General features: G+C 58.4%; 53 protein-coding genes, 1 tRNA gene, 3 pseudogenes and 2 riboswitches (2 of these 59 running past the window's edge). Of the genes and pseudogenes, 29 read left to right on the top strand and 28 right to left on the bottom strand.

The window, feature by feature from the left end:
* From hisD to ACZ1HN_RS06115, 4 genes are all read right to left on the bottom strand, one after another.
* A protein-coding gene (gene hisD, locus ACZ1HN_RS06130; RefSeq protein ID WP_472726851.1) for a histidinol dehydrogenase crosses the window boundary here: on the bottom strand, positions 1-868 show its 5' portion. The gene continues 434 nt to the left of window position 1, outside the view; 868 of the gene's 1302 nt are visible here — the first part of the coding sequence; its start codon is at positions 866-868; the stop codon falls past the left edge of the window.
* Positions 869-1073: 205 nt separating this feature from the next.
* A complete protein-coding gene (locus tag ACZ1HN_RS06125; RefSeq protein WP_472726850.1) occupies positions 1074-1514 on the bottom strand; it encodes a YybH family protein in 441 nt (146 codons plus the stop codon).
* 80 nt (positions 1515-1594) lie between these two features.
* A complete protein-coding gene (locus tag ACZ1HN_RS06120) occupies positions 1595-1996 on the bottom strand; it encodes a hypothetical protein (RefSeq protein ID WP_472726849.1) in 402 nt (133 codons plus the stop codon).
* Positions 1997-2026: 30 nt separating this feature from the next.
* Positions 2027-2560 carry a peroxiredoxin-like family protein gene (locus ACZ1HN_RS06115; RefSeq protein ID WP_472726848.1) on the bottom strand — a complete coding sequence of 178 codons (534 nt, stop codon included), beginning with the start codon at positions 2558-2560 and terminating at the stop codon, positions 2027-2029.
* Between the two features lie 88 nt (positions 2561-2648).
* On the opposite strand from ACZ1HN_RS06115, the gene ACZ1HN_RS06110 reads away from it, so the two are divergent.
* Positions 2649-3236, top strand: a complete 588-nt coding sequence (locus ACZ1HN_RS06110; RefSeq protein ID WP_472726847.1) for a TetR/AcrR family transcriptional regulator — start codon at positions 2649-2651, stop codon at positions 3234-3236.
* A 205-nt stretch (positions 3237-3441) separates the two neighbouring features.
* Here ACZ1HN_RS06110 and ACZ1HN_RS06105 read toward each other — a convergent pair whose 3' ends face one another.
* The 4 genes from ACZ1HN_RS06105 to ACZ1HN_RS06090 are packed head-to-tail and all read right to left on the bottom strand — an operon-like array spanning position 3442 to position 5815.
* The gene (locus tag ACZ1HN_RS06105) at positions 3442-3942 is read right to left on the bottom strand and encodes a GNAT family N-acetyltransferase (RefSeq protein WP_472726846.1); all 501 of its coding nucleotides are present in this window, start codon (positions 3940-3942) and stop codon (positions 3442-3444) included.
* Positions 3935-4402, bottom strand: a complete 468-nt coding sequence (locus ACZ1HN_RS06100; protein WP_299205788.1) for a DUF2948 family protein — start codon at positions 4400-4402, stop codon at positions 3935-3937. The genes ACZ1HN_RS06105 and ACZ1HN_RS06100 overlap by 8 nt, the downstream gene beginning before the upstream one ends.
* Positions 4402-5673: a UDP-N-acetylglucosamine 1-carboxyvinyltransferase gene (gene murA, locus ACZ1HN_RS06095; protein WP_472726845.1), complete on the bottom strand. Its 1272-nt coding sequence runs from the start codon at positions 5671-5673 to the stop codon at positions 4402-4404. Before murA ends, ACZ1HN_RS06100 begins: the two co-directional genes overlap by 1 nt.
* On the bottom strand, positions 5666-5815 hold the full coding sequence (locus ACZ1HN_RS06090; protein WP_299602141.1) for a hypothetical protein: 150 nt from the start codon (positions 5813-5815) through the stop codon (positions 5666-5668). Before ACZ1HN_RS06090 ends, murA begins: the two co-directional genes overlap by 8 nt.
* An 84-nt stretch (positions 5816-5899) precedes the next feature.
* On the opposite strand from ACZ1HN_RS06090, the gene ACZ1HN_RS06085 reads away from it, so the two are divergent.
* Positions 5900-5974, top strand: a tRNA-Thr gene (locus ACZ1HN_RS06085).
* 460 nt (positions 5975-6434) lie between these two features.
* Here ACZ1HN_RS06085 and ACZ1HN_RS06080 read toward each other — a convergent pair.
* The 4 genes and pseudogenes from ACZ1HN_RS06080 to ettA form a co-directional block, all read right to left on the bottom strand.
* Entirely contained in the window at positions 6435-6743 is a 309-nt protein-coding gene (locus ACZ1HN_RS06080; protein WP_299205796.1) for a hypothetical protein, read from the bottom strand.
* Between the two features lie 356 nt (positions 6744-7099).
* Positions 7100-7417: a divalent-cation tolerance protein CutA gene (gene cutA / locus ACZ1HN_RS06075; protein ID WP_299704261.1), complete on the bottom strand. Its 318-nt coding sequence runs from the start codon at positions 7415-7417 to the stop codon at positions 7100-7102.
* Between the two features lie 512 nt (positions 7418-7929).
* Complete coding sequence (locus tag ACZ1HN_RS06070) at positions 7930-8469, bottom strand: type II toxin-antitoxin system antitoxin SocA domain-containing protein (protein ID WP_472726844.1); 540 nt, start codon at positions 8467-8469, stop codon at positions 7930-7932.
* Positions 8470-8792: 323 nt separating this feature from the next.
* Positions 8793-10449 (bottom strand): annotated as a pseudogene (ettA, locus tag ACZ1HN_RS06065) (energy-dependent translational throttle protein EttA).
* 358 nt (positions 10450-10807) lie between these two features.
* On the opposite strand from ettA, the gene ACZ1HN_RS06060 reads away from it, so the two are divergent.
* From ACZ1HN_RS06060 to dacB, 4 genes are all read left to right on the top strand, one after another.
* Complete coding sequence (locus tag ACZ1HN_RS06060) at positions 10808-11890, top strand: alpha/beta hydrolase (protein WP_472726843.1); 1083 nt, start codon at positions 10808-10810, stop codon at positions 11888-11890.
* Positions 11887-12357, top strand: a complete 471-nt coding sequence (locus ACZ1HN_RS06055; protein ID WP_472726842.1) for an MOSC domain-containing protein — start codon at positions 11887-11889, stop codon at positions 12355-12357. Before ACZ1HN_RS06060 ends, ACZ1HN_RS06055 begins: the two co-directional genes overlap by 4 nt.
* 75 nt (positions 12358-12432) lie before the next feature.
* On the top strand, positions 12433-13029 hold the full coding sequence (locus ACZ1HN_RS06050) for a nicotinate-nucleotide adenylyltransferase (RefSeq protein WP_472729284.1): 597 nt from the start codon (positions 12433-12435) through the stop codon (positions 13027-13029).
* A 46-nt stretch (positions 13030-13075) separates the two neighbouring features.
* A complete protein-coding gene (dacB, locus tag ACZ1HN_RS06045) occupies positions 13076-14566 on the top strand; it encodes a D-alanyl-D-alanine carboxypeptidase/D-alanyl-D-alanine endopeptidase (protein ID WP_472726841.1) in 1491 nt (496 codons plus the stop codon).
* Between the two features lie 116 nt (positions 14567-14682).
* Here the strand turns inward: dacB and ACZ1HN_RS06040 are convergent, their stop codons facing one another.
* The gene (locus ACZ1HN_RS06040; protein WP_472726840.1) at positions 14683-15915 is read right to left on the bottom strand and encodes a D-amino acid dehydrogenase; all 1233 of its coding nucleotides are present in this window, start codon (positions 15913-15915) and stop codon (positions 14683-14685) included.
* Between the two features lie 54 nt (positions 15916-15969).
* A riboswitch (glycine riboswitch) is annotated at positions 15970-16076 on the bottom strand.
* Between the two features lie 18 nt (positions 16077-16094).
* A riboswitch (glycine riboswitch) is annotated at positions 16095-16182 on the bottom strand.
* A 299-nt stretch (positions 16183-16481) separates the two neighbouring features.
* On the opposite strand from ACZ1HN_RS06040, the gene ACZ1HN_RS06035 reads away from it, so the two are divergent.
* Positions 16482-16832 carry a DUF6404 family protein gene (locus tag ACZ1HN_RS06035; RefSeq protein ID WP_472726839.1) on the top strand — a complete coding sequence of 117 codons (351 nt, stop codon included), beginning with the start codon at positions 16482-16484 and terminating at the stop codon, positions 16830-16832.
* A 161-nt stretch (positions 16833-16993) separates the two neighbouring features.
* Here ACZ1HN_RS06035 and ACZ1HN_RS06030 read toward each other — a convergent pair whose 3' ends face one another.
* A complete protein-coding gene (locus tag ACZ1HN_RS06030) occupies positions 16994-17902 on the bottom strand; it encodes a LysR substrate-binding domain-containing protein (RefSeq protein WP_472726838.1) in 909 nt (302 codons plus the stop codon).
* A 276-nt stretch (positions 17903-18178) separates the two neighbouring features.
* Positions 18179-18601 (bottom strand): tellurite resistance TerB family protein, encoded by a 423-nt coding sequence (locus ACZ1HN_RS06025; RefSeq protein ID WP_299205837.1) that lies wholly within the window; start codon positions 18599-18601, stop codon positions 18179-18181.
* Positions 18602-18745: 144 nt separating this feature from the next.
* On the opposite strand from ACZ1HN_RS06025, the pseudogene ACZ1HN_RS06020 reads away from it, so the two are divergent.
* The 8 genes and pseudogenes from ACZ1HN_RS06020 (at position 18746) to ACZ1HN_RS05985 (ending at position 30665) form a co-directional block, all read left to right on the top strand.
* Positions 18746-20322: pseudogene (locus tag ACZ1HN_RS06020) on the top strand (lysine--tRNA ligase).
* A gap of 413 nt (positions 20323-20735) precedes the next feature.
* Positions 20736-21611, top strand: a complete 876-nt coding sequence (locus ACZ1HN_RS06015) for a MurR/RpiR family transcriptional regulator (protein WP_472726837.1) — start codon at positions 20736-20738, stop codon at positions 21609-21611.
* A 23-nt stretch (positions 21612-21634) separates the two neighbouring features.
* Positions 21635-22756, top strand: a complete 1122-nt coding sequence (locus tag ACZ1HN_RS06010; RefSeq protein ID WP_472726836.1) for an ABC transporter substrate-binding protein — start codon at positions 21635-21637, stop codon at positions 22754-22756.
* Between the two features lie 81 nt (positions 22757-22837).
* Positions 22838-24583, top strand: coding sequence for an ABC transporter permease (locus ACZ1HN_RS06005; protein ID WP_472726835.1), 1746 nt, complete (start codon positions 22838-22840; stop codon positions 24581-24583).
* Between the two features lie 9 nt (positions 24584-24592).
* On the top strand, positions 24593-25651 hold the full coding sequence (locus ACZ1HN_RS06000; RefSeq protein ID WP_472726834.1) for an ABC transporter ATP-binding protein: 1059 nt from the start codon (positions 24593-24595) through the stop codon (positions 25649-25651).
* Positions 25651-26250 carry a histidine phosphatase family protein gene (locus ACZ1HN_RS05995; protein WP_299704291.1) on the top strand — a complete coding sequence of 200 codons (600 nt, stop codon included), beginning with the start codon at positions 25651-25653 and terminating at the stop codon, positions 26248-26250. The genes ACZ1HN_RS06000 and ACZ1HN_RS05995 overlap by 1 nt, the downstream gene beginning before the upstream one ends.
* Complete coding sequence (locus ACZ1HN_RS05990) at positions 26250-27161, top strand: calcium/sodium antiporter (protein WP_472726833.1); 912 nt, start codon at positions 26250-26252, stop codon at positions 27159-27161. Before ACZ1HN_RS05995 ends, ACZ1HN_RS05990 begins: the two co-directional genes overlap by 1 nt.
* A gap of 324 nt (positions 27162-27485) precedes the next feature.
* Complete coding sequence (locus ACZ1HN_RS05985; RefSeq protein WP_472726832.1) at positions 27486-30665, top strand: S8 family serine peptidase; 3180 nt, start codon at positions 27486-27488, stop codon at positions 30663-30665.
* Between the two features lie 408 nt (positions 30666-31073).
* Here the strand turns inward: ACZ1HN_RS05985 and xylB are convergent, their stop codons facing one another.
* The 5 genes from xylB to ACZ1HN_RS05960 all read right to left on the bottom strand — a co-directional run bounded on the left by xylB (position 31074) and on the right by ACZ1HN_RS05960 (position 36617).
* The gene (gene xylB / locus ACZ1HN_RS05980) at positions 31074-32531 is read right to left on the bottom strand and encodes a xylulokinase (protein ID WP_472726831.1); all 1458 of its coding nucleotides are present in this window, start codon (positions 32529-32531) and stop codon (positions 31074-31076) included.
* Positions 32528-33496: a sugar-binding transcriptional regulator gene (locus tag ACZ1HN_RS05975; protein ID WP_472726830.1), complete on the bottom strand. Its 969-nt coding sequence runs from the start codon at positions 33494-33496 to the stop codon at positions 32528-32530. Before ACZ1HN_RS05975 ends, xylB begins: the two co-directional genes overlap by 4 nt.
* A 12-nt stretch (positions 33497-33508) precedes the next feature.
* On the bottom strand, positions 33509-34333 hold the full coding sequence (locus ACZ1HN_RS05970; protein ID WP_299205870.1) for a carbohydrate ABC transporter permease: 825 nt from the start codon (positions 34331-34333) through the stop codon (positions 33509-33511).
* 1 nt (position 34334) lies between these two features.
* Positions 34335-35201, bottom strand: coding sequence for a carbohydrate ABC transporter permease (locus ACZ1HN_RS05965; RefSeq protein WP_472726829.1), 867 nt, complete (start codon positions 35199-35201; stop codon positions 34335-34337).
* A 75-nt stretch (positions 35202-35276) separates the two neighbouring features.
* The gene (locus tag ACZ1HN_RS05960) at positions 35277-36617 is read right to left on the bottom strand and encodes an ABC transporter substrate-binding protein (RefSeq protein WP_472726828.1); all 1341 of its coding nucleotides are present in this window, start codon (positions 36615-36617) and stop codon (positions 35277-35279) included.
* 138 nt (positions 36618-36755) lie between these two features.
* Between ACZ1HN_RS05960 and ACZ1HN_RS05955 the strand changes: the two genes are divergently transcribed.
* Genes ACZ1HN_RS05955 through ACZ1HN_RS05930 form a run of 6 tightly spaced genes read left to right on the top strand, consistent with a single transcriptional unit; the run spans position 36756 to position 42205 of the window.
* Entirely contained in the window at positions 36756-37769 is a 1014-nt protein-coding gene (locus ACZ1HN_RS05955) for an ABC transporter ATP-binding protein (protein WP_472726827.1), read from the top strand.
* Between the two features lie 10 nt (positions 37770-37779).
* Positions 37780-39153 (top strand): sn-glycerol-1-phosphate dehydrogenase, encoded by a 1374-nt coding sequence (locus ACZ1HN_RS05950; protein WP_472726826.1) that lies wholly within the window; start codon positions 37780-37782, stop codon positions 39151-39153.
* Entirely contained in the window at positions 39150-39707 is a 558-nt protein-coding gene (locus tag ACZ1HN_RS05945; RefSeq protein ID WP_472726825.1) for a phosphoheptose isomerase family protein, read from the top strand. The genes ACZ1HN_RS05950 and ACZ1HN_RS05945 overlap by 4 nt, the downstream gene beginning before the upstream one ends.
* Positions 39708-39710: 3 nt before the next feature.
* Positions 39711-40463, top strand: a complete 753-nt coding sequence (locus tag ACZ1HN_RS05940) for an SDR family NAD(P)-dependent oxidoreductase (protein ID WP_472726824.1) — start codon at positions 39711-39713, stop codon at positions 40461-40463.
* 32 nt (positions 40464-40495) lie between these two features.
* Positions 40496-41308 carry a sugar phosphate isomerase/epimerase family protein gene (locus ACZ1HN_RS05935; RefSeq protein WP_299205899.1) on the top strand — a complete coding sequence of 271 codons (813 nt, stop codon included), beginning with the start codon at positions 40496-40498 and terminating at the stop codon, positions 41306-41308.
* Positions 41309-42205, top strand: a complete 897-nt coding sequence (locus tag ACZ1HN_RS05930) for an HAD-IIA family hydrolase (protein ID WP_472726823.1) — start codon at positions 41309-41311, stop codon at positions 42203-42205.
* Positions 42206-42412: 207 nt separating this feature from the next.
* Here the strand turns inward: ACZ1HN_RS05930 and ACZ1HN_RS05925 are convergent, their stop codons facing one another.
* Positions 42413-43303: an SRPBCC family protein gene (locus ACZ1HN_RS05925; protein ID WP_472726822.1), complete on the bottom strand. Its 891-nt coding sequence runs from the start codon at positions 43301-43303 to the stop codon at positions 42413-42415.
* Positions 43304-43356: 53 nt separating this feature from the next.
* Between ACZ1HN_RS05925 and ACZ1HN_RS05920 the strand changes: the two genes are divergently transcribed.
* The gene (locus ACZ1HN_RS05920; protein ID WP_472726821.1) at positions 43357-44211 is read left to right on the top strand and encodes a helix-turn-helix domain-containing protein; all 855 of its coding nucleotides are present in this window, start codon (positions 43357-43359) and stop codon (positions 44209-44211) included.
* Positions 44212-44321: 110 nt separating this feature from the next.
* Here ACZ1HN_RS05920 and ACZ1HN_RS05915 read toward each other — a convergent pair whose 3' ends face one another.
* Together ACZ1HN_RS05915 and ACZ1HN_RS05910 are read right to left on the bottom strand one after the other, a co-directional pair.
* Positions 44322-44561 (bottom strand): hypothetical protein, encoded by a 240-nt coding sequence (locus ACZ1HN_RS05915; RefSeq protein WP_472726820.1) that lies wholly within the window; start codon positions 44559-44561, stop codon positions 44322-44324.
* Positions 44540-45070 (bottom strand): zinc metalloprotease, encoded by a 531-nt coding sequence (locus ACZ1HN_RS05910; RefSeq protein WP_472726819.1) that lies wholly within the window; start codon positions 45068-45070, stop codon positions 44540-44542. The genes ACZ1HN_RS05915 and ACZ1HN_RS05910 overlap by 22 nt, the downstream gene beginning before the upstream one ends.
* A gap of 459 nt (positions 45071-45529) precedes the next feature.
* Here ACZ1HN_RS05910 and ACZ1HN_RS05905 point away from each other — a divergent pair, with 459 nt between their 5' ends.
* The 5 genes from ACZ1HN_RS05905 (at position 45530) to ACZ1HN_RS05885 (ending at position 48553) form a co-directional block, all read left to right on the top strand.
* On the top strand, positions 45530-46276 hold the full coding sequence (locus ACZ1HN_RS05905) for a calcium-binding protein (protein ID WP_472726818.1): 747 nt from the start codon (positions 45530-45532) through the stop codon (positions 46274-46276).
* Entirely contained in the window at positions 46182-46784 is a 603-nt protein-coding gene (locus ACZ1HN_RS05900) for a Hint domain-containing protein (RefSeq protein WP_472729283.1), read from the top strand. The genes ACZ1HN_RS05905 and ACZ1HN_RS05900 overlap by 95 nt, the downstream gene beginning before the upstream one ends.
* Positions 46785-46886: 102 nt before the next feature.
* Positions 46887-47288 (top strand): DUF4864 domain-containing protein, encoded by a 402-nt coding sequence (locus tag ACZ1HN_RS05895; RefSeq protein ID WP_299208506.1) that lies wholly within the window; start codon positions 46887-46889, stop codon positions 47286-47288.
* 114 nt (positions 47289-47402) lie between these two features.
* Positions 47403-47846 (top strand): antitoxin Xre-like helix-turn-helix domain-containing protein, encoded by a 444-nt coding sequence (locus tag ACZ1HN_RS05890; protein WP_472726817.1) that lies wholly within the window; start codon positions 47403-47405, stop codon positions 47844-47846.
* Positions 47843-48553, top strand: coding sequence for an RES family NAD+ phosphorylase (locus ACZ1HN_RS05885; protein WP_472726816.1), 711 nt, complete (start codon positions 47843-47845; stop codon positions 48551-48553). Before ACZ1HN_RS05890 ends, ACZ1HN_RS05885 begins: the two co-directional genes overlap by 4 nt.
* A 19-nt stretch (positions 48554-48572) precedes the next feature.
* Here ACZ1HN_RS05885 and ACZ1HN_RS05880 read toward each other — a convergent pair whose 3' ends face one another.
* Both ACZ1HN_RS05880 and ACZ1HN_RS05875 read right to left on the bottom strand, forming a co-directional pair.
* Positions 48573-49136, bottom strand: a complete 564-nt coding sequence (locus tag ACZ1HN_RS05880; protein ID WP_472726815.1) for a tetratricopeptide repeat protein — start codon at positions 49134-49136, stop codon at positions 48573-48575.
* Positions 49137-49209: 73 nt separating this feature from the next.
* Positions 49210-50517, bottom strand: a complete 1308-nt coding sequence (locus tag ACZ1HN_RS05875; protein ID WP_472726814.1) for an NAD(P)/FAD-dependent oxidoreductase — start codon at positions 50515-50517, stop codon at positions 49210-49212.
* 279 nt (positions 50518-50796) lie between these two features.
* Here ACZ1HN_RS05875 and ACZ1HN_RS05870 point away from each other — a divergent pair.
* Positions 50797-53083: pseudogene (locus ACZ1HN_RS05870) on the top strand (glycosyl hydrolase family 28-related protein).
* A 12-nt stretch (positions 53084-53095) separates the two neighbouring features.
* Here ACZ1HN_RS05870 and ACZ1HN_RS05865 read toward each other — a convergent pair.
* Positions 53096-53749, bottom strand: a complete 654-nt coding sequence (locus tag ACZ1HN_RS05865) for a hypothetical protein (RefSeq protein WP_472726813.1) — start codon at positions 53747-53749, stop codon at positions 53096-53098.
* A gap of 157 nt (positions 53750-53906) precedes the next feature.
* Here ACZ1HN_RS05865 and ACZ1HN_RS05860 point away from each other — a divergent pair, with 157 nt between their 5' ends.
* Entirely contained in the window at positions 53907-54203 is a 297-nt protein-coding gene (locus ACZ1HN_RS05860; protein WP_299208492.1) for a TFIIB-type zinc ribbon-containing protein, read from the top strand.
* Here ACZ1HN_RS05860 and ACZ1HN_RS05855 read toward each other — a convergent pair.
* A complete protein-coding gene (locus ACZ1HN_RS05855) occupies positions 54200-54538 on the bottom strand; it encodes an EamA family transporter (RefSeq protein WP_299208490.1) in 339 nt (112 codons plus the stop codon). The genes ACZ1HN_RS05860 and ACZ1HN_RS05855 overlap by 4 nt on opposite strands.
* Before the next feature lie 107 nt (positions 54539-54645).
* Positions 54646-54693, bottom strand: the end of a protein-coding gene (locus ACZ1HN_RS05850) for a hypothetical protein (protein WP_472726812.1). 372 nt of this gene lie beyond the right edge of the window; 48 of the gene's 420 nt are visible here — the last part of the coding sequence; the start codon falls outside the window, past its right edge; it ends in the stop codon at positions 54646-54648.

The raw sequence follows: 54693 nt of genomic DNA, 5'->3' as shown, positions 1-54693 counted from the left end.
CAAGGCGTGCACTCACCGCATCGGCCACTGCCAAGCCAAAGGCGGGATCAGTGGTGATCAGCAGCGATTGCGCGCTTTCGTCGTGCTCGGCCTGGCTGAGCAGGTCGAGGGCAATCCAGTCAGGGTCATTGTCGCCGTCGGCGATCACTAGAATCTCGGACGGGCCCGCGATCATGTCGATACCGACCTTGCCGAAGACGCGCCGCTTGGCGGCGGCGACAAAGGCATTGCCCGGCCCTGTGATCTTGTCGACAGGCGCAATCGTATCCGTGCCATAGGCCAGCGCCGCAATCGCCTGTGCGCCCCCGATGCGATAAATCTCGTCCACGCCAGAAAGCTGCGCCGCCATCAGGACCAGGGGGTTGATGACACCATCGGGGGTCGGCACGGTAATGGCCAGACGTCCCACACCCGCCACCTTGGCCGGAATAGCGTTCATCAGGACCGAGGACGGGTAACTGGCCAGCCCGCCGGGCACGTAGAGACCTGCCGCCGACACTGGCGTCCAGCGCCAACCAAGGGTGGCACCCGCCTCGTCCGTCCACTGGGCGTCCTCGGGCATCTGGCGTTCGTGATAGGCGCGGATGCGGGCAGCTGCGAGGGCAAGTGCGTCGCGATCTTCCTGCCCAACCTCTGCAACAGCCCCGGCGATCTCGTCCGCGCTGATCCGCAGAGTGTCGGACGTCAGGGCAATGCGGTCGAAACGTTCCGTCAGCTCAATGACGGCAGCATCCCCTCGCGCCCGCACGTCGGCGATGATATCGGCCACAACCGCATCCACATCCGGGCTATCCTCGCGCTTGGCGGACAGAAGGGCGGCAAATTGCGCTTCGAAATCAGCGTCGCTGTGGTCAAGAAACTGGGGCATGGATGTCCTTTCCGGCTGAGGCCGGACATAGCGGGCGGACCGCACAGGCTCAAGGGGCGGGGCGGACGACACGTTCGCCTGACCATGGAACGGTCAGGCGGTATCTCCCCAAAGGCTGCAAGGCGGGCGTTCATTCAATGCGTCGCAACGCCTGATGTCGGGACGGCGAAAAGAGCCGGACAAACCACAGCGTTTTAGGGAATGTTCATTCGCTGTGCTGATGCCACATGTCTGTGACGATCTCCCAACCGTCATCTTCGGGTTCCAGAACAAACAAATACGTACCCGTCGCATCCATACCCTGGCTTTCGATCTTGGCATCGACGGAACCAATCATCACGGCCAGCGTTTCGTCGTCGGAGACAAAGAGATGGTCAATCGTGTGCGTGACCTCGCCTTTGTTCTGCGTAACAAATTCAAAAAGTTGACGTGGTCCTTGCAGGCCTTGCGTCACCCGAGCGCCTTGGGCGATCCAAAGCGTATCGTTTGCGTACAGGTTCACCAGGCGCTCTGGGTCATGAGCGGCGGCAGCTGCGTTAAACTCATCATTCACTGCGTTGAGGGTGGCCGGAATGCCCGTTTCTGCATGAGCCGTCGTTGCGAAGGTGAATGTCATGATCAGAGGGGCAAATAGGATGCGGTTCATCTTGGGTGTCTCCGTTGAGCTGGGTCGGGGATGATCGTGAAAGAGCGCTCCGAGGAGCGCTTAGACGACTTGTGGTGGACCTAGTTCACCTCGTTGCGCGTCATGATGACCTCTCGCGTGATTTGCCAGCGGTCCTCTTCGAACGTGAAGTCGATGCTGAGCGTCACCAGTTGTTTGTGGTTGGTCACGTTGTTCTTGCGGCTGATGAGGATATGGCCATGGATGTCGTCAGCTTCGACCAGGTGATACTCGGCCCATGGGTTCGGGTCGCCCATCTGGGACATCGCGGCCTTCACATGCTCCATGAAGCCCGGTTTGTCATTCTGCATCAGCACCCCGTCATCGGTCAGAAGATAGGTGCGCATGTCCTTGTGGTAGGTGCGGTCCAGCACGTCGAAGGCATGGCCGGATACGCCGGTGATAAGATTGTCCAACGTGGCTTTGACGGCAGCGGTATTCGGGTGATCTGTTGTCATTGTCATGACGTTTCTCTTTCTTGGGAAAGCGGTGTTTCAGGCATAGATGCCGTTGGCCGGAAAGGGTTCCGTCATGCCGCGCATGAACCGAAGGCCACGGACCAAAGAGGGCATTTGCGGGCGCAGGAAGGGAACGTTCGAGATGTCGACCATGCGCAATTCGCGATCTTCGTTCACAACGAACAGACCCGGCTCTGCAAACGGGCCTTCAACGTCGATGCCGTGGCGGGGGCTTGAGATGTACAGGCCCAGCGCCTTCATATCTTCTATCGACAGGTCATAGCCGACGGAGAAGTCAGGGCTCACCTCGCCAATCTGGTCCTTGGCCCGCGCTGCACTGTCAGAAGACACCGCAACAACTTCGATGGACAGCTCTTTCAAGGCGGCTGCGACCTCGTTGATCTCGCCCAGGTAACGCGTGCAGATGGGACAGTGCTTGCCCCGGTAAACCACGATCATCTGCCAGTCATATCCTTTGGACGGGACACCCAGCCGAAGGGAACCTCCCCCAAGCTTGGGAACTTCAATCGCAGGAAATATTTCTCCGGGTGCCGGCCTTGCAGGCTGCATGAGCGCTCTCCTTGACTTTTCTAACGAACGATACATAAATAAAGCTCAGCAGCCGTCAAGGACTTTTATTGTGAACGATACAAAAAAAATGGGAAGACCCCGGAGCTTTGATGAGAACGAAGCGCTGATGGCCGCGATGAATGCCTTTTGGACAAAGGGCTATGCGGCAACGTCCATGAAAGATCTGACCGCCGCGATGGGCATCAGCGGGCCCAGCATCTATTCGGCCTTTGGCGACAAGCGCGAGCTCTACCTCAAGACAATCGACCGCTACGCGGATGTCGACGGGTGCGCGCCGATTGTTGCTTTTGAAGGGGCCCGAACGATTGAGGATGCGGTGCGAGGGTTTTTGATGTCCGTGGTCTCGCACTCAACCCAGCAGGAAGGCGCACCACGAGGCTGCTTTCTGGCCTCTTGCGTGGCAACAACGGTCGGCGAGGTTGATGGTGTTGCGGAACGGATGGAGAAGGCCATTCAGGACACGGATGCCCGGCTTGCCGCCCGGTTCGATCAAGAGAAGGCTAAGGGAAATCTGCCAGATGATTTCCCATCTCAAGATCGCGCGCGGCTGTTGCACGACATGCGCCAGGGTTATGTGCACCGCAGTCGGGCCGGCTGGTCCGCAGACGCGCTGCTTGAGGACCTCGAAGACAGGGTGCGTATGCTAGTAGATTGACTTGGAAGCACTTTAGCAGACGCAGACCTTCAAACGATCCGCAGTATCGGTGGGTTTGGGACGATAGGCGCCCCCCATGATACATCCACCTGATTTTTTGAAGTAAGGATGTCTGGTAAGGGGCAGCTGGCTGCACCAGAACCACAATTGAACAATGTGCTGACGACCCCCGTAAGGCGCACCTGTGGTGCGCCAGGCAGACGCCTTACGCTATGGCGCGGATCATGATCAGGTCGGTCTCGGCATGACCATCGCTCAGGGTGGCGTTGGGTATTTGCCCAACCTCCCGAAAGCCCGCGCGCATGTAGAATGCAATGGCGCGCGCGTTACTGGCCGCCACGAACAGTTCCAACTGACTGATGCCCAATTGGCCCGCAGCAGCTGCGATCCCTTCGACAAGGGCGGTCGCCGCACCACTGCCCTGCGCGCCGGGCTGAACAAAGAACGCGCCAAGATCGGCCCGATGCTTTGTCTGCGCTTTTGTCTGAGGGATCAGGCTGCCGATGCCGACAAGGGTTGAGCCCGTAAACACACCAAAGCTGTGCCCATTCTCCAGACGCTCCGCGATGGTGTCCAACGACACAGCCGCAGCCTCGTCATAGGTGGTCAGAAACGCCTGCGGGTAAGTCGACAGCGCCTCAAGCCGCAGCGCGCGCCAGCCCTCCACATCTGCGCCGGTCAGACGGCGCACGGACAGGTCAGTCATCGTGTTTGGGCACCGATTTTGACGGGGCCACGTAGGGTCTGGTCACATCCTTGAGCGTCACGTCAATCGCTTCGACCGACAGGCGCAGCGCCCCATCGCCCGCAAGCGTCAGCAGGATCTCCCCTGCCCCGTCCTCGCCCGCCTCAAACGTGACCGAGAGCAGCGACAGGATCACATCCTTGTCCGACCGATCCACGCCCTGACTGGAGACCCGCAAAACGCCAGCGAAGGCCAGCAGGGATTGCACCCGCTCGGGCGCGTGACGATCCTTGCCTTCATCTTCCCAACGGAAGCGGTTGACCAGCAGAGCAAAGGATCGCCCGCGTGCATCCCAACGCATTTCCGTGATCGGAAACACCGCATCCTGCACCAGCGACGACACCACCTGCAAATCATCCGCATCCAGTGCCCCAAGGTTCAGAGGCGCCTCGCGCCCGTCTTCAAACCGTGCGTCTTGCATCAGTCCCCCGAAATCCGTTCAATATTTGCACCTACGCCCGACAGCTTGCGCACCACATGTTCATAGCCGCGGTCAAGGTGATAGACGCGTGCAACCCGCGTTTCCCCTGTCGCAGCAAGGCCCGCAAGGATCAGGCTGACGCTCGCCCGCAGGTCCGTTGCCATGACCGGCGCCCCTTTCAGTTGGTCGACCCCCTTCACGGTGGCCGTGCCGCCATGCACCTCGATATCAGCACCCATGCGCACCAATTCCGGCGCGTGCATGAAGCGGTTTTCAAAAATCTTTTCTTCCAGCACCGACGTGCCCTCGGCCGTGCAGAGCAGCGCCATCATTTGTGCCTGCAGGTCGGTCGGGAAGCCCGGGAAGGGTTCGGTCGTCACATCCACGGCGCGGATGCGCCCGTTCTTGCGCGAGACCTTCAGCCCCTTGTCGGTTTCCGTAACGCTGATCCCTGCCGCGTCCAGCTTTTCGCAAAAGGCGCCCACAAGGTCGATCTTGCCGCCGAGCAGTTCAACCTCGCCCCCGCAAATGGCCGGGGCCAGCATGTAGGTGCCCAGCTCGATCCGGTCGGTGACAACGCGGTGAGTGGCGCCGTGCAGCTTGTCTACGCCTTGAATGGTGATGGAGGGTGTCCCGTCCCCTTCGATCTGCGCGCCCATGGCCCGCAAGCAGGTGGCAAGGTCCACGATTTCCGGCTCGCGCGCAGCGTTGTTGATGACCGTGGTGCCCTTGGCGAGCGTCGCCGCCATCATGATGTTTTCGGTGGCCCCCACGGAGGCAAAGGGGAAGTCGATCACCGCCCCCTTGAGCTTGCCGCCGTCCGCCTTGGCGTGCAGGTAGCCGTCGCGCAGGTCGATCTCTGCCCCCATCTTGGCCAGACCGTCGGTGTGGATGTCCATGGGCCGCGCACCGATGGCACAGCCACCGGGCAAGGACACCTCTGCATGCCCTTCGCGCGCCAGAAGCGGGCCAAGGACAAGGTTCGAGGCGCGCATCTTGCGCACGATGTCATATTCGGCGCGGGTGTTGATCGTGCCATGACAGGACATCGCCTGCACCTGACCATCCTGCATCGACGTGACCTCGGCCCCGAGCGATTGCAGCAGCTGAGTCATGGTGCGGATGTCTGACAGGCGCGGCGCATTGGTGAGCGTCAGCGGCTCGTCACTGAGCAATGTGGCTGGCATCAGCGTCAGGCAGGCGTTCTTGGCCCCCGCGATGGGGATCTGCCCGTTCAGCGTGCCGCCACCCTTGACCAATATGCTATCCATTGTCCTGCTCCTCTTTATTGCCTGCCTGTGCCCGTGCTTTGGCTTGTGCCTTGCGCTTGGCCATATTGGACTTGAGCGCCTGTTTGAGCCGCGCGTCGCGGTCGTCCTTTGCCGTGGGCTTGGGTGGGGTTTTATCTGCCATGCCGCTTCTGTAGCGCAGGGGGCATTTGGCGTCCAGAATGGGCTTGCATGGGTGGCGGTTTGGGGCTATCCCGCCGCGCACGGCGCTGCTGTAGCTCAGAGGTAGAGCACTCCCTTGGTAAGGGAGAGGTCGAGAGTTCGATTCTCTCCAGCAGCACCATCGTTTCCCGACCCATTGAGACAGAGGCGCCTCTCGGCAAGTGTCAGGCCTCGACGTACGTGCATCCCTTGCGGGATACGCTGAGCGCGAGAGTTCGATTCTCTCCTGCAGCACAATACGTATTCCAATAATTCGTCGCAGTTCCGCTACGCCAAAGGGGGTACAGCGCTCTTTTTTGTGACACAATTGGACCTTCAATGCCGACACCCATGAAGCGCGGCGACATCGACCATACCCGTGTCCAAGTCCTCTCTGACCATGGTGAAAGCGTTGTAGGGACGACAGTGACCGTGCCGATCGGGGCACTCTGAAACAAGGCTGGCAATCACGCGTGTCATCCCCCCGAACAAAGGACGCGGCAGAAGCCAAATGCAGGCATGCTGAAGTGATTACTGTGCCGCGCCACTTGGGCGACAGCACCCGCAGACCCGTTCGTGGTACCGCTCGTCAGCCCCTGACCTCAGCATTCGCCCGACGCTTGCCCCCGCGCAAGCGCTGTCCTGTCAGGATACACGGCAAAAGGAACCTTGGTTTCTTGCTGAGACAGGATGTGACCAGATATCTCGGCAAAACACTCGCAATCAACGTCGTATGCGCTGTTCTCGCAATAGGCCAACTCTTGTCCCGTAATTTCTTCATATTCGGCCTGGCTCACACCAGAACCGGCTGAATTACTGCCACTTGTAAGCGGCGGAAAGAAAGAGATGCCAAAAAGCAGCAACACAACCGTGCCGATGATAGCGAGGTATCTGAGGTAGATGTATATCATTGCTTCTCTTGCTCCCCTCGAGAGCTTCGCAAGTCGGGGTTAACGAATGATTTTCAATCTGGCATCGCTTTTCTCAAGAACGTGTCCGATCTGAATTTTGGTCAGATATTCTTTGGCGATGGCCTCGATCAACCGGCCCTAGGTGGTGCAGGAAAAGAGCGGCTATGTCGTGATGTCGGCGGCCATCGATTGTGGTGAGGGGTCGACATTCTCGGCCCCTTTTTTCATGTCCCACGCTGGGACAGGTTCGCGGGTCAGGAATTTCAATGGGTTACAGAGGCGGATTAACCACCTGTTAGCAAATGCGCATGCGGGAACTTCAAAGGCCCTTTGCACGCTTGCCGTGACGGCGCGCCCTATGTCGGGCGAGTGACGGCGTGGACCCATGCCAGATAGTCGGCATTGGCAGTGGCTTCGATCCGGATGATCGGCGGGACGTCATAGGGGTGGAGGGCGCGCACGGCGTCCTCGACCTGCTGGGCGAGGTCGGCCCGGGTTTTCAGAAGCAGCGGATGCTCTTGCTCGCGCTGGATGGCACCGTCCCAGACATAGGCGCTCTGGATCGGGGCGTAGCGGTTGGCGCAGGCGATGAGGTGCTGGTCAAGCAGCGCGTCCGTGATCGTGTCGGCCGTGTCGATGGAGGGGCAATTCACCCAGATGTCGATGATGTGCATGTCCAAACGCTACAATGCCAATTCGATTTGCATCAACGCCTGAGTTGCTCACCCCGGAAACGCCCCGCGTTTTTGCCGCCCCCGACCCAAGCGATTGCAAGACGGCCTCCGAGCCGCGGTCGGGGCTTGCGACGAGACCAGCTTAGACAAATGCTTTCATCGAAAAAACTCTGCAACTAAGTCCCGGCGAGTTTTTGAGATGTGTATGTTCTTTTGAAGCTGTGACAAAAGATCAGGTATGTGCTTGTCTTGAACGTTCCCCAATACTCCATAAGTGTGCAACGCTTCGTCCAACACGTATTCATCAAATTCGAGCGGAGAACACTCAACGTGGCTGTCATGGCTCAAAAATGAATGATCATGTGCAAGAATTTTCACGCACGGCCTAAACTTATCTGCGGTGTTGATACGAAAGAAGATACCGTCGTCAAAGCTTACGCAAACGATCATTTTTGGCGCAGGTGGTCTGATTGAGCCGTCAAAAACTCTAGTTACTTCAAGCAGCTTCAAAGTCAGAGCCTTACAAACCGCGCAGTCTCCTGAAGATTTTTTATGATCATCTTTTTGTCAGGGCGGTCATCGATCATATCTTCGTATTTCATTGTTCCGCCGTTTGCTCTTTGCCAATCTGGTCCGTGAGTCGCCGCAGTTCTTTGTGTGAAGTTCATGCTCATCGAACTCTGTAGACCATGTTCGAGCGCTTCAATTTCGGTGTCTGAAAAGATCTCTAACGCTTGATTGTCAAATCCAGCTTCTGGGCTCTCAGATACGCGATACCCAACAAGCTTCCATGGAACACCGTCCAACCTCAACTCGTTTAGCCTAAGAGACTCTGCCTTTAACAGCTCATAAACTTCCAGTGGTACAGGACCATAAGCCATGGCTTGGTAGGTGGCGCCGAATATCGGTTGGTAGTGTTGGTTTAGGTGTCGTTTATCAGCAAAGTAAAAAGCTTTGAGGATGGTGTGCAAGTCGAGGGAGCTGCCTTTTGACAGCATCCATCGTATCGCGTTTAGGGCTTTCTCAGGTGCAAAGCGAAATCGAATCATCATGGCTGCGTCTATTTAGGCACGCAGTCAAGTCTTTTCAAAGGTAAAATGCGAAAGATTTGACTGAGTTGCTGGTTGTTACTGTTATGACTCACCTAACAAACTTCTTGTGTTTCAGCCGTTTGGGCTCCAACGAGGGTCAACCCAACTGCCACCGGGTGCCGCTACGCGCGTTTGCTGCGCAAACACTCTTTCGCGCACTGTTAGAACCCAAACGTAAACCCAAAAAGCTTGTCCGCCTATGTCGCGCCCAGATTTCAACTGAGTGCGAACGCGCTCGCTGCGCAGACGCTGCCTCGCACCCGTTGAGTTTTACTTTGTAAAACTCAACGTACGAACTTTTTGTGTTTCAGTCGTTTGGGTTCAAGGGCATCCGGCCCCAGCCGCCGCTTCTTGTCTTCCTCGTAGTCCTCGAAATTCCCTTCGAACCACTCCACATGCGCGTCGCCTTCAAACGCCAGGATATGCGTGCAAATGCGGTCGAGGAAAAACCGGTCGTGCGAGATCACGACAGCGCAGCCTGCGAAATCAACAAGCGCGTCTTCCAAGGCGCGCAGAGTCTCGACGTCCAGATCGTTGGTGGGTTCGTCGAGCAGCAGCACGTTGCCGCCCTCTTTCAATAGCCGCGCCATGTGCACGCGGTTGCGCTCACCGCCGGACAGCAGCGACACCTTCTTTTGCTGGTCGCCGCCCTTGAAGTTGAAGGACGAACAATAGGCGCGGCTATTCACCTGCGCGTCACCCAGTTCGATCACCTCGGCCCCGCCAGAGATGGCTTCCCACACCGTGTCATTCGCCGCCAGATCGTCACGTGACTGGTCGACATAGGACAGTTGCACCGTGTCGCCCAATTCGATGGTCCCCGCATCGGGCGTTTCCTGACCGGTCAGCATCTTGAACAGGGTCGACTTGCCCGCGCCGTTGGGGCCGATGACGCCGACAATCGCGCCGGGGGGCAGAGAGAAATCCAGCCCTTCGACCAACAGTTTGTCACCCATGTGCTTGGACAGGCCCTGCACATCGATCACTTTCGATCCAAGGCGCTGCCCGTTCGGAATGACGATCTGTGCGCGCGTCAGCTTCTCGCGCTCGGACTGATCAGCCATCTCGTTATAGGCGTTGATCCGGGCCTTGGACTTGGCCTGCCGCGCCTTGGCGCCCTGCCGCATCCATTCCAGTTCACGCTCCAGCGTCTTCTGGCGGCTCTTGTCTTCGCGGGCTTCCTGTTGAAGCCGCTTGGCCTTCTGTTCCAACCATGCGGAGTAGTTGCCCTCGTAGGGGATGCCGCGCCCGCGGTCGAGTTCAAGGATCCACCCGGTGATGTCATCGAGGAAGTAACGGTCGTGAGGTCACGATCAGGATCGTGCCCTTGTAGTCAATGAGGTGCTGTTGCAGCCACGCGATGGTCTCGGCATCCAAGTGGTTGGTCGGCTCATCAAGCAGCAGCATTTCGGGCGCTTCCAGCAGCAGCTTGCACAGCGCGACGCGGCGGGCTTCACCGCCCGACAGGGTGGTTACATCCGCATCGTCGGGTGGGCAGCGCAGCGCTTCCAGCGACACATCAATCTGGCTGTCCAGATCCCACAAGTTCTCTGCATCGATCTGGTCCTGCAGGGCGGCCATTTCGTCTGCCGTCTCGTCCGAGTAGTTCATGGCCAGCTCGTTGTAGCGGTCCAGAACGGCCTTCTTCTCGGCCACGCCCAGCATCACGTTCTCACGCACGGACAGGGCCGGATCCAGTTGCGGCTCCTGCGGCAGATAGCCGACCTTGGCGCCCTCGGCGACCCACGCCTCGCCGGTGAAATCCTTGTCCATGCCCGCCATGATCTTCATCAGCGTGGACTTGCCCGCGCCGTTCACGCCCACGACACCGATCTTCACGCCCGGCAGGAAGTTCAGGTGGATATTCTCAAAGCACTTCTTGCCCCCGGGATAGGTCTTGGAGACACCCGACATGTGATAGACATATTGATAGGCAGCCATGGCATCCTCCCGGAAAAACTGTGCAGGTCCGTCTACCCGGCACGCGGGCAAAGGGCAATGCATCGCCGGCCATGGAAATGTCATTTGGTGAAGCCAACCGACCTGTGTTAGCGGTGATCAACGCAATCTACGGAAGTGCCTGACATGAGGCGGTTTATCCTGTTTGCAGTCTGCTGGGTCATGGCAGGCTGCGCGGTTGGCATCAGTCTTGCGCCACCACCAAACCTGTATCGAAGCGGTCTGAATTACCCCGATGATCTGGTGCCCGCTGTCTGGCGCACCGCCGAACCCAAGATTTTCTACATGACCGATCGCGCACCGAATGGTGAAAACTATGGGGCCAACAGGTCGGATCTCGATGGCGTTTGGGGCAGCCACGGTCAAGTTCGGACGCGATCTGGGGTGGGAAGAATTGCTGGACAGGACCCGCAGCGACTCCGATCAAAACATTTCGAGCCTCTGGGTGCCGGATTTCCAAGAGATCGTGCGGTTCGAAGCAACGCCACTGCCCTACGCCCGGGCAGACGGGCAGCTCAACCACCTGCAACAGTCATTGGATGTCTACAACGAACAGGCCGCCCGCTTTCAGGCTGTGATCGCGGACGAGATTGCCCAAACCGGCAACCGCAGCCTGCTGGTCTATGTCCACGGCTTCAATAACGATTTCGAAGACAGCCTGACGACGCTTGCCAACATGTGGCACTTCGCGGGCCGGGAATCCGTGCCTGTATCCTTCACCTGGCCTGCGGGAAACGGGATCGGTCCTCTTGGCTATTTCCGCGACCGCGATGCGGGCGTGTTCTCGGTGCACCACACAAAGGAATTTCTGCGCATGCTGGCCGAGATGCCAGAGGTCGACAGCATCGACATCATCGCCCATTCGCGTGGCACCGACGTGGTTACGACGGCTCTGCGCGAACTGATGATCGAAGCGCGCGGCGCCGGTGTGCACCCCAAGCTGATGCTCAAAACCGGGACGCTCATAATGGCAGCGCCGGATCTGGACGTGGATATCGTGCGGCAACGCTTGCAGGCTGAACGGTTCTCGGAATCCTTTGAACAGATCAATCTGTACATCAATCCCAATGACGGTGCGTTGCGCCTGTCGGCCTATCTGACACGGTCGATCAGGCTGGGCGCTCTCAGGAACGAAGACTTCGTTGATGGCGAGCTACAAATTCTTCAGAAAGAGGGACTGGTGCATTTCATTCGCGTGGAAAACGTGCGCGGTGGGTTTGGGCATGCCTATTTCCGGGACAACCCGGCAGTCCTTTCAGACGTTGTACTTGCGCTGCGCACCAGGGCCTTTCCGGGTGGAACATTGCGCCCGCTGGAGCAGGATGAGGACGGCATCTGGGTATTGCATCCCAATTACCCGCTAGAACGTTTGCCCAACCTCGTCGGCCTCGAAGCACGAGAAGCGCGACGCGAAGAACGGTGAGCGAACTTCACGACATGATGGCCCGCTGGGCGCAGCCCGGAACGGTGGCATGGATTGGTGTGCGCCCAGCGCGCGCGGTGGACATTCAGGTCTTGGACACGGCCAAGATTTCGGAAACCGGCATCGAAGGTGATCGCGGTCGCGCAGGTAAACGAGCCGTCACGTTGGTGCAGGCCGAACACTTGCCCGCCATCGCCTCGTATCTGGGACGTGACCAGATTGATCCGACACTGCTGCGCCGCAACATTATGGTGCAAGGTCTCAATCTCGCGGGCCTAAAGGGTCGTGAGGTGCAACTGGGCACAGTCGTTTTGCGCTTTACCACCATCTGCGCACCGTGCAGCCTGATGGAGCGATTGTTGGGCCACGGCGGCTATGCCGCCATGCGCGGGCATGGCGGTTGGTGCGCGGAAGTGGTCAAAACTGGCACCATTGCCCTGGGCGACGACGTGCGGCCAATTGATTGACAAGGCGGCGCGTTTGACGTCCGGTCCTTGACACTGACCAAGACGGACCTGTACGTGACCGACCCCGCTTTTCCCATGGCCAAACCGGGCCAGATCATCGGCCTCCTGGGCGGTTCCTTTGACCCGGCGCATGGGGGGCACGCCCACATCACGCGCGAGGCGATGAAGCGCTTTGGGCTTGACCGCGTTTGGTGGCTGGTCTCCCCCGGCAATCCGCTCAAGGCCAAAGGCCCTGCCCCGCTGGCCACTCGGCTGGCGCATGCACGGCGGGTCATGCAGCACCCGCGTGTGACAGTGACAGACATCGAGGCGCATCTGGGCACACGCTACACTGCGCAGACCCTTGCGGCGCTGAAGCAGCGGTATCGGGGCACGCGGTTCGTCTGGCTGATGGGGGCGGACAACCTTGCCCAGTTTCACCTTTGGCAAGATTGGACCTGGATCATGGAGAACGTGCCCGTGGGCGTTCTGGCCCGTCCGGGCGATCGGATTTCGGCCCGGATGAGCCCCGCCGCGCGGCTTTATCGGTCCTACCGCATCTCGGGGCGGGCCAGCCAACTTCTGGGCCGCTCGGATGCCCCGGCCTGGTGTTTCGTGAATGTCGCCATGACCGCAGAATCGTCCACGGCGATCCGGGCAGAAGGCAAGTGGGCGCCGTCCTCGGATTTGTGATCTTTGCCTGCTTGTTTGCCGGACAAAGCTGCGGTTACATAAGTCCATGTTGCACACGATTTCGAGACGGTTTTTTCTTTCCGCGCTGGCCAGTTCCACAGCCACAGCAGCCCTTGCTGCCCCTCCGACAGCCTCTTTGCGACCGCAAGCGCGTGGTGGCAATCATTTCAAGAAGGCTATTGCCGATCCGCAGGACATCATCGCCAAGGCCAAGCTGGGCGGGCGCGTCTGCTATGCGGTGGCCGATGCCAGGACAGGAACAAAGCTGGAGGGCGGCAACGCCAAGGTGGGCGCACCCCCCGCATCGGTCGCCAAGGCGGTGACCGCGCTTTATGCGCTGGGCGTACTTGGACACGCCCATCGGTTCAGCACGCGCGTTGTTGCAACCGGCGGCGTGTCGGGCGGCGTGGTCCAGGGCGACCTGGTGCTGGTGGGCGGCGGTGATCCGACCCTTGATACAAATGCGCTGGCCGGACTGGCTGCGGCGCTCAAGGCCAAGGGCATCCTCGAGGTACGAGGCGATTTTAAAGTCGCTGACGGCTTGTTCCCCGAGGTGCCGACAATCGACAAAGAACAACCCGATCATGTCGGCTATAGTCCGGCGCTTTCGGGCATCGCGCTGAACTTCAACCGCGTGCATTTCGAATGGAAGCGGCAGGGCAGCAAATACAACGTCACTATGGATGCGCGGTCGGATCGATACCGCCCGGATGTGGCCATTGCACGGATGCAAGTGGCGGAACGGCGCGCGCCGGTCTATACCTATGCTGATGGCGGGCGCACCGACAATTGGAGCGTCGCGCGCGGTGCCCTTGGCAATGGCGGCGCACGTTGGCTGCCCGTACGCAAACCTGCGCTTTATGCCGGCGACGTGTTCCAGACACTCGCGCGGTCGCAAGGTGTCGTTCTGAAGAACCCCAAGGTGGTCAGCCGCATCCCCCAAGGCACAACGCTGGCGACGCATCAAAGCGAGGACCTGCGCGCGATCCTGCGCGACATGCTGCGCTTTTCTACCAATGTCACGGCCGAAATGGTGGGGATGGCCGCGACGGTCAAACGCAATGGTCGGCCCTCCTCGCTGCGTGCATCGGCCACCGAAATGAACCGCTGGGCGAATGCCGCCCTCGGGACGACAAAGATGCGGCTCGTGGATCATTCCGGCCTTGGCGGCGATAGCGAGATGACGGCGGACGACATGGTTGCTGCACTGGTCAAGGCGCGGCAGAACAACGTGCTGCGCCCCATACTCAAAGCGATCCCGATCCTTGATGAACAACGCCGTGCGATCAAGAACCATCCGATCGAGGTGCACGCCAAGACGGGCACATTGAACTTCGTATCAGGGCTGGCAGGCTACATGACGGCGCGGGATGGAACCGAGATGGCCTTTGCCATCTTCGCCGCTGACGAGGCAACGCGTGCCCGCATCCCCCGGGCGGACCGCGAACGCCCCCAGGGCGCACGCAGCTGGAACCGACGCGCCAAGACAATGCAGCAAAGCTTGATCGAACGCTGGGGCGCGGTCTACGGCAGCTAGGCGGAGGACACCTCCGCCTTACCGGTTTTGTTCATCACGTCATGTCAGCGGTGGATGGCGCAGCAAGCTGCGCCTTACATGACCCCCGTAAGGCGGATCTTGATCCGCCCCGCACGTCAGGCCGCGTTCTTCATCCGGTTCACATCAATGATATCCGCCGTCGCCTGCGCTGTGGCCGCCGACAGGGTCCAGCCCAGATGCCCATGCCCGGTGTTGTAGTAGACCCCTGGTTTGGCCCCCGGCCCGACCTTCGGCATCATCGATGGCAGCATCGGGCGCAGCCCTGCCCATGGCACGCAATGCTCGGTCGACACATCGGGAAAGAACGCCTCGCACCATTCACGCAACGGCCGGATACGATCATCGCGGATGTCCAGATTGTAGCCGTTGAACTCGGCCGTGCCTGCAATGCGGAAGCGCCCACGGCCCAGGCGCGAGGTCACGATCTTGGCCTCATCATCCAGAAGGCTGACCCATGGGGCCGCCGCCTGACTTTCGGCATCGTCCAGATTGACGGTGATGGAATACCCTTTGACCGGGTAGATATTCACGCGGTCACCGAGTTGGGCCGCAATGGCGCGGCTGCCGACGCCAGCACACACGACGATGCCGTCAAACCGCTGCGTCTCCGCGGCACCTGCATGATCCCAAGTCAGGCGAACACCCGCACCGACATGCGTGATGTCCGTCACCTTGCACTTGTAGTGAAAGGATGCGCCCATCTGCTCACACCGGTTGCTCAGCGCACGGGTATAGCGGTGAATGTCGCCGGTAAAATCGCTCTCGGTATAAAAACCGCCAATCGTGTCGGCCTTCAGCGTAGGTTCCAAGCGCTGTACCTCGTCTGCTGACACCTCGCGTCGTTCCAACCCCGCCTTTTCCAGCAGCGTATTTACCCGGCGGGCATGATCGAACTCGGACTGCTGACGGTACACATGGAGGATACCGCGTTGTTCCATATCAAAATCGGCCCCCACTTCACGCGCAAACTCCAACAGGTGTTCCCGTGCGGCGATGGCCAGGCGCGCCGTTTCAACCGTGTTGCGCTCGTAATCGGGGATGTTGCCCATGAATTCCGCCATCCAGGACAGCTTGTGCCAACTGGGTGTCGGGTTCACGAGCAAGGGCGCATCGGATTTCAGCATCCATTTCAACCCCTTGAAGATGGTGCCCCAGCGGGTCCACACCTCGGCGTTGCTGGCCGAGAGCTGGCCGCCATTGGCAAAGGATGTCTCCATCGCGGCATAGCGGTTGCGGTCAAACACGCTGACGTCATAGCCGCGGCGGGCCAAGGCATAGGCAGTGGTAATACCGGTGATACCGGCGCCGATCACGGCAATATGGGTCATGGGGATCCTCCCAGTGCACGCAGATATGGACGCATCCGGCACCGTGCCGGGCAAGCGTCCCCATCTGTCGCGAGACCTGAGAGCTTCACGGACCAAGAGGGCCGCTTTCTCCTTCGGTGGGCCGGGCGCGTGACGTCCGGCCACTCTCCAGATCATCACATGTGCCCCTGAACGGGGGCGCGGCCGGCACGGTTCGTGGTGCCTGAGAGTTTCCGGGGCGTTGCTCCTTCGGCGGCAGCCTGCGCTGCGCTCTCCCATGTCGGCCTCTGCGACTGAGGCGCATATAGGAAAAAGGTGTGTGTCATGCAAAGGAATTTGTTGTCACGCGATATCACATATGTGGATGCGTGGTGTCCTGGCGACAGTCTCGATCCTGCGCTCGGGCGATTGACGGAAGCGAACCCAAAATACGGCATGCAGCCTGGCGCCAATGTCTGCCGCAGCGCTTAAAAAAGTTTCGGCAACTTCCCGCACGTGCAACGGCAAACGTGTGCCACCCCGACATATCAGCCAATTGAACGGCACTGGCACCAGTGCGACAATTGTCGCGTTTGGAGGTGACTGCCATGTCTGAGTATCAGCGCCGTTTTGAAGCCGCAGAAATCGAACTCGACGAAGCGGGGGTTTGGCCATCCAATGCTGTACCACTCTACGTTCGATTTCTACGTATGCTTGGTCTGAAGCCTGTTCTGCCTCACTACAAACCGTTCTGGCGAAGCTTCTTGGGCAACAGCGCTTTCTTTATCACTTTGATCGCCGTGATATCGATTTTGCCGGACGGCATACCCGAGGGTCGATCAACAACTGAGTTCGGGCTGAGAACGGTTTTGATAGGATCGGCTTTGGGAGCAACTATGTCCGTCTACTATGCCATTACCCGCCGGAAAAACGCCTTGAGCCGCTGGGCAGACCTATAAACGGAATGGATGCAAGGTGGATCCAGTGTTGAAGCGTGCTGGTTTCTGTGCAGTTCAAGCCCGGTTGCCAATGTTCTGAAGACGCATGGCCTGCAATGCTTTCCTGTGTGCCCGTCAGTGCAATTCAGCGAGTGTCAGCAACGTGCCCAGGGTGATCTCTGCTAAGTCGAGGCACTATTCCAATAGTTGACGGAGCAGTCCAGCTCCGCCTCAAGCCATTTCCTAAACTTCCTGACGCTGGACTTACGTGCAGCGTGTTGGCTTGTCGCAAACCAGTAAGTCGCCCCAGTCCGCGATCTCCGAGCGAACGGAGACGAAATATAGCCCCGTTCAAGAGCATCGCATGCGAGGGTTTCCCATGCCATAAAAACACCCTGCCCGGTCATTGCTGCATCTAAACACAACGATGCATCTGCATAGGTTGGCCCGGGTTGGAGATCGAGAACATCCAAGTCTTGGTTAGAGAGCCAGCTCTTCCACCCGTACAGTAACTCGTTTTCCCGAATGATAGGGATGCTTCGAAGATCGTCGAGCGTGTGAAGATGCTGCGCCAAGTCAGGAGAGCAAACCGGAAAGACGCGCTGATCCAGCAACTTGACGGCCTCCGACCCGATCGACGAATCTTCTCCGACGCGTATCCCGATATCCACCTCGGAATGATCAAGATCGACAACTTCAGCAGTTGGCAAGACCCGTAGGCTAATGCTTGGGTTTTTTTGATTGAACCGCTTTATTCTCCAGATAAGCCAACGGCTTGCAAAGATTGGCGCAACTGAAATTGTGAGCGTATCGTCCTCGGGAACTCGAATTTGAGAAACGACCGACGAAATGTCTTCCATCGCGCGTGTCAGACGCGGTGCGACCTGTACACATATTGCAGTTGGTTTGAGGCCAGACGCTTCACGAATGAATAGGGCCTGACCCAGTGCTGCCTCGGCCTTGGTCAGCCGTTGGCTCAAAGCTCCAGCCGTCACTCCCAGCTCGTCGGCCGCGCGCCCCAGTGTACCGGTGCGCGCGATCGCCTCAATCGCTCTCAGGGCGGAAAGCGGAATCGCATTCAAGTTTTGCATTTAGAATTTCTAAACTCACCGGGTCGCAAAGTCGATTCCCAGCATGGCTTTGCCTGTAGAAATATGAGTGCATGAAACGAGAGTTCGCCAGATATCTCATGTGGATCAGAAAGGTCTTTTCTAGCTCAACTGCGACCCTCGATACGGATCCCAACTGGCATAGAGATCCATTGTCACATCCAGACATCGCGCGCATGTCGATGAGGGAATTGGCAGATTTGCAGTTCAGGCCCGAGCGTATCAAGTCTGAATGACCGTCTGGTCCGCAAGGTGGCGCTACAGCGTCAAATGCCGCGCCCGCGCGCCGCGTTCGATGGCTGCTGCATGCAACCGGTCGATGTTCAGCTCGTACCGCATCTCTTCCAGCAGGCGCAGTTCTGCCTCGTCCAATGTGCCGTCAGCGGCTGCCACGTCGCAGGCAAGGGCATAGGCCGTTTCGAACAGGCGCTCTGGCAACGCCTCGCGCACCAGACCAAACAGGGCATCCAGCCCGTCTTCCTGTTCGAAGAGGTCGAACACCATCTGCGCCATCCGGTTCAACCGGTCGAGGTCATAGCCTGCAAAGACAGGCAGATTATTCACGGCGGAGTTGATCTTGACCAGTTCGGCGGTGCGAATGTCCTCGTCCGAGGCGGACACGGCGATCATCATGGCGACCAGTGCATCCTGCGCCGTGAGAGAGAGTTGTGAAGCGGCCATGGTCCGGTGTCCTTTCTGGGTGCTTTCCCCCTCAATATTGACGGCTGGGGCAGCCCGCAATAGGTAGCGGCGGGATTGTCCCTGCGGGGACAGTCAGCCAGGGCCGCGCATAGGGCGCAGGCCCACCACATGGGATCATATGAGATGTCGAGTTTCCGTGACGCCGCGATGAGCAGCAAAGCCTGGCCGTTCGAAGAGGCGCGCCGCTTGCTCAAACGCTATGAAAAGGCGCCACCGGAGAAAGGATATGTCCTGTTCGAGACGGGTTATGGCCCCTCAGGTCTGCCCCATATCGGCACCTTTGGCGAAGTGGCCCGCACCACGATGGTGCGCCGCGCGTTCGAGGCGATCTCGGACATCCCGACCAAGCTGATCTGCTTCTCGGACGACCTTGATGGGATGCGCAAGGTGCCAGGCAACGTGCCGAACCCCGAAGTGCTGGAACAGCATCTGCAACGCCCGCTGACGGATGTGCCAGACCCGTTCGGCACGCATGAAAGCTTTGGCCATCACAACAACGCCATGCTGCGCCGGTTCCTTGACACATTCGGGTTCGAGTACGAATTCATCTCGGCCCGCGAATTCTATGCCTCTGGCCGGTTTGATGAAATCCTGCTGCGCTGTGCCGAGAAATACGATGATCTGATGAAGATCATGCTGAAATCGCTGCGCGAAGAGCGCGCGGCAAGCTATTCCATTTTCCTTCCGCTACACCCGGAAAGCCGCCGGGTGATGTATGTGCCGATGAAGCATGTGGATGCAGTCAACGGCACCGTCACCTTTGATGATGAGAGCGGCAAGGAATGGACCCTGCCCGTCACCGGCGGCAACGTGAAGCTGCAGTGGAAGCCGGACTTCGGCGCCCGTTGGGCGGCCCTTGGCGTCGACTTTGAGATGTATGGCAAGGAACATGCCACCAACGAAAAGATCTATGACGCGATCTGTCGAGCGCTGGGGGTGCAGCCGCCGAACCACTTCAGCTATGAGCTGTTTTTGGATGATCAGGGACAGAAGATTTCGAAATCGTCGGGCAATGGGGTGAGCATCGATGAATGGCTGACTTATGCCAGCACCGAGTCGCTGTCGTATTTCATGTACCAGAAGCCCAAGACGGCGAAGCGGATGTTCTTTGACGTCATCCCGAAGGCGGTGGACGAATACCACCAGCAACTGCGCGCCTATCCCGGGCAGGACGACAAGGCCAAGGCGGCAAACCCGGTGTGGCACATCCATTCCGGCGACGTGCCGGAAAGCGATATGGTTGTGCCTTTTGCGATGCTGCTGAACCTCGCTTCGGTTTCTCAAGCCGAGGACAAGGACAAGCTGTGGGGGTTCATCCGCCGCTACGCGCCCGAGACCGGACCCGAGACGCATCCGGGCATGGACAAGGCCGTGGGACATGCTGTGCGCTACTACAACGACTTCGTGAAACCGGCCAAGGTGTACCGCCTGCCGACGGATCAGGAACGCGAGGCGCTGGAGGTGCTGAAGGCCGAGTTGGAAGCCTATGACGGGCCCATTGACGACGAGGCGTTGCAGTCGGTTGTCTATGCCGTTGGGCGCGAGCGGTTCGATCCGCTGCGGGGCTGGTTCACAGCGCTGTACGAGGTGCTTTGGGTGCATCACAGGGACCACGATTTGGTGGGTTCATTGCCCTTTACGGCGTGCAGGAAACCATCGCGCTGATCGAAAAAGGGCTGGCCGGAGAACTGGTGGGCTGATCTGTCCCCGCGGGGACAAGGTGTTCGGTCATGTCATTGAAATTTAAGTAACTTGCGAAAGCCGAGCGGGATCAACCGCTTGGCTTTCGTACGTTGGGTTCAGCCGAAATTAACCATGCACCACGCATTCTGTTGCCCGAAGGCGGGCGGCGCTCGCTTGGGTCCCACTGCGGTCGTCTGTTGTCAGTTTTGACGGAAGGCCGGTGACTACTGAGGCAATGGTGGATCTGCGGACCAAAGCGGTGATTGCGTTGTCTCCATTGAAGACCTGCCAGTAGCTGAGCCACCGGTCTGGACATTCGCTGCAGAGGCGCGATCACACCTATTCGAAGCGGCAACTCCGCCAGCCAGCTGGATCGCCAATGAAGGCTTGCAGAGCTTTCTGCAAGTCATCTTGCAAAAACTTATGAATCATGCAAGTATCGTTGCGAAACGATCCCTGGAAGACTGCCGTGTCCCTTATTGACAAGATATCAGATCAGGCGCCGAGCTTGACGCCAAGCGAACGCCGACTCGTGGAAACGGTGATAGAAAAGCCGACGGCTGCAGCCCTCGGGACGGCCGGGGAATTGGCACGCGCCGTTGGTGTGCATGAAGCAACCGCATCGCGTCTTGCAAAAAAACTGGGGTTTGATGGCTATGCGTCATTTCGTGATGCCCTGCGTGAGGAATTCATCGCGACGCATGAGACCGCGACCCGGTTTGAAAAGACCATCACGACAAACACGCCGGAAACGATCCTAGGCAAGCTGGCACTTGACGAGGCCCAGGCGCTTGGACGGATCGAGGAGTTCATCAACGCCGACCAGATCGCCGAAGTGGCGGGTCTGTTGATGGGTGCGCGGCGCATCTTTGTCTATGGCTACGGCAATGCGGAAGTCCTGGCGTTGATGATGGTCAAGCGCTTTCGCCGTTTCGGCAAGGATGTCCAACATCTTATGTCGGATCCGCGCGGAATGGCTGAACACCTCTTGGGCATTGGCCCCGATGATGTGGTGCTGAGCTTTGCGTTTCGTCGGCAACCCCGGGGATATGCCGCGTTGGTAGAGGTTGCCCGAGAGGCAGGCGCGAAGACGATTGTGATTTCGGGCAAATCTGGCGCACTTCTCGCGCCCAGTCCCGACTACCTACTTGCCGCGCCGCGATCAGGTGATCCGGATGCGTTCCAGACACTGATCGTTCCGATGACGGTCTGCAATGCCATCGTCATCGCGGCAGGTCTTACAGCGAAAGAGGAGACGCTGAAGAAGCTCGACCGGCTGGGCCAGCTGATTGAGCGGTTCGAATGATCTAGGGCCCACGGGAGCAAAACATGAAACGACTGACTGTAACGCGCCTTGGCGCGATAGGTATCCTTTTGTCTACCGCCGCTCTGGCTGATGGGCACATCGACAACATGACGCCGCAGGACTTGTTGCCGCGCGCGCAGGAGGAAGGAGCGGTCGTCGTCTACTCCTTCACCAGCCGAATTGGCCGGGTCGAAGCCGCTTTTGAAGAGGCCTATCCGGACATTGATTTGCAGGGGTTCGACATCTCGTCGACCGAGCAGATCGCGCGCCTGAAGGCTGAAGCGCAGGCGGGTGTGACCAATGCCGATGTCATCTACATTTCGGACACGCCGGTTGTTTTGACCGAGCTTTTGGAGACCGGGATCATCGCGCCCTACGTGCCGCCCCGCGTGGCCGACCGTGTGCCAGAAGAGTATCGCAGCCCGCTTCTGGCACAACGGCTGTCAACCAAGGTCCTGATGTATAACGAAGAATCGAACCCAGATGGGGCGCCCGTCGACAACCTGTGGGCGCTGACAACGGATGATTGGCGGGGCCGCGTTGTCATGGTCGACCCGCTTCAGCGTGGCGACTACCTTGATCTGATGACCGAGATCGTGTTGCGCGCGAATGAGATGAGCACCGCATATGAGGCGCATTTCGGACAGGTCATTGACCTCGATGGTGCTGCCAATGCGGGTGAACGTTTCATCATCGACCTGTTTGCGAACGACCTGATCCTTGTCGGGTCAACCGATGATGTGAATGTCGCTGTGGGCGCAATTGGGCAGGACAACCCGCCGGTGGGTTTCACAAGCTACTCCGATCGCCGCGACAACGCCGATGAGGGCTGGGCACTGCAGGTTGCCAACAGCGTCGTACCCGCACCAGGCATCATCTTTCCCGCCGTACTCGCGCTCGCGTCCGAGCCGCAGAACCCTGCCGCCGCCCGTCTGGTCATCGACTTCCTGATGGGTGACGAGACTGAGACCGGCGGTCCCGGCCTTGCCCCCTTCTACGTGGCTGGCGACTACGTTACCCGAACCGATATCCCCCCGCATCCGGACGCTGTCCCGCTCGACGACTTCACCGCATGGCGGATCGCACCGGCGGAAACGGCAACGATCCGCGCCGATGTCGGCGATCTGGTTCTGACGCTGCAATAGCGCTTGCCTGCCGGCGGGGGCTGGCGTGGCAGCATACCGGCCCCCGCGTCTTTCCATTCCAAGACTGCAAGGATGACCTCGATGGCGGATACAGCCGTAACTGGACAGGGACGACGCGTGCTGTTCGGGCCGGGCACGGTGCTCAAGACGGTGGTTCTTGCCATCCTGATTGCACTGATTGTTCTCCCCCTGCTGCGCACCGTTCTTTTTACGTTCCAGCCCGACACGATCCGTGCCTGGAGCGATGTGCTGAGCGGACGTCTGTCCACAAACCTGTTCTACAAGCCCTTGGGCAATACGCTTTTGATCGGTGTGGTCGTGGGCACGGGCTGTATCCTGCTGGGTGGCTTTCTGGCCTGGCTTGTGGTGATGACCAATGTCCCGTTTCGCAAGACCATCGGCGTGATGGCGACGCTGCCCTTCATGATCCCATCCTTTGCAGCGGCCCTGGCGTGGGGCGCATTGTTCCGCAACGACCGGGTTGGCGGGCAAGTGGGATGGGTGCAGGGCATGGGCGCCGACATCCCCGATTGGCTGGCCTGGGGTATTGTGCCCACCCTGATCGTGCTCACGCTGCACTATTTCAGCTTGGCCTTCACCATCATCGCCGCCGCTCTGGCGACTGTGAACTCGGACCTTGTCGAGGCCGCACAAATCGCAGGCGCGAAAGGGCGGCGCATTCTGATGGGCATTGTCCTGCCCGTCACCATGCCCGCGCTTGTTGCTGCTGGATCACTTTGCTTTGCAGGGGCTGTGTCGAACTTCGCGACACCCGCGCTCCTTGGGTTGCCCGTACGGATGCAAACGCTCTCGACCCGGCTGTTCGGTATGATCGAAGTGGGTCAGGTCGGGCGCGGCTATGTGATCGGCATCCTCTTGGTGCTGATTTCGGCCGCCTTCCTTTGGGCAGGCAACCGGTTGGTGTCCGGCCGCCGGTCCTACGCCACGATCACCGGCAAGGGCGGGCGGGCCAAACGGTTCGATCTGCGCGGGGCCCGCTGGCCTCTCTTTGCCATCGCAATGGTGATCCTGGTGGCTGCGACAGTGGTGCCGGTGATCGTCCTTGTTGCGTCCAGCCTCGCGCCTTCCTCGGCCAACCTCTTTTCGGGCTGGACGCTGCACTATTGGATCGGTCAAAGCGATCAAAGCTTTGCCCAAGGCATCCCAGGAATCGCATTTAACGAAAACATCGTGCGTGCGCTTACGATTACGCTGGCCCTCGGTGCAGCGGTCGCCTTTACGGGTATGTTCGTGGGCCTGCTCGCCTCCTACACCACAGCGCGCTACCGCGAAGGCTGGATGTCAGCGGCGATCACGCAAATCAGCTTCCTGCCGCTTCTGGTGCCGGGCATTGCCTTTGGCGCGGCTTACATTGCCTATCTCGGTGCGCCGATTGGGCCCTTGCCCGCACTCTACGGCACTTTCGCGCTGCTGGTCATTGCGGCCACCGCTTACCTGCTGCCGTTTTCGGTGCAAACGGGGCGCGCCGTTATTCAGCAAGTGGGCGGTGAGCTTGAGGAGAGCGCCCGCATGACCGGTGCCGGGTTCGCGCGCCGCCTCAGCGCAATCACCGTCCCGCTGGCGATCCGGGGGCTGACGGCAGGCGGTATCCTGATCTTCGTGAAAATCGTCCGCGACCTGTCGCTGGTGGTGCTGCTGTTTACGCCAACGATGCCGGTCCTGTCCGTGGTGGCCTATCGCTACGCCTCCGAAGGGTTTGCGCAGTTCGCCAATGCGATCACGGTTGTGATCCTGTTCGTCTCTATTGCCGCCAGCCTGCTTGCCAGCAGGCTGCAATCCAAATCCCAGCCCTGGCTGAAAAACTAAAGGTCTCTCATGCTGGAAATACGCAATCTCACCAAACGCTTTGGGAAGTTTCAGGCGGTCAAGAACGTCTCGATCTCTGTACCGGATGGCGCGTTCCTTGTCCTTCTTGGTCCATCGGGTTGTGGCAAAACCACGCTCTTGCGAATGCTCGCCGGGTTGGAATTGCCATCCGAAGGGCAGATCATCTTTGATGGCCAGACGGTTTCGGATGGCGACCGGGGTTGGGCGGTCGATCCGGCCAAGCGGAATTCGGGCCTGGTGTTTCAGTCCTACGCGCTCTGGCCCCATATGTCGGTGCGGGGAAACGTGGACTGGCCGCTCAAGGTCATGTCGATGCCCAAAGCCGAGCGCAGCGAACGCATACGCGAGGTGCTGGACCTGCTGGACATCGCAAGCCTTGCCGACCGTTACCCAAACGAGATTTCGGGCGGACAACAGCAGCGCGTCGCCATCGCCCGCACCATTGCGCCAAAACCGTCGGTACTGCTGTTTGACGAGCCGCTTTCAAACCTCGACGCGAAACTCAGGGTCGAGATGCGGACCGAACTCATGCGCCTGCACCGCGCCACCGGAGCAACGACCGTTTACGTCACTCACGACCAGATCGAGGCGATGACCATGGCCACCCATGTCGCCGTCATGGATCAGGGCCGCGTCCAGCAATTCGGCGCCCCAGCCGACCTGATCGACCAGCCCGAGACCGCCTTTGTCGCCACCTTTGTCGGGACGCCGCCGAACAACATGGTGCCTGTTGTCAAAAACGGCGCAGGCTACAAGGTCGGGGGCCGTCACATGACGTTGTCACCGCCTGCAGATGAATGCATGGCGATGTTCCGGGCCGAGAACATGACAGTGAGCGAGCAGGCAGACGACACCACACTGCCCATGGAATTGGTAGAGACCAGTACCATCGCGGGGCGCACCATGGTCACCGGACTGCGCGACGGGCTGCGCTTGACCGCCATTGTCGATCACGCTCCTGCGGTTCGGATCGGTGAGACCGTGCAGTTCCGCCTGCCCACCGAACCGGACAGTTGGTTCGCGCCCGACGGCACGAGGATCGGTTGATGCGCCTGCTGCTGGTCCGCCATGGGCAATCAGAATGGAATGCCGCCCGCCGTCTTCAGGGACAGGCCGACATCGGTCTTTCGGAGCTTGGTAAATCCCAGGCAGATACCTTGCGGCCCGTGATCGAAGGCATCGCGCCCTGCCGCACCGTTGCCTCTGATCTGAAGCGCGTGCGCCAGACCAGCCAGCACCTCGGCGTTGACGCCCCGCGCCTTTCAAAAGGGCTGCGCGAAATTGATGTTGGTGATTGGACCGGCCGCGCCATAGCGGACATTCGCAAGGAAGATGAAGAGGGCTATCAAGGCTGGCGCGCGGGCACGGCCGTGCCGCCGGGAGGTGAGCCATGGTCCGATTTCGCAGACCGCGTCAGCGCCGCAATCGAGGATGAGCGCCGTGAGCCTTGCACAAATCTGCTTGTCGTCTGCCACGGCGGCGTCATCCGCGCCCTTCTTCAACGCTATGTCGGACTTCAGCCCGCACATATCATCCCCGTTGCACCCGCAAGCCTGACAGCACTGCGGCTGGGAAACGGCAAATCACCCCGGATTGAGTTGTTCAATTACCGCCCCGACGACCTTGATTTCGGGGCGCCGGACTGATGGGTGTGTCCCTGCTGTTCCTGGCCCTTGGCGGAACGCTCCTTTTCTATGGTGGGGATTGGCTTGTTGACGGTATCCAACGGCTTGCGGTGGAATTCAGGATACCGCTCGTCATTGTGGCCTTTGTGGTCATGGGATTTGGCACCTCGGCGCCCGAATTGTTCGTCGCGGTGCAGGCCATGCTTTCTGCCGCACCCGATGTTGCAGTCGGCAATGTCGTTGGAAGCAATATCGCAAATCTGCTTCTCGTGCTGGCGCTTGCGGCTCTGATCAAACCGCTTGCCATTGCCTCGGATATCTTGCGCGTCGACGGCGGTGCAATGCTGTTGGCGGCGCTGTCTTTCGGCGTCGTTGTGCAAGATGCGGTTGTTTCGCGGACCGATGCAGCAATACTGCTTCTGGGAATGGCCATCTACTTGCTGCTGCGTTGGCATTCCCTGGAGGACGAGGAGAACGCAGAAACGAACGGCACAAAAGGACTCGCCACTGCTATTGGCCGCTGCGTCGCTGCGCTGATCGCCCTACCCGTCGGGGCGTATCTGTTCATAGACGGGGCTGTCGGGCTCGCTGGCAGTCTGGGAATTTCCGAGGCTTTGATCGGTTTGACCGCTGTAGCGATTGGCACGTCTCTTCCTGAAATGGCGGCCTGTGTGGCCGCTGCCCTGAGACGCCAACCCGATCTGATCCTGGGTGGAATACTGGGCAGCAACGTGTTCAACGGCACGATTGTTTTGGGAAGTGCAGCACTGGTTGCCCCGGTAACGGTCGCAGATAGCTTCATTGACTACTGGATTCCGATCATGGTCGTAGCCTCGCTTGTTTCACTTGTCTTTCTGCGAACCGGTTTTGTACTGAGCAGGAAGGAAGCCTCTGTCATGCTTGTGGGGTATGCAGTTGTCTTTCTCCTTTAAACATCAAGTCTTTGGTCCCGAATGAGGCCCTATTGGACAAATCTCGGGATGGATTCATCTTGTGAAACGAGCATGGTTGTTGGGTCTAGTGAAAGGTGGAACATACTCGGCTTTCACTGCGGTTGCGCCTATGGCCGATACCAGAAGCTAACCCAAAAATGGCCCTCGAAATTCTCCGGTACGGGATTCCTGACTAACAATTTCAGGCGATGCCGTATATGATTGGCGCAGAGGTATCGGGATTTTTTAGCCCGACGAAACGACCTCTCGTCAAATTTCGACGACTTACATTTTTATGAAAATTCAATTTCTAGGAGATGCATTATGACACGTCTAACATCCCTTCAAGTTTTCCTCACGGATCGCGATGCGAAAACCGTTACCAAGGCCAGTGTGACACTCACTGGAAGAGAAGATGAGCAGGGCCTCAAGCTGAATGCGCATGGCGCGTTCGAGGCACCAAAAATCAAACCGGGAACCTACACGCTAACGGTGAAACCCGAAGTGTCGACTTTGGAACCTGTCAGCCGCGAGGTTCATCTGACGCCGGGGCCGAATTCAGCTGTCGTATCGTTAGGCCGCAAAAATGACCCACATTATCCTTCTGCTGATGGTCCCATGCACTTTCGCGGCAGGCAGGATGCGGTCCTTGCGACGGTTCGTATGGGTGAAGAAAGCAAGTTTGAAGTCGATGAGCTGCTGGAAGAAGCCGGACTTAAACGCCTTGATCTCAAGATGACGGACAGCGCTGATCAACCATTGGACAGCGATTTTGTTCTAATCGAAACGCCCGATGGCATCGATAACGCGACCCAAGCGCTCAGCGGTTTTGCCCGCCTCGCGGCCCGTCGCGATGCAAATGTGATCTTTGGTGCCGTAATCGAACGCGGCAAGGAAAACCCCCTGCAGGGTTTGACGAATGAAATGGTTGTCCGTTTTGGCGGTGATGTCGGCGATGACGTGGCCAAGAAAATTCTGCGTGAATTTGGCCTGCGTATTCAGCGAACGGTCGATTATGCAGGCAATGCTTACATGGTCGAACGTGCCGGGCTACCTGACTATGACTTGCTTGAGCTGGCCGAAAAGCTCAACAATATGAAAGAGGTAGACTATGCGGAACCACAGATCCTGTACGTCATCGAAAACGATGCCTTTACGCCGAACGACACGCTATATGGCCTGCAGGACCACCTGCCGCTGATCAATGCGGATGAAGCGTGGGACACCATGGACGACATCGATGTCAATCTGCGTGGCGGTAGCCCGGACATTTGTATCGCTGTTTTTGATGTGAACGGTGTCACCCCGAACCACCCTGATTTGACGGCGAACTTGACGGACGGGGCATCCAAAATGCTCACCTCCTTCAATTTCAACAATCTGACGACGCAAACCGTGGCTGGGTTGAGTGGGTCGCATGGTACGCAGACTTCTGGAACCGCAACGGCGGCGTTTAGCAACAATCTTGGTGTCGCGGGGGTTGCCCCGAATTGTCGCCTCATCGGGGGCAGGATCGCAAACCCGGCGACAGGGATTGAAATGGCGGATGCGTTTATCTGGTCTGCTGGGTTCAACACCGGAAACACCAACGTGGCGTTTCCGGCAGTCCCAACGCAGCCCGCTGACGTCATCGCCAATTCCTGGGGCGTCACCAATGGTGCTTTGTCTAACGCGCTGCGCGACTGCTTTGATTTTCTGACCGTTTACGGTCGCAATGGCCGCGGTTGTGTTGTGACTTTTTCGACCGGCAACCTGGGCTACGTGCAGTTCACCAATGTTCGCCGCTTTGCGTCTTATGAACGGACGGTTGCGGTTGGGGCAAGTATCGGTGCCAATCCAACAAATCCCACCAACAGCAGCGGCCCGGATCCCAGCGGGAACACCACCAATATTGCCGCGATCACCGATCAACGCGCGCTTTATAACCCGTTTGGACCTGAGATGGACATCGTTGCGCCGTCTCATACCGCCTATGATGGCGGCTTGGTGGACCCGACGACAACAACCGTCAATGTCGGTACAGGTGCGCTGAACGGCGCTGTGCCACCGGCAATTGCGAATGACTATAGCACCAACTTTGGCGGCACCAGTCATGCCTCACCTACCATTGCAGGCACTGCAGCGCTTGTTCTATCGATGGATCCGTCACTGAATTGGATCCAAGTGCGCAATATCTTGCGGACAACTGCGGTGCGTATCCATGCCGGCAATGCTGATCCAACCGGGAGCTACGTCGACAATGACGGCGACGGTGTTGCTGAGTTTTCACAGTGGTATGGCTATGGCCGTGTCAATGTTGATGCAGCCGTCATTGCAGCCCGCGACGGCGCGTTTGCGTCCGATGTGGTGGTGCGTGAAAACCAGAGCGACACAGGCGCTGTGCCATCGCCAGGCTGGCATGCACACAGTCCTGACATCTGGGTTCGGGCGACAAACGATCCGATCCCTGCGCTGGCCTACAATGCCAACCCACCGCATCAAAACGCGGTCCGGGGCCAAGACAACTATGTCTTTGCGCGGGTCAGGAACAACGGCGTTGCCACAGCGACAGAAGTCTATGTGCGTGGCATGATCTGCCACTACCCCGGGTTTGAATTCCGCTATCCTCAGGAATTCATTCCCTCCATTCGTCCCGGCGACCCTATCCCAAACCCATTGGTGCCTGGCACCTATCTGATTGACGAAATTCGGGTGGATGATCTGCTGCCCGGCGAAGATCGCATTGTCAAAATGACGTGGCCAGAAGCCCTTATCCCGCCTGCAAGCGTTATGGTGAGTGGGTCGACCGTAAATTGGCATCCGTGCCTATTGCTTGAGGCGTCACCACATGATGGCCCCGTCGCCGCCAGCGGCAGTGCGATCGATATTCGGCGGTTCAACAACATCTGCCAGCGGAATATCACCATCGACGATGCAACCGATTCATCGTCTGACCTGACGGGGATCATCGGTGGTTTCATGTCCGGTGGACGCACGCGGTCGCTTGTTGTGGATGCAAGCAGGTTCCGTCAAAACGAACGGATCATACTGTGCCTTGGTGATGAAAAGCTGATGGCGCAATTGCTTAGAACCGTCAAAGAAGATGCGGTGAAGTCTGATCTGCCACCGCTTGGCGCCGTAGAAGAAGCGCCTGACAAGCCGGAAATCAAGGCTCTCGGACGTGAATTTCTGGGCGGCATTACGTTCCGTTCCGAAGCATTGATGGAGTTGGAGCTGGTCGATAATCGCCGTCTGGAAATGCTTGTCTCACCCAGCACGCGCTTTCGGCTTCGTGATCAGTTTGAACGGCCACGCAGCGCCGCTACGATCTCGAAGTACAAAGGCAAAGAGGTTGTGGTTTTGCGCGGCGGTTCTGTCTACGAATTGCCTGTCTCGGCCGGCGAACGTCAATTGTTTCCGTTAATGATCGGATCGCCCGAGGCGCGCGGTTCTGGCGCGGAACTGCGGATCACGCAACGCCGCAGCGACGGCGAACTGGCTGCCGGATACGCAATTCAGTACTAGTCGATATCTAAACAACGGCGGCTGCAACTTAGCTTGCAGCTGCCATGATCACTGTCTCCTTACCAGTCCACGTTGCTAAGAAATTGGCATGTTTCCTGTTAGAAGAGGATTCTGCTGAAATTTTCTGTGATGCAACTGAACCACCGGCTTTGTTCTCCGGATGTGAAAGAGCCAATTCTCAATTTCTGTGCACACAATGAAAGCCTGGAGTGACACCCATATCGTGGTATTGGAAAATACTTTTGGAATGACTGCTGCGACCAGAACACTGCACGGCGCATCGCCACTCGAAGTGAAAACAGCGCAGCACATCTGCATTGGAAAACAGTCACCATCCAATATGGACGAACCGGTTTGGGCACTGGTCGCGTGAACCTGTCCGTAACGCGTGCCAGCAGATCGAACCCATCAGATCACTGAAAATGGCAGGTCGCGGTGCCACTGATACCTTTCAAAAAGAGGACCGCTAAGGGACTTTATTGGACGTGCTGTGGTTTTGCTTCTGTTCTTGCGCGACAAGATCGTATCGCGCTCAGCAGGAGCAACGGCGGCTTGGGCCATACGCGCAGCACCAAGGCAGGCGGAGATATCGCCTTGTTCGGGGATGCTGATCTCCGTGTCGAAAAGAGTCGCGATCAACGAAACCCAAAATACTGAGCGCGTACCTCCCCCAACGGCGGCAAGGGTATCAATCGGAACGTTGGCCGCCTTTTGAGCGCTGTATGCCGCGTAGAATTGCATCGCCACACCCTCGATGATGGCATAGGCCACGTCCGCGGCATCGTGCCCCGCTGTAAGCCCACCGAGAAAGGCTTGCGCGTCGGGTCTGTTGTCTGGCGTGCGCACGCCGGTGACCGATGGACGCGAAATCGGCAGACCCCCGATCCCTGTTGCTGCGCGGGCCTCGGCCAATGTGGCCAGATCTGGGGCTGACACAGACGTCAGGCGGCTCAACCAATCAAGCGATTGCGTGGCTGACATCACCACCCCCATCGACAAGAACAGGCCCGGCGCCGCATGAGGGGTTGTCAGGACGGCTTGTTCGGGTGCCGGATGGAAGTCGTTGTCTGCGGCGCATAAGACACCCGATGTCCCGATGCTGAGTGCCGCACGCCCGGACACCGCCGCCCCCACACCAAGGGCCGCTGCATAATTGTCCCCGCTGCCAGCCGCGACCAAAACAACACTTCGCGTCTTCCAGCGTTTACACAGGTCTGGTTTTAGCTGCCCCGCGACATCGCAGGACTGTAACAAGGGCGGCAGGCGAGCGCGGTCCCAACCTGCGGCGGCGAGCAGTTCGTCATCCCAGTCGCACGTGGCGCAATCCAGGAGCATCGTCCCGGACGCATCGCTGTATTCCGTGGCTCTTTCGCCGGTCAGTTGCAGGGCAACATAGTCTTTCGGCAGCATCAGCACATCTGCGCGGTCCAAGACCTCGGGCATATGCTTGGCCAGCCAAAGCAGCTTCGGTGCGCCAAGGCCGGGGTCCGGATGCCCATTCGTACGCCAGCCGATATCCGGTACTTTCGCCAACAAGTCGGCGCATTCCAGAATGGAGCGTTGATCGTTCCACAGAATGCAAGGCGTGGTCGGTCGGTTCGCCTTGTCCAGCAGAACTGGCCCCAGCATATGACCCGATAGGGAAATCCCTGTGAGACGGTGCATCAGGTCCGGGTGGGTCGCAGCCAACTCATCAAAGATGTCGCGACTGAGGGTCCACCATTGGTCGGGGTCCTGCTGGCTCCACCCGGCTTGGGGGATATCAACGGGGGAGGGTCGCGCAGCAGAAGCGAGGCAGACGCCATCCTCGTCCACCAGCGCGATCTTGATCCCCGACGTGCCGAGGTCGATACCAGCGCAGATCATGCAGATGCCACAAGCAAGCCGCGTGCCGTATGCTCGTCCGTCACAAGGTGATTGACACAGCCACGCAGCAATATGGCGCGCATGATTGGTACTTTCTCTGCACCGCCGGCGGCAACGATTACGTTCGACAGATCATCCAGGTCCGTCAGCTTGATCCCCAGCACGCGGTCGTTGATTTCATGGTGAATCAAGCCACCATCTGCACGCAGAAAATACCCCATGATGTCGCCGACAGCGCCCGCCTGCACCAGATCACTGGTTTTGATATCCTGCGGTAGACCATCCGCCAACAAAAGAGAGTTCTTCATGTCGCCCGCAGCCAGGGCCAGACCATCAGCCGCGCAGATCTTTTCGATCGACCCTTTGAATTCCTGTTGCTGCTCCAAGATTTCGCGGGAGGCCATGCTGGAGGCATAAACAGGTGCGGTGAAATAGCTGTGCTGTGCGTTGCATAGATCTGCCAAGCGGGTCGTGATTTCGTAGCTGTTGACGTCTGACCCTTTGGTAAGCCCGCCCATCACTGATGTGATCTCAAGGTCAGGACGGTTCATCGGCTCCATATACCGGGTCGCCATGTTCAGCGTGTTACCCCAGGACATACCAAACAGCTTGATCTCAGGACGTTCGAGCAGGCGGTTGAGAAACTGGCCCAGGGCCGCGCCCAATACTGTATAAAGCTTGAAATCTTCGCCGCCCACCGGGGCCACAGTCGCAGTGTCCAGACCGAACCGGTCGCGCAACTGCTCTTCCAGTTCGATGCAGGGCCCAAAGGAGGAGTTGATTGTCACCCGCACGATGCCGCGCTCGCGCGCCTCAGCCAGCGATTTATTGACCCGTAACCGCGTTACGCCGAACTGTTCGGCCGCCTGCGCTTGGGTCATGCCCTGAACCTCACAGGCCCATGCCAGCCGCACCAGAAGCTGCTCATTTGCGTCGAGAATCTCAGTCTTTGTTTGGCGCGACATCTTCGGTGATCCTTACTTGACGGCCCCCATGGTTAAGCCGCGCACAAGCTGTTTTGACGCCAGCAAGGCAAAGATCAAGACCGGAATGACGATCAGCGTCGAGGTCGCCATTATCTTCCCGTAGGGCAGGTTGTACCCCTCCATGAAGCTGACAGCCATGGCAGGTGCGGTCTTCGCCTCGGACCGGGTGAGGATCAGGCCGAACATCAGTTCATTCCAAGAGAAGATGAACGCAAAGATCGACGACACTGCAACCCCTGGCATCGCCAGCGGCAGGCAGATCTTTGTCATTATGGTGAATTGTGAAGCCCCCTCTAGTCGAGCGGCTTCGTCCAAGTCGTAAGGAATACCGCGGAACTGATCGGTGACGATCCAGATCACGATGGGCAGATTGAACGTCAGATAGATTAGGATCAGCGTGATGTGTTTGTCGAGCATGCCAAGATTGCGGGCTATCAGGAAGAATGGCAGTGCCAGCACAATGGGCGACACCATGCGGTTCGTGATGAACCAAAACCACAAATCCTTTTTCCCCCGAAACTCGAACCGCGCGAGCGCGAAAGCCGCCGGGACGCCCAATATGACCGCGAGCATGGTGGTGCAAACGGCGATCACCAACGAATTGATGAGTGTGCGGAGCACCCCGTCCTCAAACAGGGCCTCGCGGTAGTTTTGGAGCGTCGGTTCAAAAATCCACGCTGGCGGGGCTTGGAGAGCGACGATGTGGGTCTTCAGTGAGGTGGTCACCATCCAGTAGAATGGAAATACACAGATCAGAAGGATGAGACAAAGCAGGATGATCTGCCCCCAAAGCGGTCTTTGTACACGGGCTGTCATCTCAAACCTCCTTGTAAAAGACGCGGATATAGATTTGCGCCAAGAAGATTGTGATGATCAGAAGAATGATAGCTTGTGCCGACGCCAAGCCCTGGTCAAAGCCGCGAAAACCGACACGTTGGATCATGAGTGAAATGAACTCGGTCGACGCCCCGGGCCCGCCGCGTGTCAGCGTGAACACCATATCGAACAGTTTAAGCGTGTCCGCCGTGCGCAGGATCAGCACGGCCACAAGGCCGGGTAACAGGAAGGGCAATTGCACAAACCGCAGCACCGTCCAGCGGCTTTTCGTTTCTAGCCTCGCGGCCTCTTCAACCTCATCCGGTACCATCGTCAGGCCCGCCAGCAGGACAAGCGCCACGAAGGGTGTCCATTGCCAGACATCCCAGAAGATAATCATGACGAAGGCGTTGGTGCTGTCGCCGATCCAGTTGATATCAGCCCCACCCATCAGTTGGTTCACGACCCCGAATTTCTGGTTGAACATGACCTGACCCAGCAAACCCACAACCGCATAAGTGGTGGCCATAGGTAAAACGAGGCTGAGCCGGGCCAGCGTTTTGAGCACGGTCAGGCCTGGCTGATGGAGTACCAATGCGATCACCATCCCAAGCCCGATCTGCAGGGGAAGTGCAGTGCCCAGAAGGAAGAACGTCCGCCCCATAGCTTGCCAAAAGACTTCGTCTGTGAGGACATCCCAGTAATTCTCGAGGCCAATAAATTTGACCTTCTTCAGCTTCGTCAAGTTGAAGAAATGCAACGAGGTCCAGCCCGCATAAAGCAACGGCACGATGCCAATAGCGGCAAGTGCCACGACGGCCGGCCCGATGAATGCAAAGATTGTCCGTCGTGAGACCTTATCGCGCATAGGTGCCCCTCCCGGCCAGATAGGTCATGTCCGGGGCCGCGCAGAGCGGCCCCGGACATGTTGAGTGGCTCTCGCTTACTGGGCGAGTGGTTTTTCGCCGGAGTAATAGCCTGCTTCTTCCAAAACAGCTTCCATCCGTTCGCCGATTTCCATTGCACCTTCTTCGGTGGTGACTTCGCCAAGCATCATCTTGGTGCCCCACTCTTGCACAATCTCGGTGATTTCAGGCCATTCCGCAAAGCGCGGGCGGAATTCTGGCACGCCGTCCTGCCAGCTTTCTACAAGTGCGGGCACGAACTTGAAGTCTTCAAGGCCATCTTCCATGTAGACCGACTGCCGGGCGGGCACGCCGCCACGCTCAAGATATTCACGCGCATTTGCTTTGGATGTAGCCCATTGGATGAACAGATAAGCGGCGGCTTGCTCGGCTTCATCTGACTGGCTGGCAACGGCCATGGAGAACCCGCCAAGGGCCGGTTTACGACCAGCAGGGCCAGTTGGCTCCGGTGCAATCTCAACGCAATCCGCGACTGCGGATGTGTCAGGCGATACGACCGTGGAGTAGAACGCGGACCACTCAGTGATCATCGCGATATCCCCTTGCGCGAAACCGTTCACGGTTTCAGCGTGGTCATATGCGACAATGCCATCCGGCATGTATTGCATCAGATCCTGACGGAATTGCAGCCCCGCCTGGCTTTCTTCGCTGAGCAGGTTGGACTTGAAATCGGCATCGAGGAAAGACCCACCAAAGGGCCAGATCATGCGTGCGAAACTATCGGCAGATTGAGTCTCGTTCCGCTTGGATTGCAAGGCGTAGGCGTATTTGCCGTCCCCTGTCAGGGCGGGTCCATAGACGTCTTTCAGGTCAGCCCATGTTGCTGGCGGCCCATCGAAACCTGCGTCTTCCAGCATGCACCGATTGTAGAACAGCAGGCCGGAGTAGTTGTCGACAGGCAAGCCATAAATGGTGTCGTTCCAGCCGCCAAAAGCGTTCAGCACCAGCGGGAAAAAGTCATCGATGTCCAATTCGGGATCAACTGTGTCAGGAAACTTCGCCTGTACATCCGCCAAGGGCAGAATCCAGTCATTTTCCGCGAAATTGCCGATCCAGACCAGATCGATCAGGGCAACGTCAAGGTCTCCTCCCGCGACGAAGTCACGAACCTGTTCGCCCAATGCGTTCTCATATGGATGCTTGATGATGTTGATCTTAATGCCAGTTTCTTCCTCAAAGGCCGGCAGCATCGCTTCGATCGCTTCATAGCCTGGCCGCAATAGGAAAACGACGTCCACAGTTGTCCCGGCATATGGTGCAGCGGCGTCCTTCAAGCTCCATCCGTGACCATCAGCCAGCGCTCCTGTCGCCAGCGTCGCGGTCAGCGCCGTAGATGCCAAAAATGTCCTCAATTTCATGGTGACCTCCCTGTTCAGAAGCGGTTGACATACTTTTGCTTCCTGCTGCATACAAATGTAAATATCGGGTGTGTGTCAAACAGAAAGTGACGCACCATCGTGCCGGGCCGAAAGTGGCTGCATAGAAGGATTGTGGGCTTGGCCACTGTAGAACTTGAAAAAATCAATAAGTATTACAGTGCCTTGCATGCATTGAAGGACGTGTCCCTATCGGTGGCAGATGGCGCCTTCGTCGTCTTTGTTGGACCCTCAGGCTGCGGCAAGTCCACCCTGCTGCGCACCATAGCGGGTCTCGAATCGGTGAGTGACGGGACGATTAAGATCGACGGGAAGGACGTCACTGATCTTGAGCCCGCAGACCGCGATCTGTCGATGGTCTTCCAGTCTTACGCGCTTTATCCGCATATGACGGTACGCGCGAACATGGAGTTCGGCATGAAGGTCAACGGCCTTCCCGCAGCCGAACGCAAGACCCGTATTGAAGAGGCCGCCCGCATTCTGCAGCTGTCTGAACTGCTTGATCGAAAGCCGGGACAGTTGTCCGGCGGTCAGCGTCAGCGGGTGGCGATTGGTCGTTCCATCGTGAAAAACCCCAAGGTGTTTTTGTTCGATGAGCCGCTTTCCAACCTAGATGCCAAACTGAGGGTGCAGATGCGCATTGAGCTTGAGGCGCTGCACAAGGAGCTTGATGCAACCATGATCTACGTGACGCATGATCAGGTTGAGGCGATGACCATGGCCGACCAAATTGTTGTGCTGAACGCGGGTCGGATTGAACAGGTCGGATCGCCCATGGAGCTTTATCACACCCCCGCCTCAGAATTCGTTGCAGGGTTCATCGGATCACCTGCAATGAACATTTTCCCAATTGGCCAGGGTTTGGGCGATGCAGGTGACGCGCCTGCAGATGCAGTCAAGGTCGGCATCCGGCCAGAACATATTCAGCTTGGCGACACCGGGATTCCCGGCACGATCCGAGTGAAGGAGAAGCTGGGGAGCGAGAGCTACCTTTATGTGATGACCCAGAACAACACGCAGATTGTCGTGAAGACCGATGGCGAGGACATGTTGAATGCCGGGGATCATGTTCACATGACGTTCCGCGAGAGCCGCCTGCACCATTTTGACGCCCACGGACGCACCCTGAGATGAGGAACTGCCCATGACCACATGGACGTCCCAGATGGACAGTTTGATCGCGCCCGCCGTCGCGCGCTCAGAAGTGACAGATGAAGTTGTGGTGGGCGCAGGCACATTGAATCAATCAGGCGCACTGATCCGACGGATGACCGCGATGCCGCGCGTTCTTGTTTGCGCCGATGAAGCGGGGTTTGAGGCCGCTGGCCGCCCTGTTGTCAGGTCACTTGAGGCCACGGGGTTCGCGGTTCAAACGCACGTCTTGCCGGTGAAGCCATTGCCGAAAGCCTCCGTGGAGGAGGCCGAGCCATTTCGGGTGATGCTTGCCGATGACCCCGATCTTTTCCCGGTCTCCGTCGGGTCCGGTGTAATCAACGATTTGGTCAAATACGCCGCCTACCGGTCAGATCGCCGCTATGTGTCGGTCGCAACTGCGGCCTCCATGGACGGCTATACCAGCGCGGGGTCGCCTTTGGCGGAGAACGGGTTCAAAGTGACGATCCCAACCCGCCCGCCAATTGCCATGCTTGCGGATCTCGACATCATCGCCACCGCCCCTGCTGACATGAACGGCTGGGGGTATGGCGATCTTGCGGGCAAGGTTCCAGCAGGCGGTGATTGGATTTTGGCAGACGCCCTGGGGATCGAGCGCATTGATGACGTCGCCTGGCCGTTGGTGCAGGATCATCTCTCAGGTTGGTTGAGCGGGCCTGACGGTGTCAAATCCGGCGACCGCGACAGCGTTGCGCGCCTGTTTACCGGTCTTACGGCGGTAGGGTTTGCGATGGAGGCGCATGGAAGCTCCCGCCCGGCATCTGGGGCCGATCACCAGATCGCGCATATGTGGGAGATGGAGGGGCACAGCCATCAAGGCCAGAAGGTCAGCCACGGAGCCGCGGTTTCTGTCGGTTGCGTTGTGTCGCTCGCCCTCTTCGATTGGTTGTTGGAGCGTGATCTGTGCGCGCTCAACATCGAAGGCGTTCTGAGCCGAGCCCCTGATCTCGCGACCCGTGAGGCGCACCTTTCGGAAGCGATCGCGGATCCTAAAATCGCCGAGAAAGCAAAGGCGGAGCTTGCCGCGAAACATGCGTCACGGGATGTTCACGCAGCAAGGCTGAAAACACTACGCAATAGCTGGCCGTGCTTGCGGGATCAGCTGTCCGCCCACCTTTACCGCCACGACACAATGGCCGAGATGCTGCAACGGGCTGGTGCGCCAGCCTATGGCGCACAGATTGGCGTTTCACCTGACCATTTGCGCGCCACCATGCTGGCCGCTGCATTCATTCGCCGCCGCTATACGATTTTTGATCTGTTGCACGACATTGGTCAGACCGAGGCGGCCTTTGCTGCAGTCTTGCCGAGTTTGACAACAGGTGATTTGGTGGCTGATCTATGAACTTGAAGACCACAGCCGCCACCGCCATTGCCGAAGTTGGGGCTGTGCTGGATCGCGCCATCCCGCAGCAGGTCATAGGGATGGCTGTACCCATCCTGGCGGCGAAACGGATCGCATTGTACGGTGTCGGGCGCGAAGGGTTGATGATGAAATCCCTCGCGATGCGGTTGTTTCATCTGGGCTTGGACGCCCATGTTGTAGGCGATATGACAACACCACCCCTCGGCCACGGAGATTTGCTTATTGTAAGCGCGGGCCCGGGTGGGTTTTCGACCGTCGATGGGCTGATCGGCGTTGCCAAGGCAGCCGACGCGGCCACCATGTGCGTCACGGCAACCCCGGGCGGAAGGGCCCCGCTTTCCGTTGATCACATCGTGCATCTGGATGCGCAGACCATGGCGAACGACCGGACCAGCCAGCAATCCGTTTTGCCGATGGGATCCCTTTTTGAGGCGGCGCAATTCCTGTTTTTTGAAATGGTTATCCTGCATCTGCGGGACAACCTGGATCTGAGCGCGGATGCAATGCGCGGCAACCACACGAATCTGGAGTAGCCGATGACGTGGCAGGACAGGTTTTCGATTACGGGGAAGGTTGCATTGGTGACCGGGGCCTCGTCCGGAATCGGGGCCGAGATTGTTCGCGTTTTCTCGCAAGCCGGTGCCAAGGTCATTGCAACTGGGCAATCTGTTGAGCGTTTGGATGCGCTTGCCATAGAAACCGGCTGCGCCACGATACCGGCCGATATCGCCACGGTTGAGCAATGCAACACCCTGATCGCCAAAGCGCACGCATTGCATGATACTGTCGAGATTCTGGTCAATTCGGCGGGTATCGCCGTTGTTGGACCGGTCCTTGATTTCGATCCTGAAGACTGGGACCGCACCATGGCCATCAACCTGCGCGCGCCTTTCCTTTTGTCCAAGGGGGTTGCCCCCGGCATGATTGCGGCAGGTGCGGGCAAGATCATCAATATCTCGTCCCAGACCGGGATTATCGCCCTGCCTGATCATGCGGCCTATGCATCTTCCAAGGGCGGATTAAACGCACTGACAAAGTCTTTGATGACGGAGCTTGCCCCGCACAACATTCAAGTCAACGCGATCTGTCCAACCGTGGTTCTGACCGACATGGGCCGTGATATCTGGAGCCCGCCCCAAAAATCCGGCCCGATGATCGCGGCGACACCTTTGGGCCGCTTTGGCGAGCCGGTCGAGATCGCCGACATGGCGCTTTACCTCGCCTCACCTGCGTCTGATCTGGTCAATGGCGCGCTGATGATGATTGAAGGCGGATATTCGAGCGTATGAAGGGTTTTGGCGTACATACAAGCATGTGGACCATGACGTGGGACGCCGCGGGTGCCAGTCGGGCGATTTCAGCCGCGAAGGCATCCGGTATGGACTTTATTGAAATAGCCTTGCTTGATCCGGCCTCAACCGATGCAGCACTGGGGCGCGACCTGCTCGAAAAGGCTGAACTGCCTGCTGTTTGCTCTCTCGGTCTGCCGCAAGAGGTTTGGGCCTCACACAATCCGACAGGCGCCATCGACTTCCTCAAACTCGCGATCAAGAAAGCCGCGGGTTTGGGAGCCGAAGCACTAAGCGGTGTCACCTACGGCGGCATCGGGGAGCGTTCGGGAAGCCCGCCGACCGTTCAAGAATTGGACAATGTGGCCACCGTGCTTGAGGCAGCTGCAAAATACGCAAAGGACCACGGGTTGGCCTTTGGCATTGAACCGGTCAATCGCTATGAGACCCACCTGATCAATACAGCGGCGCAAGGGGTCACGATGATTGAGCGGATCGGTGCGCCGAATATGTTCCTGCACCTCGACACATACCACATGAATATCGAGGAGAAGGGCGCGGGCAACGGCATCATCGCTGGGCGCGCGCACCTGAAGTACATCCACTTGTCTGAATCCGACCGCGGTACGCCTGGACAGGGTACATGTGACTGGGACGAGATTTTCGCCACGCTTGCCGCGATCAATTTCAAAGGCGGCCTTGCCATGGAAAGCTTTATCAATATGCCGCCAGAGATCGGTTATGGGCTTTCTGTTTGGCGGCCTGTTGCTGAAAGCGCGGACGCCGTGATTGGTCAAGGTCTGCCGTTTTTGCGCGGCAAGGCTCAGCAATACGGTTTGATCTGAATGAGCTACAAGGAAATCTGGGATACGCAAGACGCCTTTGATCGATATGAAGCCATCCGGCACCGCATGCCACGTGCCGCATTTCCTTCCGGGACAACGCAGTGTTCCGGCCTCCTGGAGATTGCGGATATGTTCGACGCCTTCGTGCTGGACAGCTTTGGCGTGCTGAACGTCGGCGAGGCGGCGATCCCTGGCGCGGTCGCCTGCCTGGAGCAGCTCCGGGCGCGCGGTAAACATCTGATAGTTCTCACCAATGCCGCAAGCTACACTCGTGAGACGGCGGTGCGGCGCTATCGCGCTCTCGGCTTCGATTTCGCCCCTGACGAAGTGGTTTCAAGCCGCGACGTTGCTGCGTCTCGTCTGAAAGAGGTTCTTCCGGTTGGCAGCTGGGGGGCAATCGCCGCACCAGAAGATCGGTTCATGGACATCCCGGCAAAAGTCGAACATTGGTCCGGTCAGGAGGTTGACGGCTTTCTCTTTCTCTCAAGCGCCACATTAGATGCAGACTTACTCGCCTCCATCAGCACCGCAATAAGGCATCGCAAACGGCCCGTTGTGGTTGCCAATCCAGACCTCGTTGCGCCGCGAGAAACTGGGCTGAGTAAAGAGCCGGGGTACTACGCCCACCAATTGGCTGATGACCTCACCATCGCGCCTGTGTATTTTGGAAAGCCTTACACCAACGCGTTTGAAGACGCCAAAAGCCGCCTTACCGGGATCCACCCGCAGCGCATCGCAATGGTCGGCGATACACTGCATACTGACATTCTGGGCGGTGCGGTTGCTGGATTCAAGACCGTCTTGGTGCGTGATCACGGCCTATTTGCCGGTCACGCGACGGAGACATTCATCAGCAGATCAGGTATTGTCCCTGATTTTTCGTGCGCAGGCATCTGACTTTGAGGCGCATGACCATAGGAATGGCCAAGTGAGTGGGAGCCCATTTACTGAGCACCGTGTCGAGTCGCTGGAACGAATGTCGCTGGAACGAATACCGTGTCTCAAACATCAGATGCAGGGCCGCTTTGGACAACTTGCAGTCGTTGAGACGAACTGCAGCATTGGTCAAAGTGGGCACGAACCCCCTCCACGTCAATCTACAAGCTAACTTCGCGCCTCACGTTCCATCCGGGCGGCCCAACCATCTGCCAGATCAGCAAGGATGGCTTTGAATTGCCGCCTGGCGGCCAATTTGAACAAGGTTCGAACCAAGACGTTCCCTTTGGGCGTAGCCTTGATGTCAATCGCGAACTTTGCCCCGGTGCCGTTTTGCTCAACCGACCATGCGCCATGCAGATCTGATATGGGATAGGGGTAATCCTCGGCCTCGGTATGAACACGGAATCCATACACGCGCCCTTCCTTAAAAAGATTGCAAGTTTCCAGCCAGTTTTCGCCCTTGGGGCCATAGCAAACACGCTGCATTCCCATACCGTTACCCTTTATGACCTCAACTTTTGAGAGATTTTCGGCGACGTCCGCATAGCCCGGATGATCATTCATCACCTTCCAAACGACGTCCGCTGGCGCCTTGACCACTCGGCTCACCTTGGCACGGATTTGCCCGCCGGAGGTTGTGACCGAAGCGTCGCTCAGACCGGGAACGATCTTGTGCGCGCCGACCAACTGCCCGATGGCGAATACGGCCACAATACCAGCAACCAGAACGATCACAGTCTTGCCAAAGACCGTAAAAAACGCGCCGTAGATGATCAACAAGACGGCGCTGGCCAAAACCCATTCAAAGTCCAGTGCTGAAATGACAGCAACCTGCCCCTTCGTCAAAAATCGGTTTCTTCTCATCAGCAGCAGACACACCCCAAAGAGCGCCAGGCCCAACCCCAATACACGCAACGAGGTGATGTGCCACCCCGAGGACTGAGCAAACAGAAGTTCGGCGGCATAGCCCGGTGCAATCAGCAAGTCGGCACCTATCAAAATTGAGAATATCGAGTTGAGCCCGAGGAAAGCACGGGCGATTTTTGAGGTATCCATGGAACGACCTTTCTCGTCAGTGGGTGTGCGCTGACAAACCTGATCATTGTGCAATGCGGTTCAATTACGTCGCAGGTAATCGACCTGCCTGTCTGCCTCTGGCATGTTTGGGTATGAGCCATGATCAGACCATAAGTGCACCGGCATTTCCGGGTTTCTTAAGAAGCTGGCGACAACGGCGCAGATTGAGCCAACTTGAGCTTTCATTGCAGTCTGGAATGTCACAGCGACACATCAGTTTTCTCGAAACCGGGCGGTCCAATCCAAGCCGCTTTGCCATCGCGCAGCTTGCCGACACGCTTGAGATGCCTGCCGCCGAGGTCGACGCAATGCTCTTGTCTGCCGGTTTTGCGGCACGGTCGTCGCGGAACGGTTGGGATGATGACGCTCAGAAAGCCGTAGACATGTCGATCGACCACGTTCTGCAAGGTCATGCGCCTTACCCGGCCGTGTCGATTGACCGGATTTGGAACCTGGTCAAAGCCAATGAGCCAGCCCAAAGGTTCTTTGCGCTCATCGGGGGGCGGGGCGATCCCAATCTATTGCGAGAGATTCTGGCACCGGGAAACGTCCGCGACTGCATCGTGAACTGGGACGAGACGGCGCGGGCCCTCTTGCGGATGCTCGAACTGGAAGCTGCGCGCCGCCCTCATGACACAGAGGCCCATGCGTTACAGGCCGAGCTCAGGGCTATCGAGGGTGTGCAGCCGCTGTCGGATACACCGGCATCACGACCAAATTCGCCCGTGCTCACGATCAAGTTTCAAATCGACAATTACGTTTTGGAGCTGTTCTCTCTCATAGCAACGATTGGCATGAGTGCCGACGCAACCCTTGACGATCTGCGTATCGAGACTTTGCTACCAGCCAACGATGCGACCCGAGCCTGGTTCGAGAAGGGTTTTTAGATGATCGTTTTCCCGATGGTGCAGCAGCAGACCTTGGACAAGTGATCGACACCTGCGCCCAAAGCCGCTGGTCCGAGCATCGGAGATTCCGTGTGAAGGCAGTCAATCCGTCAGCCGGACGTCATGCCATGCACAACCGGTTCGGTTCGTCCCATTCTGCACAGGTCGCAAATCCGAACAGCCTCGGTGATCCCCATCATGGCAAGGGCCCGGAAATCGGGCAGATCGAACGGGTCCGCGCTGCTGTAGTCCACCTCGTAGCCAAGATCCTCGAACGAGGCGACCGACAGCCGACTGAGCGGGCGTTCGCTGCCTGACAGGAACCCGGTCAACAGCTCGTCACCGAACACCAACTCTCGCCAATGGCTTTCGCGGGTGCCCGCGCCACCCGTGTTTGAAACAGGGACGGCACTGCCGCCCTGCGGATCAAGGGCCGCAAATTCCCTTGCGGATGAGGCACCGATAAACCGGGGGTCCATTGTCCCCGTTCCTTGGAGCAGGTTTTTCTGCTCCATAGCGTTCCAAAGCCCAGAACGTGGGCCATTTCATGGAGTATGACATCTTCGAAACGGCCTCCGGCCTCAAGGGTGGCGACATCGGCTCGGTCAAACTCCATGATCCCGGCAAGGGGCAATTCATTGCCCTGCCGCAAGATGGTCGGGCCCGCCTGACCCAGAACGCCGTTTGCGCCGTCGATGGGTTGGATCGACACGTCAATGCGCACGCCAGTCAAGATGTCGCCGTCGATGTCGATCGGATCGAAGCCGGTATTCACAACCTGATCCCAACGCTGTGCGGATCGTTCGAAAACCGCCCGCCTTTCACCGGTGACATCCCCATCAAACTTGAGTTCGATCATGGTCTCATCCGTTTTGTTTCGCGCAACGCCACTTTGACAGAAAACAGGGTGTACACACCACCGTTGAAGGCATGCTTGGCACGCGGCAGCCGAAAGTGCGAACGAATGCCAGCCGGTTCTTGCCGTCTTGCACAAATTGCGTCTCGGCAGCCCGAAATGGTCTTGGCCGGTATATGGATTTTCGTGCGGGGTGCGCGGCGCTTTGAACCCGTCTGCGCCGCGCGTACCGAAGCTGGGCGTAGAGGGCGGCTGTACCGATTTGCCCCGGCTTGGTCGGGATCACACGATTGCACATCGTGCGTATTGCGTCAGTTTTCGGTGGGAATTCGCGCAAACGTATATCCCTTGCCTTTGGTTCTTGCTCTGGTTGCATCAGGGGCAAAGAATTGAACCACTCGAACATGTGAAGGGCGCGTCTGGCGCGCCAGTCGGCTTCTTGGCAACACCATGAGGTGCTACATGCCTGTTTTCTTAACGATCACGGACTCTGACATCACCAATGCCGCTTTCTGGACGGCCTTGGACATTGGCCAGGACAGCACGATTGACGCGCCGGGCATCAGCAGCACAATCAACATCACCCTGACGGGCAGCTCAATCAGCTTCGAAGACACAGCGTCCGGCATCACCACCACCTATTCCGACTCTGACCTCACGTCCGGATCATTCAGCCAGTTCGTGGAGTTTGTCGGCAATGATGGTGACAGCGATGCCAGCGGCTCAGTTGGGCTGAACGCGCCGGGCTACACCGGTGGCAGCGGCGATGACATCTTCACGGATGACGGCAGTCTTGGTGGAGGCATACGCGGAGGAGAAGGGAACGACACCCTGATAGGCGGTGTCGGAAGCAATAACATTGATGGTGGCGAGGGTGACGACGTGCTGTCGGGTGGGGGCGGCAACAACAACCTCAGCGGAGGAGAAGGGAACGACACGCTTATTGGCGAGGATGGAAGCGGGAACCTGAACGGTGGCGAGGGTGACGACGTTATCTTTGCCGGTTTGAACACCACCTTTGTCGAAGGCGGGAGCGGCACAGATCTCGATGATTCTACCCGAAGGGTCGACATTCACGCCGTTCTTTCCCGGATCAGCAGGCGGCAATGTCACGCTGCCCAATGGGCGCAGCTTTGTCTATCTGAACATCGGGAGTGTCACGGTTGCCTGCTTTGCCGCAGGCACGCCGATCAGGACGCCCAATGGTGATACGCCTGTCGAGCATCTGACGGTGGGGGATTGCGTCATGACACTGGATCGCGGGTCGCAACCGATCAAATGGCTTGGACAGCGGACGGTCAACGGGCTTGGCTCAAACGCACCGATACATTTTCGTCCCGGCAGCATCGGAAACAGCCAGGCACTGAGGCTGTCGCCCCAGCATCGCGTGCTTTTGTCTGGCTGGAAATGCGAGCTGCTGTTTCACTCGCGCGAGGTTTTATGCGCCGCGAAGCATTTGTGCGATGGTGACCAGATTTTCCGGGAACCCTGCGCGACGGTGACGTATGTCCATTTCATGTTCGAGCAGCATGAAATTGTGTTTTCTGGCAATGCCCTGCTGGAGAGCTTTTTTGTCGGTGATCACATCACCGATGCTGAAAGAGGTTGCCACGCAGAGCTTGTCGACCTTTTCCCGGAACTGGCACGCCACGGCCCTGATACGATGCTCTCCGTGCGCCCCTGTTTGAAAGCATTTGAAGGTTCCTTGCTGATGTAAGTTTTTGCGCACGGCAGCAGCACGCTTGTCGTCGTTCGCTCCCCGGCATTGCCCAATTTCCATGCCGTTCTAGGTTTTTTTAAAACCGAGGGGAGATGAGAAATGCGCAAGTGGATGATGGGAATGGTTTTTGCCGTTGGCCTTGCCGGAGCTGCGATGGCGCAGGGAACCGAGATCGAGGGGGTTATTTCCGACCAGATCGAAGCCTTCAAAGCGGATGATTTCGCACAGGCCTTCACCTTTGCCGCGCCGTCGATCCGGGGCATTTTCCGCACGCCAGAGAATTTCGGCCGCATGGTGACACAAGGCTATCCTATGGTGTGGCGCCCGGCTGATGTGACCTATTTGGACCTGCGCGAAGAGGCCGGGGGGTACATTCAGACCGTTCGGATAGAGGATGCGGACGGGGTGACGCATTTTCTGGCCTACAGCATGGTCGAAACCGGGGATGGCTGGAAGATCAGCGGCGTCCAGCTTTTGGATGCGCCTGGCGTGAGCGCGTGACACCGGGCTCCACCGTGGGTTCAATCAGGGTATTTGGGTCCTTTTGCATGATTTCGACCCGTTCATCCCATAAGCTATAGCGGCACTTGAAAAACATCTTATCATATGATAAGTATGACTGTATCTTTTGAGGATACCGATATGATCCATGCCGCGCAACATGTTGAGCACCCGCAAATCATCGCCCCGCTGAGCGACCCGCAGCGGATTGCCACGGTGGTCAAAGCCATCGTGCGGGTTGCAGAGGCGTGGTCCCTGACCAATGCCGAAGCGGCCGCCTTGTTTGATGTACCCACGGCCACGTGGAGCCGGATGAAAGCGGGAGCCTTCAAGGGCAATCTTGATCAGGACAAGATGATGCGCGCGAGCCTGTTGATCGGCATTTTCAAGGGACTGCGCCTGCTGTTCAACGGACCGTTAGAGGCGGGTTGGCCAAAGCAGCCAAACGCCGGTCTGGCCTTTGCCGGGCAGGCCCCGATTGATCGGATGATCGCAGGGGGCATCCCCGCGATGATGTCTGTTCGACGCCACATCGATGCGCTGCGGGGCGGCGTGTGAGAGATGTATCTGACCTTCAGGTGCGCCCCTTTGTCGAAGCCACGACAACGCGCCTGATCTCGACCGCATATATCGATGAGCCTGCACTGGCCCCCCTGGCCGATGACGACGATGATCTTGCCTTTCTTGCAGAACTGGAGGGTCGGTCATCGTCGCGCCGCGGCCTGCCCGGGTTCATTCCAGCGGGAGTTCACCCTGACGAGTTGGTAACCGCACATCACGGCTATGGCTGGACCTATATCAACGCTGCATTTTGCTACACGCGGGAGACCGGGAACCGTTTCAGCGGACCAGAGCGCGGCGCGTGGTATGCGACATGGGGCCAGGATCGGGTTGAGACCGCGCAGTCAGAAGTAGGGTGGCATCTGACGCAAGAACTGCACGCCACGGGTGTCTACGACAACGTGACGGCCTATCGCGAGCTGAACGCGCCCTTTGCCACCGAGTTTCACGATCTGAACGGGGCCGATCTGGAGACCGAATTACACCCCGATCCCATTATTGGGTATCCAGCGGGCCAGCGTTTGGCGGCCCGGTACATGGCTGCGGGGTCGAACGGGTTTCTTTTCCCTTCGGTGCGTCGCTCCGGTGGGGCGTGCCTTGCCGCGTTTCGCCCACACATGATCCAGAATGTCCGGCAGGGGGACACGTGGGTATTCACATGGTCAGGGCAGCCTGAGCCAGACATTTCTGCTGGTGTTTCGTAACATCACCTGAGCAGCGCCGTTAGAAAAGCGGCGCGTATTTCCAGTTGTCCGCATCCGGCGTCACCTCGTCCAGGTCATAGTCGGCGCCTTGCAGACGTTTGGCGATGTCCAACCCGTCTTCTGCCGCTTGATCGACATAGCGTCGGCCCAATGCTTCGTTCTGGGCAATGGCGTGACCGCGCATGAGGTTGAGCCCGTGGTTGAACCGCCCGACCGGGTCGCCTGCTTCGGCGGCGCGGCGGTTCCATTCCGCAGAGGCATCCGGGTTGTAGTCGCCGCCCAGGCCATTGTTCTCAAGCTGGCTCATCCAGGTCATTGCCTTGGTATACCCGGCTTCGGCGCATTTCCTGGTGAGTTCGCGCGCAAGTTCATGATTGTCATTCTTGGTGACATTGATGCCCAGAGAGCAGGTCACTGAATCGATGACGCCCATCTCGATCTTGCGGGTCAGCATTTTCCGGCCTGTGTCCTGCGGATTGAGAATACCCAACTCGTCTTCAATGGTGGCTGGTCGTTCGTCGGCCTGCGTGACGCTCGCCAGTGCAATCAAGCACATCGCCGTGATCGGTTCACGTATGTCCACGCCCTCCTTAGAGAGAACTATCACGCAGGCCGTCGCAAATCACTTTGACTTTGCTCACAACGCCAGACTGCTGCTACTCGGCTGCACGCACCGGCGCCTCCGGTTCGGTATCATGATCCTCGTGTAGCGGGCTTAGTCCGGTGATCAGCCGCGCCCCCTTCGAGAAGGTGAGGTAGGACCAGAACCAATTCATCGCGACGAAGATCGGGTTACGCACACCGATCAGGAAGTAGATATGCGCGATCCCCCACAGCCACCACGCCACGAAGCCCGAGAGTTGCAGTTTACCAAAGTCGATGACTGCCGCGTGCCGTCCGATGGTGGCCAGATTGCCAGCGTGTCGGTAGCGGAAGGGCCTATCATGCGGCTGGCCTTTGGCCAGCGCGGCGATCCGTTTGCCAACGTATTTCCCGCCCTGCTTTGCAGCCGGTGCGATACCAGGCACGTCAAGGCCGTCTTTCCAAGGCACTTGGGCGGCGTCCCCGATCACGTAGACATTTGGGTGGCCCGGCAGGCAGAGAGTATCGGTCACGGCCACACGACCGGTGCGATCTGTCGGCGCATCAAGCCACCGCCCCAAGTTTTTCACCGCAACTCCGGCCCCCCAGACCTTGCAGGCCGATGGAATGAAGGTGTCAGATAGCTGTACGCCCGCTTCGGTGATGTCTTCAACACGGGTGTTGACCATCACCTCAACCCCCAGTTTTTCGAGTGACGTGTGCGCCTTGTTGGAGAGGTTTTCCGGGAAGGTACCAAGCACACGCGGGCCTGCTTCGATCAGGATGATGCGGGCATCGCGCGAGTTGATGCGATGGAAGTCTGCCGCAAGCGCATGGTTTGCCAGTTCGGCAATTGCACCCGCCATTTCGACCCCGGTGGGGCCGCCACCGACAACCACAAAAGTCAACTGACGGCGCTGTTCGGCGTCCGAATTTGAAATCTCGGCCCGTTCAAAGGCCATAAGCACCTGTTTGCGGATCTCGGTTGCGTCAATGATCCGCTTGAGGCCGGGGGCGTGCCTTTCCCATTCGTCCCGCCCGAAATAGGAGTGATGCGCACCCGAGGCGACGATCAGATAGTCATAGTCGAACTGCCCCTCCCCGGTGATGACATGTTGGCTGTTCTTGTCCACATCCAGCACTTCGGTCAGCGCGACAGACACATTCTTTTGCCCTGAAAAAATCCCACGTATGGGCCACGCCACGTCTGCTGGTGACAGATCAGCCGTGGCCACCTGATAAAGCAAGGGCTGGAACAGGTGATAGTTCCGACGATCGATGATCTTAATATCGACCGGCGCGCGTTTCAGCGCACGGGCCGCGGCAAGGCCACCGAAGCCTGCACCGATGATGATAACCTTGGGACGGGATTGTTTTGGCATGGTCCACCTCGCTGCGGTTGCAAAGAGCTTTGCTGCACTTGCACCAATATAGGTTGTGACCGCCAAACCGCTATGCCAGCCCTGGTGCAATGGATGTGAGCCGCTGTAACAATTGGGTGCCGCGTTGCGCATGAGCCCGCTGCGCCGCACGGTCCTGTCGGCCCCCGTTAACCCGTTGTTGATACTTCCCTTGCCCGTGACAGCCGGGCCTTCCGGTTGGGTTCAGGTTGACTGCGTGACATGGGCTGCTTCGGCCCCCTGCGGAAAAGGGATGAATGGATGAACAAGGCAATTACTGATGGCGTGCTGCTGATGCCCCCAGCCTTTGCGAACGGTTTGGATGTCTGGTCGAGCGGCGATGGCACGCCTGGCTCTGACACCTACCAGAACGCGCCCAACGCGGCGTTTGTACCGGCGGATCAGGATTTTGGCGGTTGTCTTGAATTGCAAAAAGCGTCGAACACCACCCGTGTTCGGTACATGGGCGAAACCCCTCTGCTGCCCGGTTGCTACCTACGTGTGACTGTCCGCCTGAAGGCCATCAGTGGCAGCCTGCCATCAGTGCAGGTTGCGGGCTATGCAGCGCTGGCAAATGGAACCGTGGTGCCCGGTGTTGATACTTTCGGGGACAGCGTGACCCTCACCAACTATGGCGAAGTGGTCGAGGTCTCAGCGATCATTGGCGCGGGCAACCGATCCGGTGTGGATCTGGTGTGGGGAGCCGACGCAGTTTATGGGCATTTCGGCCTGGATCTGACAGGCCCGAACGGTGGTATTGTCCGCATTGATGACATCGTGATCGAAGACATCACGTCCGTTTTCCTGCGAGACATCATGTCTGTTGTGGACGTCCGCGATTTTGGTGCCATAGGCGATGGCACAACAGATGACAGTGCAGCTTTTGACGCGGCCAACGCGGCTGCCAACGGCCGGACCATCCTGGTTCCAGAGGGCGTGTTCCGGCTTGAGAATGACGTGACGCTGGACGAGTTGGTCAAGTTTGAAGGCACGCTGAGCATGCCCGACGACAGGGAGCTCCTGTTGCGCAAAAGCTATGATCTGCCGACCTACATTGAGGCCTTTGGCGACGAGGCTCTGGCTTTCAAAAAAGCGTTCCAGGCGCTTTTGAATGGTGTCGACCACGAAAGCCTGGATATGGGTGGGCGTCGCATTGCGGTGTTCGAACCCATCGACATGCAAGCAGCCGTCCCGAACCGCGATCAATACAACACGCGCCGTGTGATCCGGAACGGTCAGTTCGAGGCGCTGGGCGATGATTGGGGCAGCGAAACGGTTACAAGTCAGGCCACCTATAGCTCGTCCGATAGCCGCACGTTGAGCAACGTGATCAACATCGCGAACGTGCCGGTCGGCGCGCTTGTCACGGGCAATGGTGTGGGCCGTGAAATCTATGTACGCAGCAAGAACGTGGGGGCAGGCACCCTGACCCTGAACGCGCCACTTTTTGACGCCGACGGGACGCAGACCTTCACCTTTGAGCGGTTTGACTACCTGATCGACTTTGGTGGCTTTTCAAAGCTGACGAAGTTCAACATGTCGAACATCGAGTTTCAGTGTAACGGGAAAAGCAGCGGTATCATGCTGGCCCCCGCCGGGGCGACATTCGAATTGCAGGAATGCTTTATCAGCCGCCCAAAGGATCGTGGAATTACATCCATCGGTGGTGGGTGCCAGGGTTTCCTGATGGATCGGTGCCAGTTCCTGTCGTCCGAAGATTCCCTCGACGTTTCGGACCGCACGACCATCGGGTTCAACATCAATTCAAACGACGCAAAGATCTCGCGATTGTCGCGCGACGCGTTTCCGCCACTTCATGGTGCTGGCTGGTCGGAACCACCTGATCAAGGGCAACCACTTTTTCCAAGGAGATGGGGTGCAGGATGGCGTCCGCACCGCAGGGGCGGTCCTGCAGGACAACTACACGGCCACCGTGATCACCGGGAACTATGTCGACAACTGCTTTATCGAATGGACAAATGAGCGCGACCCCACTCCGGCGTTCACGTCCGGCTTTTCCTTCAGCTCATTCAGTATGACGGACAATGTGTTCCTGTCGGGCAGTGTTGCGCCATGGTTCAGCTATCTGGTGATCAAACCGCATGGGGCAGGCCATTTTCTGAATGGCGTGACGGTGACGGGAAACCGCTTCCAGTCCATCAATGGCCAGATTGACCGTGCAGAACGCGTCGATACCAGCTTTGCCGACCTGGACTATGATCGGAACCGCTCTGTCTGGTTCAAGGGGAACTCGTACCACAACGTGCGCGAAAGTGCTGAAAACCCGCAAGTCATTGCACACACCCAGAGTACGCCAAGCCGCATCTGGACAATCGAGACAGACAATAAGCTGCCCTTTGAAAGCTATTGCCAGTTCGTGGACTCTGTCGCGCTGACTGACGACTTGCGCAACAGTTCGAACCAGCGACGCTATGAAGCGCCTGTCGCGCGTGGGCGGGCCGGTTCAAACGAAGACGCGTTCACGCTGGAGTTCAGCGAAGATATGAGTGGATCGGTCAGGGCAACCGTTCGGATGGACCGCGGCTGACCGTCGCGGCGGTCAGAAGGACCGCCACATACCCAGTTTGAGGGCGAGGGTTCCATCCTCGTCCTCAAGGCCCAGGACAAAACTTGCACCATCGGGTTTGGGCTGCCAGATCACCGATGGGGCAAGGGTTGCAGATGTGTTCCCGTCCGCGCTGGTGACAAAGACCTGCATCATCACCTTGAACTTGTCATTGAGCGCAAGGCCAACAGTTGAATCCAGTTTCAGCGTGTTTGCACCTTCGTCGATCGCCCATTCGACCGCACCGTCAATCGCCACCCAGCCATGACGCTCCCCCAGGCTGATCCCGCGCCCATAGCTGAGGCCGGTGCGCAGCAACGGGTCCATGGCAAGGCCAAATGTACTGCCAATCCCGATATCATAGGCCAGTTTGTAGTCCCGCTTACCGGTCGGAATTGGTTTGCGCATGAAGACAAACGCTGTGCCTTCGCCCAAACGCCCCTGCGTCATATCCACGTCGACCTTGGCGCCAAGTGTGAGCTTGGGCCGCAGTCCGTACTCGGCATAAAGCGTTCCGTCGAGCCGCCCGGTTTCTTCATAGACCCCGCTATATGACAGGAACCCTTTCTTGTGCTCTTGCAACCACGCACCGGCCTGCGCGCCTGGCGCAAGCGCCAGCAACAAGAGGGTCAGCAGAAGGCGCATCACGGGTTTGTCTTATTTTGTTAACAAGCAATGACCGTGGCCCAGACATGGTTAACAATTGATTAGGATCAGGGATCTCGCCTTTTTTCGGCGGTCTGCCCTGCGGTGAGGACCGGTCAACCCTATATGGGATGGGAGCCATTTTTGGAGAGAGACGCCCATGCAATGCCCTATCGACGGAACGCCCCTTGTCATCACCGACCGCAGCGGGGTCGAGATTGACTATTGCCCGCAGTGCCGGGGTGTGTGGCTGGACCGGGGTGAGCTGGACAAGATCATCGAACGCGCCGCCGCCTATTCCGCTCCCCCTCCACCACCCGAAGCCCCTCGCGCACAACCAGACAGAGACTATGACGACCGTGGATATGATGACCGCGGCGATCGCCGGTATGATCAGCGTCGTGGTCGGCGCAAAAAGGGGATGGGCGACCTGTTGGGCGACATCTTTGATTTCTAGGCCAGACGGCTCATCAGGACCATCGCCAACAGGGCACAGCCAAGACCTGCATACTCCCGGGCGTGCAGCGTTTCACCGAAATGGAGCGCGCCTATCAGCGCCAGTGCAATAAGCGTGAGCATGGAATACGCCACGCCCGCTTGCGCCAGCGTGACATGCTGCATGGCGTAGAACCAGAAAAACGCCGATACGCCATAAAGCGCGACACCGAGCAGGACGAGGACCGACCACACGGGTTGGTTCCCGTCGGCGGCCAGTTTCAGCACATAGTCGCCTGCGATGACAACCAGTGCTGTCACGAAAGTAAAAGCAAATCCAAAAACAATATGGTCCATTTGAAAGCCCTTGAATGAGGGCCTCGCGATGGTCTGCGGGGCTATGAAAATATGAAGCTATCTTAGCACGTCGAAGGACTGCGCCATAGTCGGGTATTCCTGACGTGTCAGGCGACGGGCGCGGTGGCGCAAGCGCGGAACTTCTGCACTCCGGG

The organism is Tateyamaria sp. GN1-10, from assembly GCF_055693845.1.
The sequence above is the reverse complement of the archived record's forward strand: the minus strand, read 5'-3'. Positions and strand labels throughout refer to the sequence as shown.

What these genes read in the sequence shown, in the direction of transcription:
- ACZ1HN_RS05945 (WP_472726825.1), top strand. Translation starts at nt 39,150, where the DNA reads ATGAACTTGAAGACCACAGCCGCCACCGCCATTGCCGAAGTTGGGGCT.
- ACZ1HN_RS05935 (WP_299205899.1), top strand. Translation starts at nt 40,496, where the DNA reads ATGACGTGGGACGCCGCGGGTGCCAGTCGGGCGATTTCAGCCGCGAAG.
- ACZ1HN_RS05975 (WP_472726830.1), bottom strand. Translation starts at nt 33,496, where the DNA reads ATGTCGCGCCAAACAAAGACTGAGATTCTCGACGCAAATGAGCAGCTT.
- ACZ1HN_RS05985 (WP_472726832.1), top strand. Translation starts at nt 27,486, where the DNA reads ATGACACGTCTAACATCCCTTCAAGTTTTCCTCACGGATCGCGATGCG.
- ACZ1HN_RS06110 (WP_472726847.1), top strand. Translation starts at nt 2,649, where the DNA reads ATGGGAAGACCCCGGAGCTTTGATGAGAACGAAGCGCTGATGGCCGCG.
- ACZ1HN_RS06015 (WP_472726837.1), top strand. Translation starts at nt 20,736, where the DNA reads ATGCAAGTATCGTTGCGAAACGATCCCTGGAAGACTGCCGTGTCCCTT.
- ACZ1HN_RS06105 (WP_472726846.1), bottom strand. Translation starts at nt 3,942, where the DNA reads ATGACTGACCTGTCCGTGCGCCGTCTGACCGGCGCAGATGTGGAGGGC.
- ACZ1HN_RS06060 (WP_472726843.1), top strand. Translation starts at nt 10,808, where the DNA reads ATGGCGTTTGGGGCAGCCACGGTCAAGTTCGGACGCGATCTGGGGTGG.
- ACZ1HN_RS05905 (WP_472726818.1), top strand. Translation starts at nt 45,530, where the DNA reads ATGCCTGTTTTCTTAACGATCACGGACTCTGACATCACCAATGCCGCT.
- ACZ1HN_RS05950 (WP_472726826.1), top strand. Translation starts at nt 37,780, where the DNA reads ATGACCACATGGACGTCCCAGATGGACAGTTTGATCGCGCCCGCCGTC.
- ACZ1HN_RS05925 (WP_472726822.1), bottom strand. Translation starts at nt 43,303, where the DNA reads ATGGATACCTCAAAAATCGCCCGTGCTTTCCTCGGGCTCAACTCGATA.
- ACZ1HN_RS06010 (WP_472726836.1), top strand. Translation starts at nt 21,635, where the DNA reads ATGAAACGACTGACTGTAACGCGCCTTGGCGCGATAGGTATCCTTTTG.
- ACZ1HN_RS05920 (WP_472726821.1), top strand. Translation starts at nt 43,357, where the DNA reads ATGCGGTTCAATTACGTCGCAGGTAATCGACCTGCCTGTCTGCCTCTG.
- ACZ1HN_RS06100 (WP_299205788.1), bottom strand. Translation starts at nt 4,402, where the DNA reads ATGCAAGACGCACGGTTTGAAGACGGGCGCGAGGCGCCTCTGAACCTT.
- ACZ1HN_RS05855 (WP_299208490.1), bottom strand. Translation starts at nt 54,538, where the DNA reads ATGGACCATATTGTTTTTGGATTTGCTTTTACTTTCGTGACAGCACTG.
- ACZ1HN_RS06120 (WP_472726849.1), bottom strand. Translation starts at nt 1,996, where the DNA reads ATGACAATGACAACAGATCACCCGAATACCGCTGCCGTCAAAGCCACG.
- ACZ1HN_RS06000 (WP_472726834.1), top strand. Translation starts at nt 24,593, where the DNA reads ATGCTGGAAATACGCAATCTCACCAAACGCTTTGGGAAGTTTCAGGCG.
- ACZ1HN_RS05940 (WP_472726824.1), top strand. Translation starts at nt 39,711, where the DNA reads ATGACGTGGCAGGACAGGTTTTCGATTACGGGGAAGGTTGCATTGGTG.
- ACZ1HN_RS05875 (WP_472726814.1), bottom strand. Translation starts at nt 50,517, where the DNA reads ATGCCAAAACAATCCCGTCCCAAGGTTATCATCATCGGTGCAGGCTTC.
- dacB (WP_472726841.1), top strand. Translation starts at nt 13,076, where the DNA reads ATGTTGCACACGATTTCGAGACGGTTTTTTCTTTCCGCGCTGGCCAGT.
- ACZ1HN_RS05965 (WP_472726829.1), bottom strand. Translation starts at nt 35,201, where the DNA reads ATGCGCGATAAGGTCTCACGACGGACAATCTTTGCATTCATCGGGCCG.
- ACZ1HN_RS06050 (WP_472729284.1), top strand. Translation starts at nt 12,433, where the DNA reads ATGGCCAAACCGGGCCAGATCATCGGCCTCCTGGGCGGTTCCTTTGAC.
- murA (WP_472726845.1), bottom strand. Translation starts at nt 5,673, where the DNA reads ATGGATAGCATATTGGTCAAGGGTGGCGGCACGCTGAACGGGCAGATC.
- ACZ1HN_RS05860 (WP_299208492.1), top strand. Translation starts at nt 53,907, where the DNA reads ATGCAATGCCCTATCGACGGAACGCCCCTTGTCATCACCGACCGCAGC.
- ACZ1HN_RS06070 (WP_472726844.1), bottom strand. Translation starts at nt 8,469, where the DNA reads ATGATGATTCGATTTCGCTTTGCACCTGAGAAAGCCCTAAACGCGATA.
- ACZ1HN_RS06030 (WP_472726838.1), bottom strand. Translation starts at nt 17,902, where the DNA reads ATGCAAAACTTGAATGCGATTCCGCTTTCCGCCCTGAGAGCGATTGAG.
- ACZ1HN_RS05990 (WP_472726833.1), top strand. Translation starts at nt 26,250, where the DNA reads ATGGGTGTGTCCCTGCTGTTCCTGGCCCTTGGCGGAACGCTCCTTTTC.
- ACZ1HN_RS05895 (WP_299208506.1), top strand. Translation starts at nt 46,887, where the DNA reads ATGCGCAAGTGGATGATGGGAATGGTTTTTGCCGTTGGCCTTGCCGGA.
- ACZ1HN_RS06035 (WP_472726839.1), top strand. Translation starts at nt 16,482, where the DNA reads ATGTCTGAGTATCAGCGCCGTTTTGAAGCCGCAGAAATCGAACTCGAC.
- ACZ1HN_RS05930 (WP_472726823.1), top strand. Translation starts at nt 41,309, where the DNA reads ATGAGCTACAAGGAAATCTGGGATACGCAAGACGCCTTTGATCGATAT.
- ACZ1HN_RS05970 (WP_299205870.1), bottom strand. Translation starts at nt 34,333, where the DNA reads ATGACAGCCCGTGTACAAAGACCGCTTTGGGGGCAGATCATCCTGCTT.
- ACZ1HN_RS05910 (WP_472726819.1), bottom strand. Translation starts at nt 45,070, where the DNA reads ATGATCGAACTCAAGTTTGATGGGGATGTCACCGGTGAAAGGCGGGCG.
- ACZ1HN_RS05995 (WP_299704291.1), top strand. Translation starts at nt 25,651, where the DNA reads ATGCGCCTGCTGCTGGTCCGCCATGGGCAATCAGAATGGAATGCCGCC.
- cutA (WP_299704261.1), bottom strand. Translation starts at nt 7,417, where the DNA reads ATGCACATCATCGACATCTGGGTGAATTGCCCCTCCATCGACACGGCC.
- ACZ1HN_RS06040 (WP_472726840.1), bottom strand. Translation starts at nt 15,915, where the DNA reads ATGACCCATATTGCCGTGATCGGCGCCGGTATCACCGGTATTACCACT.
- ACZ1HN_RS05890 (WP_472726817.1), top strand. Translation starts at nt 47,403, where the DNA reads ATGACTGTATCTTTTGAGGATACCGATATGATCCATGCCGCGCAACAT.
- ACZ1HN_RS06125 (WP_472726850.1), bottom strand. Translation starts at nt 1,514, where the DNA reads ATGAACCGCATCCTATTTGCCCCTCTGATCATGACATTCACCTTCGCA.
- ACZ1HN_RS06025 (WP_299205837.1), bottom strand. Translation starts at nt 18,601, where the DNA reads ATGGCCGCTTCACAACTCTCTCTCACGGCGCAGGATGCACTGGTCGCC.
- xylB (WP_472726831.1), bottom strand. Translation starts at nt 32,531, where the DNA reads ATGATCTGCGCTGGTATCGACCTCGGCACGTCGGGGATCAAGATCGCG.
- ACZ1HN_RS06115 (WP_472726848.1), bottom strand. Translation starts at nt 2,560, where the DNA reads ATGCAGCCTGCAAGGCCGGCACCCGGAGAAATATTTCCTGCGATTGAA.
- ACZ1HN_RS06090 (WP_299602141.1), bottom strand. Translation starts at nt 5,815, where the DNA reads ATGGCAGATAAAACCCCACCCAAGCCCACGGCAAAGGACGACCGCGAC.
- ACZ1HN_RS06080 (WP_299205796.1), bottom strand. Translation starts at nt 6,743, where the DNA reads ATGATATACATCTACCTCAGATACCTCGCTATCATCGGCACGGTTGTG.
- ACZ1HN_RS06005 (WP_472726835.1), top strand. Translation starts at nt 22,838, where the DNA reads ATGGCGGATACAGCCGTAACTGGACAGGGACGACGCGTGCTGTTCGGG.
- ACZ1HN_RS05960 (WP_472726828.1), bottom strand. Translation starts at nt 36,617, where the DNA reads ATGAAATTGAGGACATTTTTGGCATCTACGGCGCTGACCGCGACGCTG.